Origin of the sequence: Klebsiella sp. K47, assembly GCF_051858335.1 — a bacterium.
GTDB lineage: Bacteria > Pseudomonadota > Gammaproteobacteria > Enterobacterales > Enterobacteriaceae > Klebsiella > Klebsiella pneumoniae.
Genome location: NZ_JBPYUI010000014.1, coordinates 1 through 54,879, shown reverse-complemented (window position 1 = coordinate 54,879; position 54,879 = coordinate 1). Strand labels below are relative to the sequence as shown.

Genomic DNA, 54,879 nt, shown 5'->3' with positions numbered 1-54,879 from the left:
GGATACGTCGGGATGCTGCGTACGGCTCTATGACGCACCTCTGGTTTCCTGGATAACCTGATGTCGCTATATATCGGTTAAGTGTGCGCTTGTTTTCCGTTCGGCAAAATAGTGTGCGGGTGTACTGCCCATGGTTTTTTTGAACATGGTGATAAACGCATTGACCGATTCATACCCCAGATTAGCTGCAACATTCTGAACCGAAACGCCGCTAGCCAGTTCCCGGAGAGCAATTATCAGTTGCAGTTGCTGACGCCAGCGTCCGAACGTCAACCCGGTTTCGCGCAGCATTAAACGCGCGAGAGAACGCTCGCTAAGCGCCAGTCTTTTTGCCCATGTTTTGAATGTGCTTCGGTCGTCAGGTTGACTGACCAGAGCATCGGCCATGGCGCGGATTTTAGGATGCGACGACACAGGGAGGCTCAGTTTCTGCTGAGGCATGGTGGCTAATTCATCAAGTGTTACTCTGGTCAGTCTGGCGAGATGGCTTTCTGGTGGGTATCCGACGCCCTCGTGGGTTAAACGGGCAATGAGTTCTTTGATCAGACCAGAAATGGCCAGAGTGCAGCATCGCTCCGGCAGCGCGGCGGCTCCAGGCTCGATAAAAAGATAGTTGAGATGCGCATTCCAGGTAGCTTTTGCGCTGTGCGGCACTCCCCCGGGGATCCAGACGGCACAATCAGGCGGCACGATCCAGATATCATTTTCGGCGCGACAAATGACCGCTCCATAGAGGGCAATAATCAATTGCCCTTTGCGGTGCGTATGCACAGGCACTTCGGCCGCGTAATCGACAAAATCCAAATGACGCGCGACTGCGGGGCAGGAGGTGGTATCCGGATCGAACAGCGTATTGGCGAGTGGGGGTAACATAGATTGGCAACATTTAGGTATTTTTTGACAGAATAGAGTATTTAAGTGGATATGCAAGCCGGTAATAATTTCCGGCATGAAAAAAATTAACGCGAGTTACTTTCATTTTTTACACACGATATGCCATCGTCTTCGCGGTATGGCTTCTCCTTCACTACTGAATGATGCGAACGCTCTGCTCTATTCGGCGAAGAGTTTTACCGCTGCGATGCTCGCATACTATATTGCATTATCAATTGGTCTGGAGCGGCCTTCCTGGGCAATTATCACCGTATATATTGTTTCCCAAACCTCCGTCGGAGCATCGCTAAGCAGAAGTTTGTATCGTCTGGTGGGAACGGTAATTGGCGCTGGCATGACGGTATTAATTGTACCCACGTTCGTGAATTCCCCCGTATTTTGCAGCGTGATACTGGCAGGCTGGATTACATTCTGCCTCTATTTGTCCTTGCTGGAACGTACGCCCCGGGCCTATGGTTTTGTCCTTGCTGGTTACACTGCGAGTCTGATTGGCTTCCCTGCTGTATCCGATCCTGGCGCGATTTTTGACATCGCTATCACTCGTGTACAGGAAATCATGATCGGTATCTTCTGCGCGACACTTATTCATCGCTATGTATTGCCCGCGCGCATCTCAGGCCAGTTCAACAGTAAATTATCGCAGACGCTGCTCGCGGCGCGACAGCGTATCGCAGAGACTTTAATAGGCAAACCCGATCCTGTTTCCTCGCCGCTGCATATGGCACTGGCATTGCAGTTCCTGCAGGGCATCAGCCATCATATCCCTTATGATTTTGCGTTCTCTGTACCGGTCCGGCAAGCGAGAAAAAGGCTTCATGACAGGCTTGCGCGATTAGTCATTGTTAACTGTGAGTTACGTGACCGTTTAGCGCTGATAGCGAAGATACCTGTCGATGTGCAAATTTTAATGGATGATGTTGAGGTCTGGCTGGCCTGCAAAGATGAAGGAAAATTTAAAAGCGAGGGGGAAGCGCTCAAAAAACGCAGTGAAAAATTACTGCAGCGCTATGTCGTACATGAGTTGACGTTTGTAGAAGCACTGCATGTAAGTTTTATGCGCTACCTGACAGAGGCCATTGTCCTCGTGCAGCAGTGCTATCGTCTTTCGGATGCCATTCATCACGCGAATCAGATGCCTGCGCACTCAGAAATGAATACCGTGAAAGGGTATGTATTCCACCGCGATCCTCTTAGTGCTGCCCGCACCGCATTGGGCGCTTTCACCATCATTTTGAGCGGCTGCATGGTGTGGATTTTCTCGGCATGGCCTGATGGCGGTACGGCAGTATCTATCCTTGGCGTTTGTTGCACACTGTTTGGCAGCTTCGATACGCCTGCCCCGCATATTGTGAAATACATCATTGGTTCCCTCTGGGGAGTTGTGATAAGCCTGATCTACAGCTTCGTTCTCCTACCGCAAGTCAGTGATTTTATCGTGCTGGTAGTGGTTCTAGCTCCGGTATATCTGCTTGCCGGATCGCTCCAGGCAAGGCCGCCCACCACGTTTATGGCGATGGGGATCACACTGACGCTGCCTATTTTGTGCGAGCTGGGTGCTCATTACAGCGGGGATTTTGCCGTGGCGGTGAATACCTCTATCGCATTATTTTCTGCAACTGGCTTTGCGGTATTCAGCATGGGCTTTCTGCAGACTGTGCAGGCAGATGCGGCAATAAAACGCCTGCTTAAATTATGCCAGCGCGATATTAACCGCAGCGTGAAAGGTGTGTTGAATACTGATGAAACTCTCTGGATCAACCTGATGATCGATCGGGCTGCGTTGGTACTGCCGCGTTTGCCGCGCAGCGGACAGTCATCAGAACAGGCATTGAATCATCTTTTGCACACCCTGCGTATAGGCCTGTGTGTAATGCGATTACGCCGATGGGATGCGCATGCAGACAAAGAAATAAAAGAGGTTCTCACTTGTCTTACACACCCGACGGATATTAACACCTTACTTGAACGGATTGTCAGCCTGACTGAGCGTAGCCTGTCCGTAGCAGATGAACTATCGCGGCATCATGTTAATCAACTGGTTGATCTGTACTGCGCATTAAGCACTCAGGAAATGGAGCCTGCCGATGATCAATGATTTCAATATTGAGGGCGTTTTTGTACCCGGTCTACTGTTAATTTCCCTCGTCGCGCTCACCTGTACGCTATTACTCGTGCAGCTTTTCTCGCTAAGCAAGGGTTACCGTCGCTTGCCGTTTCGCCCGATGATCGATTTTTCCATCTTTATTATTACTTTTTACCTGTTGTTGCAGGGACTGACCGAACTGGGGTTTTTAAAATGAAATCGTTATTTTCTCTACTGGGCCGCTATTTGCTGACGCTCAGCGCTGTGGCGGTTGCTACGCTTTTGGCTTTTATTCTCTGGAAACATTATGTGCAAACCCCCTGGACCCGCGATGGTCGGGTTCGTGCGGATGTGGTCCAGATTGCGCCGGATGTCTCTGGACCGGTTCTGAATGTGGCCGTCCGCGATAATCAGTGGGTTAATCGGGGCGATGTTCTCTATTCCATTGACCCGCACTGGTTGAGGTTGGCAGTGGTCAGCGCCCAGGCTGATGTTGAGGCGAAACGTCATGAAATGCTGATGCGCCAGGATGCGGCGAGGCGACGCTCTCAGATTAAAGGGGTGATTTCCAGCGAGGATTTACAACAAACAGCCAGCGCAGCCAGCGTCGCTGCGGCTAATTACCACGGTGCACTGGCTGCGCTGGACCTTGCAGAGCTTAACTTATCGCATGCTATTGTTCGGTCTCCGGTTACGGGCTATGTCACACATTTGCGGCTTCGCCCTGGTGACTATGCCACAGCTGGAGAAACTAAAGTTTCCATCATTGATGCCAATAGTTTTTGGGTGGTTGGCTATTTTGAAGAGACTAAGTTGCAACATATCCGCACGGGAAATACTGCACACATTACGCTGATGGGATTTAAGCCGGTGATCACGGGTCATGTTGAGAGTATCGGACGCGGAATAGATGATAACAATGACGAGACCGGGGGGCTTGGCCTGCCTAATGTCGAGCCAACCTTTAGCTGGGTGCGGCTCGCGCAGCGTATCCCGGTTCGGATTCATATTGACAGATTGCCGGAGGGAGTTGAATTGGTGGCTGGACTGTCTGCGAGTATATCCATCACACCATAATAAAAAGTATGGTTTCTATTGAGGATTTATGCAGAACTTAGGGATTGTCAGCTCTTGAACTATATGCCTGATGAAAACGTATTTCTAGTAGAGTAATTCTAAGGTTTCGGTTATGAAAAACAGAAAAGATTTTGTAAATGACTTAATTATCTGGATAAACAAAAATATAGAGATGCCACTAAAAATTGATGATGTGGCTATCAGGTCCGGATATTCAAAATGGCATTTGCAGAGACTGTTTTTTTCTGAAACAGGGCGGAGCCTGGGAGGTTTTATCAGAGAGAAAAAATTATGTCTTATTTTAGAGGCTGTTATCACAACAAATGAACCTTTGATAAATATCGCGATGCGATTTGGCTTTGACTCTCAGTAATCATTAACCAGGGCATTTCGGAAAAGGTATAATGTCCCACCGCACCGGTATAGAAAAAATGCCGTAAATATTAAAAGCAAGTCTTCTAGGGAGCAGGGTAATTACTCGTATCATAAGGATGATTTTTTAAATCTTTAGTAACTATCTGAATTATGGACGGGTTCATCTAGTAATCATGGCCTTAGTACCTCAGTTATAGATTTGTTGAACGAAATGAAATCACTCATTTATTTCATTGTAAATGAATCTAAGTCTTTCTGCGCAATGTATGTTTTCGTGTTTTTGCATGTGTAATGTATTGGAGAGTAAATTTTGGATTCATTAATTGGAATATAATTACGAACTGGATTGGCCCCTATATTTCCATACACCATTTATCACTTAACCCATTACTGGTCCGACGCCGCAGATATTCACGCGGTGAACGGTACCCCAGCGCACTGTGCGGATGCCATTCGTTATAGTGTTCGAACGCCACCGCAAGGTACCTCGCTGCTGTCAGCCCATCCGGTTTTGGCATGATGCTGATGTAGTCCCGCTTCATCGTTTTTACGAAGCTCTCGGCCATACCGTTACTTTCCGGGCTGCGCACTGCTGTTGTTTTCGGCTCCAGACCCACCATCTTTGCGAACCGGCGTGTTTCGTGAGCCCGATAGGCCGAGCCATTATCTGTCAGCCATTCAACCGGGGTCGGCGGTAGCCGGTTTCCGAAGCGACGCTCCACCGCACCCAGCATCACATCTTGTACCGTCGCGCTGTCGTACCCTCCGGTACTCGCCATCCAGTGCAGCGCTTCACGATCGCAGCAGTCCAGTGCAAAGGTAACCCGCAGTTTCTCTCCATTGTCGCAACGGAACTCGAACCCGTCGGAACACCAACGTCGATTACTTTCTTTTACCGCTACCTTGCCCGTGTGCGCCCGGTTTGATACTGCCAGTGCGGACCTGTGCTCAAGTAATAACGCATGCTGACGCATGATCCGATAGACTCGTTTGGCGTTAATAACTGCGATGCCTTCATTTTCCGACTGTCTGCGCAACAACGCCCATACCCGCCGGTAGCCGTAGGTCGGAACTTCACCGATAACAGCATGGATACGGTTCAGTGCTTCCGTATCGTCGGGCTGACGCTTGCGTCGGCGATCCTGCCAGTCAGCCGGGCGGTGGGTTATCGCATGAAGCTGCGCACGTGAGACCCGCAAACAGCGACTGACGAAGCTTATTCGCCACCCTCAGGTAACAAGGGTACGTGCGCTATCCACTTTTTTTGCCGGCCAATATCTACGGCTTCACGCAGTAACTCAACTTCCATCGTTTTCTTACCCAACATACGCTGAAGCTCTTTGATCTGCTTCATGGCTGCGGCCAGTTCCGACGCGGGAACAACCTGTTCACCGGAAGTGACAGCGGTAAGACTGCCGTCCTGATATTGCTTACGCCAGAGGAACAACTGACTTGCAGCAACACCGTGTTGACGGGCAACCATCGACACAGTCATACCTGGCTCGAAGCTCTGCTGAACGATAGCCATTTTTTCCTGCGGGGTACGTCGTCTGCGGCGCTCAGGGCCTAAAACGTCGATCATCCTCAACTCCATGACTAGTCAAAAACTAGCATTAAGACTATCACTTATTAAGCGAGTCAAAGTGTCTGGATATTCAAGGGGCTAGTCTACGAACTCATGTGTGTATTTAATGGTTGGATAAATTAAGGTTAATCTATTTTGCACGTTTTGGATTCGATCGAACCTATGCAGGTCGGCTAAATCCTCCTTGAATAAGGAGTGGCTTTTATGTATGTGTGGGGTTGTGAGCAATTAAGTACTGTTTTGTTTTTACATTTCTAATGCTTGGTAATTGATGATATGTATTTATAGCCGTAATGCAGAAATATAATATCCCTTGAGGTGACAAGGAAAAAAGAGCCAAAAAAACTAATTATGTCCGTATTACTGATTTTAGAGTCCTTAATACGGACATTTGGGTTTGGTAAAATTCACTTGCGTCAATCCGACATTGATGTGGGGGAACCGCGTACGAGTGCAGTTTTTAACGTATCACCACTGAGCCTGTCGGTAATGCCTTCGTCAGATGCCCATTGTTCGAAAATAGATAGTAGTTTGTACGGTTTACTAATTAATGGACGGATGACTTCATTGTTTTTAAAGGCCAGCCAGAAAAAACGAGATAGTGGTGTTGATATTCGCGTTGCAGATAATGGGGGCACTCTGCTATTGGTTATGATTTCAATGACTTTATCAAGTTCAGCATGTCGAATAACAAACCAGGCATCCCGAGGTAAAATATGAGCCGGGAAATACTCTTTCCCCAGGTAATTATTTATCCTCTTTGAGAATATCTCTTTATGTACATATGGTGAAATGTTTTTAGGGAGTTGCATAATTTTTTGTGTTATTCTTTCTTCCCATGTCATTTTATCGAATAGTTGAAATGGTTCTCCTTGTAAGCTAACTGTTATGCCATGATTAAAATCAATAGCTCCTGTTACAGGCAATGGTATTTTAAGAGATTGGGAAAGTAATTTTTGTACTAGAACATATTCATATCCAATCAATAGAGTGTCAATCACTCTCTCTGTGGGAATGATATATTTGCCAGTAGTGCTAACAATAAAATTATGTCCTTCAATAAACACTTTTTTGTCAAGAAGGCATAAACGATTTATTGATGACATATCACATGGTCTGAGCCTTACTTTGTAGCTCGATCTCTGTATTTTTCGTAATGTAATTGGCGACTGAAAGTAAATAGAGAGATGAATGCTGCCATGTAATGCATGCCTGTAAATATCACTTTTTTTTAATTTCCAGTCCTTTTTTATTTATCACTTCGACTGCTTCACGGATAGTCAGCCAGTCAGGCGAACTATAGTTTGTATTTGATAGTGTTTGTTTCTTTGACATAGTGGTTTTCCTCTATTTCTATTTTTTAAAAAAATACCATGAATTTTCCAGTGAAATTAATTTCATGGTGCGGGATCTATTACGTTATAATATTTGGATTATATTGATACGGGGGCTTCTTAGCGTTTCAGTCCCCCATATCCGGCCTCATATTTCGCAGTGATTGAAAAGAAGAACAAATATCAGGTTAAACTAATTCAATTCTCAAACATTATTTAAGTTGAATGGAAGACATTACATAAATCTGTCTGCTCCGCCTGATGCTTCAATTGTCTGTCCAGTAACAAACTGATTCCTCCCAGAAAGTAGGAACGTAGCAATTGCAGCAATATCTTCAGGAAGTCCAAAGCGGCCCACAGGCGTTTTCTCTTTACCCAGTAATGCCATTACCTCTTCGTCTGTTCTGTCAGCCAGTTCAGGACGACGATTGCGAACATTCGGTAGCATGTTCTGCGCCCAGTTATCCGTCGCGACAGCACCCACTCCGATCGCATTGACCAGAATGCCATCCGGAGCCACGCTAAGTGCTAAACTACGGGTCAGGTTGTTGATAGCGGCGCTCAGTGCGTGTGAGACGGTAAGTTGCGGATTAGGGTAGATACCGCCAATGGATGAGATATTGACAATACGCCCCCAGTTTCGTCTCTGCATCCCGGGGATGATTACCTTACAAAAACGTCGCATGGCGGAGAATTTGGTCTCAGTCATTATCTGCCAGTCTTCTTCCGAAGTGGTTAACAGCGTGCCCGCATGGGCTCTTCCGGCATTGTTCACCAGTAAATCAATACGCTGAAAAACTTTTTCCGCTTGTTCAACCACTAAAGAAGGTAGTTTGGGATCAGTCACATCCCCGGCAATAGGCAGCACCGAAACACCGTATTTCTCTGAAATTTTTTTCGCAGCAAGAATCAGCTCAGGTTCTCGTCTGGCCACCATGACTAAATGCACACCATTCACGGCCAATTCTTCACAAATGCTGAAACCAATTCCGGTATGGGCTCCAGTTACCAGAGCCACTTTTCCAGTCAGTTTTAAATCCATTTGTTGCTCCTCAAGTTAAGCACAGTCAATAACATGAGCAGTATTAGTAACAAATCTCTTTTTCAGGAGCTTGTGCATCAGAATTCAGATGTCTGAAAAAAGCGGTCAAAGAGTTGGGTGTCGCCTTTGCTTATACTCCAGACAATATTGAGTTTAGTGCCAGGAGTGGTCAATGCGTTCGGACAATCACGAGCTTTCTTCTACCAGGATTCTTATGCTGGGAATTATTTGTTGTATTGTTGTGGCTAATATTTATTTTAATCAATCTGTCCTGAATTTAATTGCCGGATCATTTCCCAATGAATGGGGAGCTGTTTCTTTGATCCCCATGGTCACCCAGGTAGGCTATGCGGTGGGCTTATTCTTTCTGATCCCCCTGGGCGATTATATTGAACGTCAGCGGCTTATCCTGCGTCAAGCGCAGGTGCTTTTCCTGGCAATGATCGGCATGATGTTATCCCCAACGGCGACAGTGTTGGTGTTCTTCTCCTTCCTTACCGGGATGGCTGCAACAGTAGCTCAACAGATAGTGCCGCTTGCCGCCTCGCTCTCAAGAACTTCTGCACGAGGTAAAACCGTTGGTACGGTGATGAGCGGTGTCCTGGCAGGTATCCTTGCTGGCCGGGCTATCGGAGGCCTTATTGGTCAGTATTTCGGCTGGCGTGGCGTCTTTTTGTCCGGCGCGATCATGACATTGCTGGCTATATTTTTCATCATACGCATTTTGCCTACTCAGTCGTTGTCAACGCCAAAGTTTAACTATCTGGCGGTATTACGTTCATTAGGACTGCTGTGGAAAAACGAGCCGCAGGTGCGTGGTGCAACTCTTACACAAGCAATGCTGTTTGCCTCCTTCAGCGTGCTGTGGACCGTGCTCCCTTTCTGGTTAGCTTATCGCTACGATTACGGTGCAGGGATAACCGGCGCCCTAGCTGCTTTGGGGTTAATCGGTATTCTGTGTGCGCCTCTGGCGGGAAGTTTCAGCGATCGTCAGGGACCATTCCGAATGGTTGTTTTTGGTGTGATACTCATGCTGCTAGCCTGGACTGTTTTTTGGAGATGGAACAGTATTGTGGGTATGGTGGTGGGCATTCTACTACTGGATGCGGGTGAGCAATGTGTACTGATAGCTAATCAGCACACGATTTATTCTTTGCGTCCGGATGCCAGAAACCGTCTTAATACATTATTTATGTGCGTTATGTTTATTGGCGGAGCATGTGGCTCACTGACTGCCACCTGGTTATGGGAGACAACTCATAGCTGGGCGCTGATTTCTTCAGCAGGGGGCGGACTCGTGATCATGGGGATGTTGATAGCCGTAAAACGTAAATATTCAGGCCCCTATTCGGGCACATAGCGCAATAGCACTTCTTACATCCGTCGCATTGTCTGAGTCATCAACATCATGTAAAGCGTCCTGTATCAATTGTTTAGCAGCCCATTTTTCCCCGGCTTCAGCCTGCAATGTCGCCAATGAATAAGCAATACGGAGGGCCCAGCCATGAGCCTGTTGCTGACGCGCTTTGTCCAGGGCCTTCTCCAACAGCAGGCGTTGCTTCTGAGGAGGTAATTGAGTGGCAGAAAGACGCATCAGCTCAGGCGTGCACCAGTTTTCATGATCCTGGTGGGTGGCTCTCAGCGATAACCCGGTATCAATTTCTGACAACAAGGGGGAATATTGCCAATCTAATCCCATCGCCCGCAACGAGCTAAACAGTGTAGTTTGACTAACATCGGTATGACTGAACTGTTTGGCCCAAACAAGAAACAGCTCGCCGTATGTCTTCCAGAAATATAAATCATGCCTTTTTGCCAGATGAATAAGCCAGTTTGCGGCCTTTATAACCCAACGCGGATTACGATCCAGTGCTGCTGTCATACAAGCGCCTTCAGCCAGTGCACAGCAAAGAGAACAGACATGCTGCAAACGAGCGGCTTTTTTAACACCGCGCCATGCCATCTGTTTCGCGGCCTTATACTCACCCTGTAACCAGAGTAAACGAGACAGAAAGGCCTGACCGGCGCTCTCTTGATCAAGACCAAAACGGAAAGAGTGGCTTAATTCACCATGTTCATACCAATCAAGAGATTGCTGGAGATAATCACGCCCGACATCATGACGGCCCAAAAAATGCAGGGATACACCGAGAATACGCAGCCCGGTTGCCATCGCCTCCTCGTCGGTAATGGACCGTGCTAGCTCGCACATAGATTGCGCATGCTCAAGCGCTTTATCCAACTCGCCAGTACGCAGATAATACAACCATAATCCGTAATGTGCCTGTAAACGTATTTCTTTGTCGTCGAGCTTTTCTGCAATTGTCAGCGCGGTTTTCCAGGCTGAATGTGTTTCAGGCGTAGGGCCTTTTGCCCAGGTTGACGCCTTACCTGCTACAGCGCTGAGATTCATTCTCTGGCGTAGCGTTAATACTACCTGCGAAGTATTTTCATAAAGCAGAGGATAAATATGGCGCTGACATTCATCGTATAGTGAATATTCAATCCAAAAAGGGGTCATCGCTTGTAATATCTTAAGCCCCTTAGAAGGATCGGCCCCCTCAGTCAACGTTTGCTGTAATACACTCCGCAAATCATTAAGCATATGGCTATAACGTTCACGCCACTGTCCCGTTGGCAGCATAAACCAATCACCTTGGGCCTCTTCTACCAGAACTTTATAATAACCGGCAAAACGGGCCTCAAGAACAGTATATTCACCCTGTTGCCTGAGTTTATCGCATGCGAACTGGCGCATGGTTTCCAGCAGGCGGAAACGGGTCTCTGGTACCTGAGTACTGACCTGAATCAGGGATAAAGCCAGTAATCTTTGCAGATCGTCAACAACCTGCCAGCGATGCTTGTCTTTAATCAGCAGAAGGTCGCTTACTGATTTCACACTGAACATATCGGTATAGATCCCCAGAGAGCAAAATAATCGTTGTTCACGTGTGTTGAGCAACTGATAAGTCCACTCCAGCGCGGTCAGTATTTTCTGATGTCTGGGCTCCAGAGATCTGTGCGTATTGCTCAATAGCTGGAAACGGTCTTCCAGTCGGCTATAGATCTCTTTGACACTCATGACTGGCAGACGGGAGGCCGCAAGTTCAATCGCCAACGGCAAACCGTCAAGATGACGGCATAACTCGCCAATCAAAGACAGTTCGCTGGCTGATGGATGGTAATCATGTCGATTTGCCTGCCCGCGTTCGATAAAGAGGCGGACACTGGAAAAATTCAGTAACTCTTGGGTATCAGCCTCTTCGCTCTCAGGAACTTGTAATGGTGGTAGTAGATATTGTTGCTCGCCGGCAACCTGCAACGCTACCTGGCTGGTCAACAACAGTTTGATATGGGGAGCCAGGTGCAGGAGCAACGTAATCACTGGTTCAAGTTCATTAATTACATGTTCACAGTTATCAATCAGCAGTAAACATCGACGCCGTGCAAGCTGTTGCCGTGAATCGGCATCATTATGAATGGCAGCTAATGGAAGATGGAGCGCTTGTGAAATAACGGATAGCAAGCTGGATGCTTCGGTGATGTGAGCCAGTTCAGCCACACATATTCCATCAGGAAAATGCGTGTGTGTAAGACTGACGACTTCCCATGCCAGACGAGTCTTACCCACGCCCCCTGAGCCTGTAATCGTCACCAGACGGTATTGATCCAATAAGGCGCATAATTCCTGCACAGCTTTATCACGCCCCAGAATCGACGCTAGAAAAGGGGTAATAGCGGGCTCAGGTATTTTTGATTTAGAGAGCGGTTCAGTTGGCGATTTGTTGATATTAAAGCGATAACCACAACCAAATTCAGTAACCAGTAGATGGCGGTCATGTCCCAGTATGCGGCGTATAGCTGAAATTTGTGCCTGAAGATTATTTTCTTCGACGATTTCATTTCCCCACACTTGCGTAAGTAAAGATTCTTTACTTACGGCTTTACCTCTGGCACTCACCAGAACAACCAGAACATCAAAAGCTCTGGCAGAAATTCTTACTGGCTTACCCCGATGTAACAGAATCCTTAGCTGTGGCCAGATTTGCCAGTCAGCAAAGTGAATCTCATCAATTGATATCATAGTGTTGAGATCTTCTGTTTTGAGCATCACGAACTCTCGCTATGGAGTAAGCCATTTCTAACGAAAGCGGTTATCAGAATCAGGCTACATGTTGAATGTGTTGCATCGGAGTATCACTATTCAATACCACTTTTACCGTTAATGATTATAAAGCCAATAGTGCTATGTGGCATAGCTTTGCGATCAAACTGGTGATGAAAACTGAACTTCGACGAACGATCCACGCTGACAATAAGACGACGATTGGCATCCAACGAAGCGATCAAAGGCTAATTATTGCGATGCCGGTCAGCACCACCACTGCACCGGCAATCCGGCGTGCCAGATGATTTTCACGAAAAAGCCAGTACGAAAGAAGGGAGCCGACAATAATGGATGTTTCCCTGAGAGGAGCGACGAGTGCCAGTGGCATGCTCTGCATGGCTGTCAGTACAAGGATGTAGGCAAGGGGAGAGCATACAGCAATGATAAGGATTGGGATGATATCCACACGTACAGCAGTTGGAATGCGATTTCGTCGCCGCATCGCACCAGGGGTAAGAATCAGACTCTGTAGCAGGAGTGTGCTGGCGTAGTAGCGCACTGGATCCAGGTGCAGAGAGATTACCGAATAACCGTCCCAGAGTGTATAGCCAGCGATGGCGGTGCCTGTCGCTGCCCCCCAAAGCATTCCCTGTAGTGGTCGGCTTCCGCTCCTGAACGGATTGCCGGTGACAACGAAAATACCAGCGATAACGATAAAAGCGCCGAGTAAAGCGCCTGGTGAAATCCGTTCTCCCATGAGAAGGGTTGCAAACAGTATCGTCAGAACTGGTCCACTTCCTCGGGCAATCGGATAAACAACACCCAGTTCGGCGCGCTCGTAGCCAGCCTGCAAGATTAGAGAATAAGCGATATGAAGTGCAGACGAGATAACTGCGCCGACAGCGAGTCTCCAGTCGAGTTCCTGTTGTCCCTCAACTATCAGAATGAGGCTGAACGGGACCCACAGCAATGCTGAGGCACAGCTGTACGCCCAGACGAACACAAGAGTGTCTTCCCTCTTGTATTTTGAGGCTATATTCCATACTGCATGAGCTACCGCAGCAGTAAGAATCATTGCTACCGTGCTGAACTGCATCAGGACATATCGGGCAAATCAATACCCGCCCGTTCAGCCCGGCGACTTTGTTCTTTATCCCGCAGAGTGAGAGCAGCGACCAGCGTATCAATAACGACGAGCTGGGCCAGTCGACTCCCGGCAGCGGCCATCTGTGCCGGGAGTGGCATTCCGCCAACAACGAGCGAAACGTTGGCGAGTGTCGCCAGTGGGGTATCGTACTGGTTAGTTATTGCAATAAGCGATGCTCCTGCCGAGGATGCTGCATCAGCGATGGAGAGTGTGGATGATGTGCGCCCTGTTGAACTGACGACGATGATGACATCGCCTGGACCGAGTAGACGAGCAGCAATCATCGCTGATAAATAATCCTGGATACTGACGGTTATCACACCCGCCGTCCGCAAACGAAAGACCGCATCAGCGGCAACCGTCGCAGAGGGACCAGCACCAAATGCAAATACCTGGCGTGCGCTCTGGATTAAATCGACCGCCTCATCAAGTGCGGAGATTTCGATAGCACCGCTGAGCGCAGTCAGTGCGTCTACACCAGCACGAATTGATGTTTCCAGCACTGATGCCAGCGTCGCATCCGCTGTAAGAACTTCAGGCGGGGCAAAGAATTGGGCAGTGCCACGAGCCCGGGCAATCTCTATCTTAAGTTCAGTGAACCCGGTGAACCCGATCGCTCGTGCAGCGCGTATTACTGTCGGCGGTGATACACCAGCACGGGTGGCAACCTGTGCTGCCGTGCTTGTACCGACAAATAAAGGATCGACAAGCAGGAGATCGACAACTTTAGCCTCACTTGCAGCGAGGTCGCCGCTTCGGGCGTGAATGCTGCCAAGCCATTGCTGTAACCGCTGCTCACCCTCTGAAATTCTATTACCATTTTCTTTATTCATATGTAATATATTACATGTCCTTTGGGAAGGGCACAACCACCACGTAATTAGATTCTGTTGCAAGGAGTCCGCATTCATGAACACTGAAATCAATACAGTTGTTGCTGTTTTAGGTCCAGGTGCCATCGGCACAACAGTCGCGGCGGCGTTACACGAAGTCGGCCGCACACCATTGCTGTGTGGACGTACTCCCCGCGATAGCCTGACCTTGCAAGATGGCAACCGCTTTATCACCGTACCCGGTCCGGTACAGACGAATCCGGCACAAATCACTCGCACGGTTGATCTTATCTTTCTGGCAGTCAAGTCCACACAAATCGACGCGGCAGCAGAATGGCTCAGGGCGTTGACTGGCCCGGAGACGGTTATATGCGTGCTCCAGAATGGGGTCGAACAGTTGGACAGGCTCGCTACGTACTCTCTGCCCGGACAGATCGTTCCCGCTGTCGTGTGGTTCCCTGCGCAAGCGCAGTCCGATGGCTCGGTACGCTTGCGTGGTGAGGCGCGCCTCAGCGTGCCAGACGCGCCAGCTTCCCGTGTAGTGGCCGCAGCGCTGCAAGGCACGTGGTGCTCCGTAGATCTGGCCGCGAATTTCAGCTCCCTGGCCTGGCGCAAGCTGATGCAGAATGCGGTGGCTGGACTCATGGCACTCACGCACCGCCGCTCAGGCATGTTTGGCCGTGCTGATATCGCCAGGCTTACGCTGGCTTATCTGCAGGAATGCCTGGCCGTGGCACGTGCAGAGGGCGCTGAACTCGGAGACGAAGTGCCGCAGGAGATCCTCGATAAGTTCCGGGCGGCTCCTGCAGACATGAGCACCTCCATACTCACGGATCGAGAAGCTGGCCGACCGCTTGAATGGGATATCCGCAACGGCGTCATTGCGCGTCGCGGCCGGGTTCACAGCATTCCAACGCCGATCAGCGACATCCTGGTACCGCTTCTTGCGGCTGCGAGCGATGGCCCTGGTTGATCTTAAAGCCGATGATTGCACTCTTACTTCTCTTCTTCGTCGCTCTCGGTGCCGGAGTACTCAGCGGTGTCGTCGGCACTGGCTCGTCGTTAATCATGCTGCCCGTCCTCGTAGCCACGTACGGGCCACGGATTGCTGTGCCTGTTATGGCGATCGCCTCCCTTTTCGGCAACATCGGACGGGTGATTGTCTGGTGGCATGAGATTCGTTGGCGACCGGTGTTTGCCTATTCGTTGGCGGGAGTTCCTGCGGCTGTTCTCGGGGCGCACACGTTACTTACGATTTCTCCTGGCACAGTGGAGGTATTCCTGGCAGCTTTCTTCCTTGCGATGATCCCGCTGCGCCGTCTCATCAGACGATCGAACCTCCACTTGAATCTCTGGCACATGAGTTTGGCCGGGGCGATTGTCGGGTTTATGACCGGATTCGTGCTGTCCACCGGGCCGCTCAGCGTGCCGGTATTTACCGGGTACGGAATGAGTGGAGGCGTATTTTTGGGATCAGAGGCGGCAAGCGCAATCCTGCTCTACGCTGGCAAGCTAGCTACGTTCGGTATATCGGGCGCACTCGCGCAGCCTGTCCTCACACATGGACTTGCCATCGGCATCGCATTGTTCGTCGGTTCGATGATTGCGAAACGTCTCGTCCAGAAACTCCAGACGCATACGTTCGAGCTTCTCATTGATGCCGTTCTCGTCGCTGGGGCAGTAGGGATGATCCTTGCTCTCAAATGAAATGGCACGCCAGGGCTGACGGCGCAAGCGTGTTGTTGCTGTGTAACAGCTTTCTACAGGCAGCGACGGGTCGGGGTGGAGGGGTTGGCAAGCCATCAGAAATGAATAAAGCCGTACCAGGGTATGCTGATACAGCTTTTTGTTATTGGTCATGCAGCTTCGTTGTTTTTATCCCGCCCTGTGTTAAAAGGTGGTACGTATGCGACCCGGCATGTATCGATATAATCTGACCACCACTGCATCATCGCCTTGCGGGCTTCCAGATGCTCAGCCTTATGAATGAAAGCCAGACGCACGGTGTTGCGCTCCTGGTGACTCATCTGGCGTTCCACTGCATCTTGCGACCATAAGCCAGACTCCATCAGGGCACTGCATGCCATTGCCCGAAAGCCATGTCCGCAGATGTCCTGTTTCGTGTCGAATCCCATAAGGCGCAGTGCTTTATTAACCGCGTTTTCGCACATCGGCCTGTACGGGTTATGGTCGCCGGGGAAGACCAGTTCGTAAGCCCCGGATATTTCCTTAATCCGTTTCAGAATAGCTATAGCCTGCTGTGAGAGGGGCACGATATGAGCAGTGCGCATTTTTGCACCGCGCCCTGAATAACGCACACCCACAATGGCTTCGCGTGTGGCGGGTATCGTCCAAATTCTGTTTATGAAATCAATTTCTGACCAGCGTGCAAAGCGCAGCTCACTGGAGCGAATGAACAGATGCAGCGTCAGCAGGACAGCAAGCCGGGTCAGTTCACGGCCCTGATGATATGCTTCAATGTGTTCAATCAATTCTGGCAGCCGCTCCAGCGGCAGGGCGGGATAGTGGTGTCTCATGGGGGGAGCCGTCACGCCATCAAGATTTGCTGCCGGGTTGGTGTCGATAAATCCCTGATGGACCGCATGGCGCATGATGTTACTGAGGTGCTGCCGCGTGCGGGACGCGACTTCCAGCAGGCCCTTTTCCTCAATACCTTTCAGCAGGTCAATGAAATGATGGGGTTTAAGCTCCGTGACGGACAGATGACCAATTACAGGAAAGATATGGTTGTTCATGCTGGCAAGCAGACGGTCAGCGGTGTTCTGCGACCACTTTTTATTGTTTTTATGCCATGCCAGCGCCACTGTTTTAAACACCTTCTCTGGTGTGCAGGCTCTGCGTTCAGAAGCCCTCTGCTGTGCCGGGTTGATGTTCAGCGCCAGCATCTTACGGATACCTTCGCGCTGCTGGCGGGCATCAGACAGGGAGACGGCAGGATAGGCACCCAGTGCAATGCGGGATTCTTTGCCGTTTATACGATATTTAAGATACCAGTGACGTGAGCCGCCTGGTTTGATAAGAAGGTACAGACCGTTAGAATCAGAAACTTTGAAGGGTTTTGCGGATGGTTTTAAGTTGCGGATTTTTGAGTCGTTAAGGGACATTTGGGGGTCACTCCGTCATCGAACTAACCTGACCCCAGATTTGACCACCAATTTTTCCCGATGCGGAGGGTAAAATCAAAATGCACCGGGAAGAGTTTTCACGCTAACCTCTTGAATCAATATCAGATAAGGATTCGCAAAGATGCATGCAAACAGGAAATTGGCTCCTCTGACTGGACTCGAACCAGTGACATACGGATTAACAGTCCGCCGTTCTACCGACTGAACTACAGAGGAATCGTGTGAACGGGGCGCATATTATCGATGACGCCCGGCGCTGTCAAAGCCTGTTTTCAATAAAATGAATCGTTTGCCGAATTATTCTTCACTTTGCGCAAAAAATGGCGATTAGCCTCGCAAACGGCTCAGCTTTCCTCCGATGAAGCCTTCACGCGCGGATATTTCCACAGCCAGCGGCCGCTCACCATGCGGAAATAAAACAGCACGCCGCGCACCGCCCAGTCGAGCACCATCCCTAACCAGACGCCAATCACCCCCATCCCCAGCACGATGCCCAGGGTATAGCCCGCCACCACCCGGCAGCCCCACATGCCGAGCATCGACACCCACATGGTGTAGCGTACGTCACGGGCGCCTTTAAAAGCGCAGGGTAAAGTCCACGACAGCGACCAGATCGGCATAAACAGGGCGTTGAGCCACAGCAGCTGTTTAACCACTTCTTTTACATCTTCTTCATGGGTGTAGAACGAGGCGATAAAGCCGGCGAAGGGGGCGCTGCCCCAGGCGATCAGCGTCAGAATGATCGTCGACAGCCAAAATACGTGCCAGGCCTGGAATTCAGCCTGACCAATCTGCCCTTTTCCCAGCCGCTTGCCGGTAATGATCGTCGAGGCGGAGCCGAGGGCGTTGCCCGGCAGGTTAATTAGCGAGGCCACCGAAAAGGCGATAAAGTTGCCGGCGATAACGTTGGTGCCCATCCCGGCGACAAACATCTGGGTCAGCAGCTTGCCGCCATTGAACAGGACAGATTCGATACTGGCCGGAATGCCGATCCCCATCACCTCCCAGATAATGGCGAAGTTAAAGGGTTTGAAGTAGCCCTTCAGCGACAGCCGCAGCGCCGGATTGAGGCCCACCATCAGCACCCAGATCGTGGCTATCGCGCCAATATAGCGGGCAATGGTCAGCCCAAGCCCGGCGCCGACAAACCCCAGCCCCGGCCAGGAAAAGATGCCGTAGATGAGCACGCTGCTGATTAAGATATTGAGGATGTTCATCCCGCCGTTGATCAGCAGCGGGATTTTGGTGGTGCCGGCGCCGCGCAGCGCCCCGCTGCCGATCAGCGCAATCGCCGCCGCCGGGTAGCTCAGCGCCGTCAGTTCCAGATAGGTCAGCGCCAGGTCCTTGACCTGGGCGGTGGCATCGCCGGCGACAAAATCAATAATCTCCTGGCCAAAGGCATGGATCACCCCCGCCAGCAAAATGGAAAACAGGGTCATAATGGCCAGCGACTGGCGCGCGGCCGCCCTCGCCCGCCGCCGATCGCGCTTGCCGAGGCTAAAGGCCACCACCACCGTGGTGCCCAAATCGATGGCGGCAAAGAAGGACATGATGACCATGTTAAAGCTATCGGCCAGCCCCACCCCGGCCATGGCCTCTTTTCCCAGCCAGCTGACAAGGAAGGTGCTCAACACCCCCATCAGCAGCACACAGGCATTTTCCAGCAGAATGGGCACAGCGAGAGGGCTGATTTCGCGCCAGTACAGCACACGATAACGCTGACGTTTTTTAAACCAGGATGTCCGTTCGACAGCCTGGCGTACGGCGGAGGTGACGTTCAAGAGAGACCTTAGTGAGAGATGTTGAAACAACATTTCAAATGATGATTGAGAAATGGATATCCTGCAAAGTATTTTCCGTAATAATTGTCGGAAATGACAACAAATTGTCGATGGAAGCGGCAGTTGCACCTGAACAGGCGAATTGATGTTTGACAAAAGTTTTTTCGCCGCTAAGATACGACTCCACACGATTCCTCTGTAGTTCAGTCGGTAGAACGGCGGACTGTTAATCCGTATGTCACTGGTTCGAGTCCAGTCAGAGGAGCCAAATTTAAGAAGCCTGCTTTCGAGCAGGCTTTTTGCTTTTCTGTCTACCGCCTTTCTTCCGTGGACAAACACCGCCGGGTCGTTTGTTTCGCTTATCCGGACGCTGACGCTCCCTGGCGGGTAACGCCAGCGTTTATCTCACGATTCCCACGTCATCGACGATTAACGGAACGGCGGCTCGTTGAAGGTGCGCAGCTTACGCGAGTGCATGTGATCTCCCTCGGCGCGCAGCAGGTCAATCGCCCGGATGCCTATCTGCAGATGCTCGGAGATAGCGCCCTCGTAAAAGCGGTTAGCCTGGCCGGGGAGCTTGATTTCACCGTGCAGCGGCTTGTCCGAGACGCAGAGCAGCGTGCCGTAGGGGACGCGGAAGCGATAGCCCTGGGCGGCGATGGTCGCGCTCTCCATATCGATAGCTACCGCCCGGCTGAGATTAAAGCGCAGCGCCGAAGCGGAATAGCGCAGCTCCCAGTTACGGTCGTCGGTGGTGACCACCGTCCCGGTACGCAGCCGCTGCTTAACCTCTTCGCCGGGCATCCCGCTCACCTGCTTGGTGGCGTCGTAGAGGGCGCGCTGCACTTCGGCAATGCTGGGGATCGGAATATCTGGCGGCAGCACCGCATCCAGTACATGATCGTCACGCAGATAGGCGTGGGCCAGCACATAGTCGCCGATGGCCTGGCTTTCGCGCAGGCCGCCGCAGTGGCCGATCATTAACCAGACGTCCGGCCGCAGTACCGCGAGATGATCGCAGATGGTTTTGGCGTTGGCCGGGCCGACGCCAATGTTAATCAGGGTGATCCCTTTGCCGTCGTGGGTGATCAGATGCCAGGCCGGCATCTGGTGCTTCTTCCACGCCAGATCGGAAATGGCCTGTTCCGGCGCTTCGGTCTCGGCGGTGATCCAGATCCCGCCGGCGCAAGAGAGAGCGATATAGGGGCTGTCGGGATCGAGGATCTGGCTGCAGCCCCAGCTGACGAACTCATCCACGTAGCGGGTATAGTTGGTGAACAGCACGTAGGGCTGGAAGTGTTCCGCCGGCGTGCCGGTGTAGTGTCGCAGACGCGCCAGCGAAAAATCGACGCGGCGGGCGTCAAAGTGCGACAGCGGATAGAACTCGGTGGGATGGAACAGGCCATCCGCGGTCTCATCGCCAATTTGTGACAGCTCGGTGGTAGGGAAATAGCGCGTCAGACCGGCGCTCATCGAGCGGTCGAGTGTCAGGGTGGAACCATCGATCACGTAAGGATAGGGGATCTCATGCTGCGACAGCTCGACGCTGATATGCGCGCCATAGTCCTGATACAGCAGGGTCAGCTGTTCCAGCAAATAGTTGCGGAACAGTTTCGGATTCGTAATGGTGGTGGTATAGCAACCGGCATGGGTGAAACGTCCCCAGGCGCGCGTTTTGAGGGCTTTATGATCGGCGCCGTCCCAGGAGACCGACAGCTGCGGATAGACAAAAAGACCTTGCGCGCGGGCTTCGGTATCGGGGAGCGTATTATGGTCGATATAGTCGCCGATGGCTTTGCGTAACGCCGTGACCGAGGCTTCATAGCGTGCTTCCAGCTCGGCAAGCGCTTGTTCCGGGGTCAGACTGGCGGCCTTGATATTCATGATTCGCTCCTTGTTTCAGGTCTGCTGACATTCCCGATAGTATGTCACAGCGGGAAAAGGGCGAAGGAGAATTTATCTGTCAAATGCGACGATACTCAGACCATAACCAGTAAAGGGAGCGGGCTCGTGTTATTTGCCGGCGTTTGTCCAACGCTCGCTGCTATAATGAGTGGCGTTGCGGATCTTCAAAGTTTGCGTCGGATTATTATTCAGACAATAGCGCGCATCGGCCAGCGGAGTGAGTTTATCCCCTTCCCGCAGGCGGAGGCGACAGGCTTCAATCTCTGCGATCATCTCCAGCGCACCGCTCTGAAGCACGACGCGGCAGAGGCTGGCCGAAGCGTTGTCCTGTACTTTTTTTACCCACCACTCCATCTGTTTTTTATCCTCTCATAGCGACATGTGCGTCGATAATTCATGTTTCTTAAAAATCTGACAATAAGATTATCCCCTTGGTTTATGCAGTGTTTAAAAATACGCAACCGATTGTTGATCTGTGCGCTAGGTTTTTTTATGCCGGGGGGCAATGATCTGCCGGGTTTAATTTGCAGGAAGCGATGACTATGCTGAAAAGCAGTCCGTGAGAATAGCCTGTCAGGAAGAGGGCTGATAAGTCCGGCTACGCAATAAATATAAGAGAGAGCGTCATGAAGCATCTATTTCGACACTGGCGAACGTCGGGCGCCGTTATCGGCTCACTGCTGAAAAAAGGGAGCATTGCGGTACTGGCGCTGCTGGTGGTCTTTCTCGCCGGGCGGATCTATGAGTCCCAGCGCGGCCCGGCCCTGCATCGCTGGCATACCTGGAGTGGCAACGAGATGTCGGCCGAAGAGATAGACCAGGCGACCTTTGCCCAGTATCTGGCGCGGGAGAAGACGATTTTCGCCGATCTCCAGCGTGAGGTGACAGAGGCTTTGCCGGAGGAAGATAAAACCCCGGTCAACCGCTTTTATCGTCACAGCCGGGTCTGGCCGGGGCAGTTTAAGCAGGACTGGAACCGTTCTTTTGTGCTGCTGCCGCTGGGCAAGCCGCGCGGCAGCGTGGTGCTCCTCCATGGCCTGACCGATTCGCCCTACAGCGTGCGCTATCTGGCGCAACTCTGGCAGCAGCGGGGTTATGTGGCGGTGGCGCCGCGTTTGCCGGGACACGGCACCGCGCCGGGGGCGTTAACGGCGGTTGACTGGGAGACCTGGCTGGCGGCGACGCGTCTGGCGGTACGCGAAGCGACCCGCCTTGCCGGGGCGGACGTGCCGCTGCATCTGGTCGGCTACTCTAACGGCGGCGCGCTGGCGCTCAAGTATGCCCTCGATAGCCTGGAGGATAGCCACCTGCGTCAGCCGCAGCAGATTATTCTGCTGTCGCCGATGATCGGCGTGACCGCGTTTGCCCGTTTCGCCGGCCTCGCCGGGCTACCGTCCGTCTTCCCGGCGTTCGCCCGCGCGGCCTGGCTGAACGTGGCGCCTGAGTTTAATCCGTTCAAGTACAACTCCTTTCCGGTCAAGGCGGCGAGACAATCGTGGTTATTGAGCCAGGCGCTGCAGCAGCAGATTATCCGCGCGGCCCGGCAGGGCGAGCTGAAAGCGCTGCCGCCGATCCTCACCTTTCAGTCGGTGATGGATTCCACGGTCAGCACCCGCGCGGTGGTGGAGTCCCTGTATCGCTATCTGCCGGATAACGGCAGCGAGCTGGTGGTGTTCGATATTAACCAGGCGGCGGATCTCCGGGTCCTGTTTCGCCCTGCGCTCTATGCGGCGGTGAATACGCTGCTGCCCCCGGCGCCGCGGGCCTATACCACCACGGTGGTGACCAACGCGACGGCGCACACGCTGCAGACTGTCGCCCGGACCACGCTGGCCCAGGAACGGGAAGAGCATCGTTATCCTTTACACCTGGCCTGGCCGGCGGATATGTACTCTTTGTCGCATGTGGCGGTGCCGTTTCCCCTGAGCGACTCGCTGTATGGTCGCGAGCCGGACGAGAAGAACCGCTACGGCATTAGCCTGGGCACCATTTCACTGCGCGGAGAGACCGGGACGCTGAGCGTGGGGCTGGAGACGTTAATGCGCGTCACCTCCAATCCATTCTTTCCATGGATGATGACGCGCGTCGATGAGCGCATCGCCTGCGGCGAACAGGCGGCGGTGGCGGCCTGCCTGAAAGCGCAGGCCAGAGCAGAGGCGTTAAAACAGGATCAGGTGCAGAACGGTACGCAGCAGGATGCCGACGATCGCCGCGGGAGCCACGAAGCGGAACAGGCGGACAAACCGTGAGCTGATGCCAAGAAAAATGCCGATACCGGGAAGATCAAAGGTCTGGATCAGTAGACCTGCCGAGGCGTTGACCTGGCCCACGGTGACTTTGCCCTGCTGGATCAGCTCGGAAATGACGCCAAAGTAGGCGGTGCCCCCGGCAACGCACTTCACCAGCGCCGGCAGCACAAAGTTCTGGGGGATGTGCAGCCAGCTGAGAAGCGGCTTCAGCAGCTGCTGCAGCAGGTCGATAGCCCCGGCGCCCTGCAGCAGCCCGACGATGGTTAACGACAGGATCAGCATTGGCACCGCGCCGAGCGCCAGGCGGATGGCGTCGGAGCCGGCGCTGTTAATCACGGCCAGAATTCCCTGGCTGTTCTGCTCGGCGTTCGGCAGCGCTTCCGCGCGGGGGCTCTCGGCGACCGATAAGCGCCGTCCGGTGACGTGCCAGGCGACGGCGGCCGCGCACAGGCCGCCGACCACCGAGATAACGATCGAGGCCAGCCAGTGCAGACCAAAAGGGGTAAGAGGATAGAAGACGTTGCCTTGCCCCATGGCGAACACCATGGCCAGCGTGGCGGCCATTTGTCGGTCCGAGACGCCGCGTTTATCCATAATCGACAGCGTGGCGAGCGGGGCGGCAAAGCTGACAAAGTTAATCTGGATCAGGGCGAAGGCGCTCATCCCGGTTAAGCCGAAGGGCTTCAGCAGCGGGGCCACCCAGCGAACAATCACATCGAGGATACCGCGGACCTCAAGGTATTTCATGATGATCAGCATGATCACCATGATCGGCAACAGCGTATACAGCGCGACGTCAACGGACGACTTGCCCGCCGCCATAATGATGCTTATGACATCCATTTACTTTTTTTACCACTCGCAGAGCTATTCGTTCGCGTCATCATAATCCCGTGGGGAAGGAAATGATATGCCTTGATCCCTCTCGGGATCCGGCGCCGCACGGGCGCCGGGAGAAGAGGATTACTGGCCGATATTGACCAGCGTCCGACCATGAATATTATTGCTGAGGAAATCTGCGGCATACGCTGGCGCCTGCTCCAGCGTGATTTCTGTGGCCGCCTGCTGGTAGTAGCTCTCCGGCAGAAGCTGGGCCAGACGCTGCCAGACAGCGTCGCGTTCAGCGGTCGGCACCATCACCGAATCCACCCCCTGCAGACGCACATTGCGCAGAATAAACGGCATCACGGTGGTCGGCAGATCGAAGCCCCCGGCCAGACCGCAGGCGGCGACGCAGCCGCGATATTGCGTTTGCGCCAGCACTTTGGCCAACACCGGGCCGCCAACGGTATCCACCGCGCCCGCCCACAGCTGTTTCTCCAGCGGACGGGTCTCCGCGAAGTCGCTGCGCGGCAGGATCGTATCGGCGCCCAGCTGGCGAAGGTAATCGTGTGTCGATTCCCGGCCCGATACGGCCATCACCCGGTAGCCAAGGGCTTTGAGCAACACCACTGCGGTGCTGCCGACCCCGCCGCTGGCGCCGGTGACCAGGATATCCCCGCTGTCAGGGGTGACGCCCGCACTAACGAGAGCATCAACGCATAGCATCGCGGTAAAGCCGGCGGTGCCGATGATCATTGCCTGGCGCGCGCTGAGCGTCTCCGGCAGAGCAACCAGCCAGTCGCCTTTAACGCAGGCTTCGGTGGCCAGGCCACCCCAGTGGTTTTCGCCCACGCCCCAGCCGGTGAGGATCACGGCCTGGCCGGGAACAAAGCGCGGATCGCGGCTTTCTTTCACCTGACCGGCAAAATCAATGCCCGGCACCATCGGAAACTGACGGATAATTTTGCCTTTGCCGGTGATCGCCAGAGCGTCTTTATAATTGAGACTCGACCAGTCGATGGCGACCCGGACGTCGCCTTCGGCAAGAGCGGGCAGGTCGATATCTTTGACGGTGGCGACGGTGCGGTTGTCGATCTGGTCCAGAACTAATGCTTTCATGACAGAGTATTCCTCGTCGGAAGGGGGTTATCGGCGCTAGCGCCGTCCTGTGCAGGTGTTTTTGTTGTCATACTGTGCGCAAAAAAATCCCAGTACTGGTTAAGCGGTGCGGCAGACTGGACCAGCCTGGCGCGCATCACCGCGCCTTCCCAGCCGATCCAGAACACCTGGGCCAGCGCCTGCGGTGAGGCGTCGCTGGCGATGGCCCCGGCTGCCTGCGCTTCGCGCAGGCAGCGCGCCACGCGCGACTCCCATGCCGCCAGGATAGCCATCAACCGTTGGGGAAACGTCTCGGGTAACAACGGGGCTTCCTGCAGCAGGTTGCCCACCAGGCAGCCGCGGCGAAACTGGAATTTTTCCATTCCCTGACCGGCATGACGCACAAAGGCCGCCATCCGTTCCAGCGGCGGCACGGCGTCGTCCAGCAGGAATTTATCTAATTTATGCGCAAAGAAGTCGCCATAGGCGGCAAGCACGGCGAGGCCAAAGGCCTCTTTGCTTTTAAAGCAGTGATAAAACGACCCCTTTGGCACGGCGATATTCTTGATCACCGCATCAATACCCGCCGCGAGATAGCCCGTTTCGGTCAGCACTTCAAGGCCTGAGCGAATCAGCGCCTGACGCGTATCGTCAAACTGGCGATCGACCTTGGGTGGACGGCCGCGGCGGGGCTTCAGGACGGCGGAGGTATCGGGATTCATGATTTAGACCGTGTGGTTTAATTGTTGGTCAGGGTACGCCCAATTTAGGGGTAGGGCAAGCATTGCGCGTAGCGTAAGGCTGGCTGACCAATCATCCTGAACTGGGGGGCGTTAAGAATTATTTATCGCAAATACGTGGTTCGCACTGCCGGCGGGGGCACGAAATATAACTCTGCCGGGTATATTAGACTGGTCATTAATATCCATATTCACAATGCATAATACGAATTAATAATATTGGGAATATAGACAGCGAGGTGCTGGAGCGGTTGAGTGGTTTTGTCCATGTGAAGAGGCCAATTTGCGAAGTCCCCGGTCGACAGTCCCGTGAGGACTTCTCCCCGGAATGCCGGCCGGCGATGATTTGCAGACGATAGCGGATTGACAAACGCGGCTTGATAAAAGACATTGTCACCCCTGATCCGGCACCGCTTGCCACCTCAGTTTAAATATTATCGCCGGCAGACAATGACGTCTGTCTTTAATTATCGGTGACTGGGTAAATAATCTGTTACCGAAACAACACCTGCGAAAAAGGATTAACAGCCTGATGTACAGAATGAATATTACCGTCAGAGGAGGGGATGAATGTCGCTAATTGCTATCGTGCTGGTCTTTATCATGGCCATCGTGGTGACCGTGTTCCTGTCCCATCTTCTGCCCGTTAAAGTGCCGCTACCGCTGATCCAAATCGCCGCGGGCGCCGCGCTGGCCGCCAGTGGCTTTCAGGTCGATTTTGACCCGCATATTTTTTTACTGCTGTTTATCCCGCCGCTGCTGTTCCTCGATGGCTGGCGCATCCCCAAAGACGCTTTTTTCCGCGATATGAAGCCGATTTTATCGCTGGCGATAGGCCTGGTGATGGTGACTATTCTCGGTATTGGCCTGTTTATTCACTGGCTGATCCCGGCTATCACCGTGGCGGCAGGGTTCGCCCTCGCGGCTATTCTGTCGCCTACCGATCCGGTGGCGGTATCGGCAATGACCGCCAGCTCGCCGCTTCCCTCAAGGATGGCGCATATTCTCGAAGGGGAGTCGCTGTTAAACGATGCTTCAGGGCTCGTCGCCTTTAATTTCGCCATCGCCGCGGTGCTGACCGGCAGCTTCTCCCCGGGAGACGCGGTGGTGAAATTTTTCCTGATGGCCTTCGGGGGCATCCTCAGTGGCCTCGTGGTGGTGTGGGTCACCGGCAAATGTAATAACTTTCTGGTTCGGCGCACCCGCGAGGAGCCAGCCATCCAGATCCTGATCAGCCTGCTTATCCCTTTCGCCGCCTACCTGCTGGCCGAGGCGTTCCATGTCTCGGGCATTCTTGCCGCCGTCGCCGCCGGCATTGCGATGCATTATGAGCAGCTGTCGGGGCCCCGGCTTCCGGCGACGCGCATGAAAAGCAGCGCGGTATGGTCCATGCTGCAGACCACCCTCAACGGGATGATCTTTCTGATGCTGGGCGAGCAGCTGCCGCGCATGCTCAGGACGCTGCCGGCGGTAGCCAGCCAGGCCGGCGTCTCTTCGCCCTGGTATCTGCTTCTGTACGCCGTGGCCATCACCCTGGCGCTTGGTCTGATGCGCTTCGCCTGGGTATGGCTGTCGATGAAGCTGACAATTTTTCGCCGCAAACGTCGAGGCAAGGCCATCACCGTCCGTCCACGCTTCAGTATCCTCGCCGTCATGGCGCTGGCGGGAGTGAAGGGCTCTGTGACCCTCGCCGGTATTCTGACGCTGCCGGTGGTGCTGGCAGATGGTTCGCCGTTCCCGGGCCGTGAACTACTGATCTTTCTTTCGATGGCAGTGATCCTGATGTCGCTGGTGGTGGCGGCTATCGGTCTGCCGTTTATGACCCGTTATCTTGCCGATGATCTACCGCATGACACCGGTAAGGACGACATTGGCGCCGTGATGACCGAGGTGGCCATTAACCGTCTTAACGCGCTACTGGACGAGCCGGTGGAGGATCCCAGTGAGCAGGCCCTGCGGGCCGATGCCGGCAATATGCTGCTCGAAACCTATCAGCGGCGGCTTCACTATAACGACAATGACGAGGGGCAGGATGTCGGGCTGGAGCTGGCTAAGCGCGCCAGGCTGGAGAAATATATGCAACGAGAGGTCATTATCGCCCAGCGTCAGGAGCTGTTCCGGCTGCGCCGCGCCCATAACATCAGCGATATCACTTTTTATGAGGTGCTGCGGGAGATAGATCTGAAGGAAGAGAGTTTACGCTAAAGCCGCAATCGCCGGAGGGTGGCCATTCGCCTTCCGGCAGAAGTACCGGCGCTGAAAAGCAAAAAGCCTGCTCGAAAGCAGGCTTTTTTAAATTTGGCTCCTCTGACTGGACTCGAACCAGTGACATACGGATTAACAGTCCGCCGTTCTACCGACTGAACTACAGAGGAATCGTGTGAACGGGGCGCATATTAACGATGCCATCCGGCCTTGTCAAAGCCTGATTCAAAGAATTGCATTCGACTGCTGACAATTTCAGCAATCGCCACCCATGCGCTGTTTTTTTCACCATGTTGCACCGTTGTAGTGCGAAGGTACCCCTAATGGGGCATACCACAATCTGCTTACCGGGCAAATAAAAACCGAATTGCTATCACTATCCCTTATAACACTGCCTGTGGCGGGCGACAGCCGAGGAAATGTAAAGCTGGCAAGCAAATTGCAAAAACCAGTGCAACATACTCCCAGCGTTGACGCTGGCGTTCCTTACAGGAGGCAAAATGAACTTAAGACGACTGAAATATTTTGTGAAAATCGTCGATATCGGCAGTCTGACCCAGGCCGCTGAAGTCTTGCATATCGCCCAACCGGCCCTTAGCCAACAGGTCGCGACCCTGGAAGGTGAAATGGACCAGCAGTTGCTGATACGCACCAAGCGAGGGGTCACGCCAACGGAAGCCGGTAAAATTCTCTACACCCATGCGCGCACTATCCTGCGCCAGTGCGAGCAGGCGCAGCTGGCGGTCAATAACGTCGGCCAGACGCTGCGTGGTCAGGTATCGATCGGCCTGGCGCCGGGCACCGCGGCCTCCGCCATTACCATGCCGTTGCTGCAAACGGTGCGCAATGAGTTGCCCGAGGTGATGGTCTATCTGCAGGAGAGCAGCGGCACAGCGCTGAATGACAAGCTGCTGGCGGGCCAGCTGGATATGGCGGTGCTCTATGAGCGTTCGCCGGTGGCAGGCATCGTCAGCCAGCCGCTGCTGAAAGAAGACCTTTACCTGGTCGGCACCCGCGACTGCCCGGGGCAGAGCGTGGATCTCACGGCGGTGGCGGAGATGAACCTGTTCCTGCCCCGCGATTACAGCGCAGTGCGGGCGCGGGTCACCGAGGCATTCACCCTGCGTCGTCTGTCGGCGAAAATTATCGGCGAGATCGAATCCATTACCACCCTGACCGCGGCCATCGCCAGCGGCATGGGGGCGACGGTGTTACCGGAATCCGCAGCCCGTTCCCTGTGCGGGGCGGCGAACGGCTGGATGGCGCGGATCAGCACGCCTTCAATGAGCCTGTCGCTGTCGCTGAACATGTCGGCTCGCGGCAGTCTGTCGCCGCAGGCGCAGGCGGTGAAAGAGATCCTGCTGTCTCTGGTGAGCCGCCCATCGCTGGAAAACCGTGAACTGCAGCTGGTCAGTTAGGGTATATTCTCTTAAGGAATAAGTTGCTGGTTTTTATTATTTGTTACCTGGGACAACAGACTTTAACAATAGCAGATACGTTAAGTCCATTGGCCCGGAGGAAAGGGTGAACTTCCAGCAGCTGAAAATTATCCGTGAGGCGGCCCGTCAGGATTACAACCTGACGGAAGTCGCGAATATGCTCTATACCTCGCAGTCAGGCGTCAGTCGCCATATCCGGGAACTGGAAGAGGAGCTGGGGATTGAGATCTTTATCCGCCGCGGCAAACGCCTGTTAGGCATGACCGAGCCGGGTAAAGCGCTGTTATCGATTGCCGAGCGGATCCTCAATGAAGCCAGTAACGTTCGGCGGCTGGCGGATCTCTTCACTAACGATGCGTCAGGCGTCTTAACTATCGCCACCACCCATACTCAGGCGCGCTACAGCCTGCCGCCGGTCATTAAAGCTTTCCGCGAGCTGTTCTCAGATGTTCGCGTCGAGCTGGTGCAGGGTACCCCGCAGGAAATCGAAGCGCTGCTGCATAACGGTGGAGCGGATATCGGCATCGCCAGCGAGCGCCTGAGCAACGATCCGACGCTGGCGGCTTTCCCCTGGTTCCGCTGGCATCACAGCCTGCTGGTGCCGAAGGATCATCCTTTGACGCAGGTTTCTCCCCTGACGCTGGAGGCGATCGCCCGCTGGCCGTTAATCACCTACCGCCAGGGGATCACTGGCCGTTCGCGCATAGATGAGGCGTTCAACCGCAAGGGGTTGATGCCGGATATCGTGCTGAGCGCGCAGGATTCCGATGTGATCAAGACCTACGTGGAGCTGGGGCTGGGCGTCGGGCTGGTCGCCGAGCAGTCCGGTGATGCCCGGGAAGCGGACACCTTTACGCGTCTTGATACCCGCCATCTGTTCGATGCCAATACCGTGTGGTTGGGACTGAAGCGGGGCCAGCTGCAGCGGAATTACGTTTGGCGCTTTATCGAATTGTGTAATGCCGGACTGTCGCTGGATGAGATTAAGCGTCAGGCGATGGAGCCGGAAGAGGCCGCAATCGACTATCAGATTTAAGGAAATGCTGGCCAGCGGGTCGGGGAGTGGAAATAACGCTATAATTCACACACGTGAGTCGCGACTGAGGAAGGGAAAATGACGATGCGGCGTGTGAAATTACTCTGTACGGCGCTGATGCTGCTTGCCAGCCACGGCGCGCTGGCCGTCAGCTATCCGCTGCCGCCGGAGGGGAGCCGTTTGGTGGGCAGCGCATTTACCATTGCCGTTCCGGACAATAACACCCAGCCGCTGGAAAGTTTTGCCGCCCAGTACGGCCAGGGGTTAAGCAATATGCTGGAAGCCAACCCCGGGGTCGATGTCTATTTGCCGCACTCCGGTTCGACGCTGACTATTCCGCAACAGCTGATCCTGCCCGACACCGTGCGCGAAGGGATCGTGATCAACGTTGCCGAAATGCGTCTCTATTATTACCCGCCGCTGGGCAATAGCGTCGAAGTCCTGCCAATCGGCATTGGTCAGGCGGGACGCGAAACGCCGCGTAACTGGGTGACGGCAGTAGAGCGTAAGCAGGAAGGCCCCACCTGGGTGCCAACCGCCAATACCCGCCGCGAGTATGCGAAAGAGGGCAAAACGCTGCCGGCGATGGTGCCCCCCGGGCCCGATAATCCGATGGGGCTGTATGCGATCTACATCGGCAGGCTCTACGCCATCCACGGTACCAATGCCAACTTTGGTATCGGGCTGCGCGTCAGCCAGGGATGCATCCGCCTGCGCAATGACGATATTAAATTCCTGTTTGATAACGTGCCGGTTGGGACGCGGGTTCAGCTGATCGATCAGCCGGTGAAGTACAGCGTGGAGCCGGACGGCAGTCACTGGCTGGAGGTGCACGAGCCGCTGTCGCGCAACCGCGCGGAGTTTGAATCCGACAGAAAAGTCCCCTTGCCGATGACCTCGGCGCTGCGCGACTTTACCCAGGGGCCGGGAGTGAGCCCTGCCCAGGTCGAGCAGACCCTGCAGCGCCGCTCCGGCATGCCGGTGAATATCAGCGCCACAGCGGCGCAGGGAAGTTTGTAGCGGGTCGTTTAGTCTGATTAACGGCTATTGTAAGAAGGCTCTTTTGCTGACGATGCATTCAACGTTGTTGGGAATAAGGATCGGGAAACCGATCCTTAACTTATCAACAGTGGCTGTGATGGCGTTTTAATGAGGGCGCCAGGAGATGCTCAGGAGGGGATGATAAAGTCTGCAAATATGCCTATGGACTTAATCTTGTTACTGAGGATTTTTTTTGGGCTGCCATTGTCCATGAAAGCGAAGATCCCCTTTATGATAGCCATTATCCAGAATATAAGACGGATGAGTTCTGCTGAATCCCTATTGTCAAAACACGCCTGACCACAGTCACTACCGCTGAACCCCATCGCCGCTGATAAGCGAATCACGGAGCTGGGATGTCGTTACTTATTGTTGGTAATGGGGACATGCTGCAGCATCAATTCAACGATCCAGTCAATAAAAACGCGCAGCTTGGCGTTGACATGGCGGTTCGGTGGAAACGCCAGGTACAGAGGCATTAGGCTAATCCGCCATTGTGTAAATAATGGAATCAAAGCGCCAACGGCCTGATGCGCTGCCGCCATATAGTTGGGCAGCGCAATCACGCCTAAGCCAACTAACCCAGCTTCGAGGTAAGCATTGCCATCATCCACGGCAAGTACCTAGTTGCCCGTGATTTCAATACGTTCATTCTCACTGCACAGTACCAAAGGATCAATCTTACTGGTGCGTGAGGACAAGAATCCCACTATGCAATGGTCAGTATTTTGCAGCTCGCGCGGGTGTGCGGGAGCGCCAAGGCGTTCCACATAGCTGGGGGCGACGTAGACGCCGATTTGCAAATCGCCGACATGGCGTGCGATTAGGTACTGGTCGGTGATTTGACCTCCGCGCAGAACGCAATCCACGTTGTCGCCGATCAGATCCACTACCCGGTCGCTCACACCCATGTCGATCTGGATATCAGGGTAGCGGGCGTGGAAAGCCGGAAGCGCCGGCACCAGAATAAGGCGGGCCAGCGGACTCGGTACATCCACCCGTAGCCGTCCCCTGGGCGTCATCGCCGCACTGGACAGGCTGTTTTCAGCATCCTCCATGTCTGCTACGCAGCGGCAGACCCAGCGGTTACCGCCGGATCGAAAGTCTGTAGCCATAAGGTTGGGAGCAGCATCGCTGCTTTTCACCTGCGGGGATCACATACGGAACGTTGGACGATACCTACGGTACGATGCTGCTTATACCCGCTGGCGGAGAGATGTCAGAAGCGACGGTGTTGCCGATCTTTTTTGGAACCGCGCATTATTGCCTTACACCCAGGTATGGTCCGGCACGGTTAAACCGCCTTTATTTAAGCCTTTGCGGGAGCGTGGGCTCACGGCCGTTCAGCTTGCCTCATAGCAAGAAAATAGCACCTACACCAGGATAAGATTGCATGCTTGGGGAGCGGAGAGGATCACGGAAAGCAAAAATCCCGCTCAGGTTTCCCTGAGCGGGATTTTTAAATTTGGCTCCTCTGACTGGACTCGAACCAGTGACATACGGATTAACAGTCCGCCGTTCTACCGACTGAACTACAGAGGAATCGTGTGAACGAGGCGCATACTACTGGCCTCGCATTTTTGTGTCAACACTAAAATTAACCTGCTGATTCAAATGGCTAAATTTAGCTCAACACGTTGTTTTAGTGAACAATGCGCCGATCGCCTTCGTCCTGCAGGCCATTCTCACGTCTACGCGCCAGCGGATCCTGGCGGTAAAAGTGGCAAAAACGCTGCCACAGGGCCGGGAAGCGAGGCGCGAACAGTTCAGGCGCACTGAAAAAATATTCCGAGAGGACAGCAAAGCACTCTGCGGGATCGGTGGCGGCATAGGCGTCAATACTGGCGGCGCTTTCGCCTACCAGATCTATCTCATCCTGAATGTTGTTCATCGCGGCGTGGAGATCGTGCTCCCAGCCGGCAACTTCACGCAACGGGATAAGCGGCACGCCGCTGGCCCGGTCGCCGTTCCGCGTATCAAGCTTATGCGCCACTTCATGCACCACAAGGTTAAAGCCTGACGCATCAAAAGAGTCTTGAATATCCAGCCAGTTCAGCACTACAGGACCCTGTTGCCAGCTTTGTCCCGACTGTACCACCCGCTGGTTGTGGACCAGACCAATATCATCCTCCCATTCATCATCGACGATGAAAGGGGCAGGGTAGATCAGCACTTCATGGAAGCCATCCAGCCACTCAATGCCCAGCTCAAGCACCGGCAGACAAAAGAGCATAGCAATGCGCGCCTGATGCAGCGGGGTCAGCTCCAGCCCCTGCAATGCCACCAGCCGCTTTTGCTGTAAAAAACGGGCAGCCATCTGCGTGAGCTTGTGCTGCTCAGTGGACGAAAGATGGGCTAAAACCGGAATGGCAAGCGCTTGCTCCCAGGGCATCTCTGCGTTGCCGGACTCATCATCTGCTTTCCAGGGCCATTTAAACATCATATTGCTCGCAAAGTCGTCACTTGAACACAATTACCGAAACGGGAGCTATTAAAATGCCAAAGATCCTGGCATTATAGCAACCATCACAGCGGAGAGATGCCGGAGCGGCTGAACGGACCGGTCTCGAAAACCGGAGTAGGGGCAACTCTACCGGGGGTTCAAATCCCCCTCTCTCCGCCACTATTCAAACACTTACAGCATTCCCTTTCAGTGACCTGCATCCCGATGAGAAAAATTGAGAAAATCCACTGAGAAAAATTCTAGCGCCGAAGCATGCTCCGACGCCAAAGAATCATCTCATTTTCTTGTTCAAAGTCGGGCTGATTTTAACTTTCCTGTCGTAAACAAGTACCTGTGATTCTGTCTTATGACCACTGAATTTTTGCTTATCCCTGCCAGATCCTTCATAGTCTGAGATCCCTTTAGCCTTTAGATCATGGAAGGTGCAATCAAGTGGCCTACCAAGTTCTTCAGAAGCCGCGTTTCTCGCTTTTCTCCATGCTTCATTAAATCCCTTGTATGAATAACGCTCACCATACATTGTCCTGATAACAGGGCCATCCTGTCCCCATTCCCTGCAAATATCCACAGCCGCACTAAGACGCTCAGTCCAGGCTTTGATCTGTTTAATACCAGTTTTACCTTGCTGTATGAAAATTCCTTTATCAAGAATCTGATTCCAGTTCATTTTAAGAACATCAGATACCCTTGCAGCGCAAAGATACGCAATTTCCATAGCGGCTTTAACTGCAGGTGTCGCATGAGTGAAGATAGCTATGTACTCTTCATCAGTTATGTAGCGGTCGCGCTGGGGTTTAGGAAACTTATCGACACCAACACACGGATTACCTGGTACATAACCACGCTGATAACCCCAGCGGTATACACGAGACATTGAACTATGCTCGTGATTAGCCTGAACACGGCTTTTTTTACCACGTGCATCCATGTAGCGCCGGACGTGTTCAGGTTTAATGGCCTTTGCTTCTGCATCGCCGAAAACCGCTAACAAGTATTTTTCATGTGCCAGGTAATCTTTTTGTGTCCTGGGGGCAAGGTCTGCATAGTCAGCACTATTTAAAAATTTTTTCCACAATTGTTGAAAGGTGAGTAGTTTTTTTCGACCTTCAACGACTTTCTCGTAAGCTAACCAAACCTCCGCTTTAGAAGCGTTTGCTGGGGCTAGATTCTCGGTAGTACCTCCTGGCTTCCAGTAGTAACCGGAAGGGCGGAAAAACACACCCTTCGGCATCCACTCATTACCAGGCGCTCTTTTGCGGCCCATATTATCTCTCTACAGCGTCAAAGTTCATGCCTGGAGTAGGCATATGGCCTGCTGGTGGAAGTATGCGTTGTACGGGATGGTTAATATGAAACCAGGTCGTTTTAATTGCTCCGTCCCGGCGTTCAATAAAAAAGATCCCGTTCTGCGTTAATACCTCTTTCTGCAGTGACTTTTGGGGCGAACCCGTTGCCTCTGTCAGTTCTTCATCAGTCAGGAAGCGATCGCTCATGAGTTGTTCTCCACTAAACCGGCTGCAACCGGTTATCTGCCACTATATGAACAAGACGAACAGCCACCACGCAGTCCGTCATTACACCTTTTACACAGCTGGTGGTCCTCCCTTACCCCTTTAAACTGGTTATAAATTTCCGCTGGTACAATTACCGGCATAGGGACCAACAATCGTTGACTACGTAGTGATGCGATTTCTGCAGTGCGTTCGAGGTACAACGATTTCCAGTCACTTGCTTCAGTCTTATATGCGGCCAAAGCATCCCGCATGCGCCGCCAGCGGCGACGCTTCAGCTTGTTCGTTTTCACTTCACCTCCTGCGGGGCGGCTGCAAGCATATGTGACCAAATTAACCTGCGCGTCTGGCGCATTGCACAATCAGGATCATCCCAAGCGTGGTGCTGGCATCCTGAATTATGCAGCATCATTGCTTCTGTCGGCTCCTTCGGCACCATCACGTAACCATCAGGCACTACCGGCGCTGGCTGCTGTGTTTCTCGCGCTGAATCCCAGATGTACTGAGCCTTTTCTCGAAAATCAGGGTAGCAAAGCGTGATTTGCAAAGCGCATTTGCGTGACCATTCGTCGAAGCTAATGGCATCATGAGTCTTGCTGTCCATTGCGGCCAGCGCCATGCGTGCCAGTTCGATCCGCTCATCCCATGAAACTTTGCAGATAGTGTTGTTATCAGCGAGTTGTTCCAAGCGCTCTCTGGTTATGGTTGATTTGGTCATTGGTTGGCTCCTTCTGCCTGATACTTTTCGAACCAGAACACTACCGGCGCGTTAGTTGGTTGAACCAGGCCGAATGATTCCGCTGTACGGTAGCTTCTCGATGCCCGGCGAGTCACATCAACCTGAGTCGCGATGCGGCTGCGAAAATCCTCAACCGTGCTGCACATTTTGAACAGATTGCAGGGGATACACGCTGGTACCATATTGTCGATGGTGTCGTTTTCAGGTCTGTCCATTGCGTAGCCGTTACTGATATTCCTGCGTACAGCTTCAACGTGATCGGCATGGAATTTATCGCGCAGCTCGCACCCGCAGTAAGCGCAGCGCCCGCCAAATTTCATGCGCAATTCTGCGCGCTGTTTTTTGGTCAGTGCCATCACTCAGCCTCCACCTTGATGCCAGCGGCGGCCAGTACCTCAGCACAGGCGTCAATAGCATTGTTCCAGCAATCTTCTTCGTCTCGGTCCCAGCCGATGTTTTTCTTCGGCAGCTTCACGGCGCGGGACTCCAGCTCGGAGATGCGAGACATCACGCGCCGTGATTTTTCCCTCTCCCGCTCAAGCTCTGCGTCCAGCTCGGCGATGCGTTCGGCATTTTCAGCGCGCTCAACAGCCCAGCGCTGAGTAAGTGAATCAAGCTCGGAATTTTTTCTGTCCAGCTCTACGATGCGCTGACGCGCAGCATCAAGCTCATCCACACACTTTTCTTGCTCTGCGATACTCCGCTTAGCCAAGCGACGCCAGGAATTGATGCGCTTAGCGGCGTGTCTGCATCCCTTCTCCAGCTGATCGATACGGTCTTGCTGCTGGTTGATATGGTCATCCTGGGCGGCGTTGGCTCTCTGCGCCTTCTCCAGCGCCTCTACCAGCTCAGCGCTAGCACCTTTCCATGCGGCCCACATGTCGGTGATGCTCGGGTCCAGGTATTCACTATCAGAAGCCCGGCGATTTTTGAGATAACCCAAAGGCAGCGCCTCAGCACCTTCCAGCCACGCTTCGAATTTCTCTCTCTGCGCCAGTTCGGTGATATCAGTCATGCTGCAAGCTCCTTAATCGGGATCCGATTCATGTGCATGGTGTAGCCAGTACGGGCCTCCAGTGCCGCATACTGCTCCAGCAGGTCAGGGTGATGCGTTGCGCCGTTCTTCAGATCGTTGCGGCTTGCCATGATGCAGAACACGCAGCTCAGGCGCTCGTTACCCAGTGCGTAGGCGTAGTGTGGCTCTTGTCCTGCCCCGCTGATGATTGCGAAAACCGCGTCGGCCTGCAGATCGTGAACCGGTAGCCACTCGTACCAGGTCAGAACGGAATTGGAGTCTGTCTCGTTCTTCCGGAACGCCTGCCGCTTTGCGCGACCTGGCGACTCCTGAGCCCGCAGGCCCAAGCAGTTAACGATGACCTTGAATCCGTTGGCCTTCGCATAGGCTCTAACCTCGCGCTGGATAGGTCCGCGCTTCAGGTCACTGGTGCACTGCCGGGTACTTGCAGAAGGCCAACTCGGAACCTCCGGGCGGTTCAGGAATCGACGCTCTACCATCTCCAGCAGGGTCTTGTGTGCACGGGCGACGATGAACGGTATGCCTGCTGCCTCTGCCTGTTTCTGAGCCAGCTCCAGCGCTCCGGGCCATTCCATCGCGCCAAGGGACGCATGCACGACAACGAGCTGCTTCGGCGGGATGACCTCAAGCAGATTGATGAGCATCGCCTGGCTGTCTTTGCCGCCAGAATGATTCGAGACAAACAGCGCGCCAGCAGTGATTAATGAAGTAATGTCGGGGATCATTTGGCCCCCTCGCGCAGCTGGTTTGCAAAATCGACCATCGCATCATGAAACTCGATTGCCCCTGAGGTTCGCTTCTCGGCTTCTTCGTAGCTGATATTAAGCCTGTCCATAACACAGTCAGTTTCAAGATAGTCAGAGCAGGCATCCAAAGAAGCGGTAATCGCATCAGCCTTAATCCCGGCATAGAAGCTATCGGTAGCGGGGAACGGGTTTTCAGCGTTAACGTCGCGAGATACGTACATGTTGATTTCAGATACGTAATCCAGCGGTACTCCCGCAAACATGCCGTCTTCACCCTCAGAGAAATACTCAACGTGGTTGTCGCTAATATCGGTCAGCAAGCGAAGCATCGTCACGTTCTCCGCAGCCAGCTGCTTAAACGCTTTCGCCAGCGCCATAACCTTTGTCTCTCTGATCGACAGCTCGCCTGCACTCTCCAGGGAGGCGATGAGCTCGTTTACTGCCTGTAGTGTGATAGTCATACAGCCTCCCCAAGTACCCAGCGCAGAGCCGCAGCATAATCGCCAGTGGCGCCGTCGAGGGCTTTTGTGATTTCTTTACGGGTTTTCAAACGTGGCTTTGCCTCACCAAGAATCTGGCGCTGCCGCCGGGCTTTTTCATGGCCGGTTGTGCCAGCAGTTGCCGCTTCGATTTCAGATACCTTCTCCCGCTGCTCTTCGGGTTTAAGCGATGCCAACTGACGCGCCAGGGTAACGGTGACCGTTCCGGACTCCACTGCATCGCGAACAGCCTGGGTGGCATCCAGCAGTGACAGTGTTGCGCGTACGGTCTGGACACTCACGCCAAACATCAGCGCTAAATCGTCCTCGTCGTGCCCACGCTCCAGCGCATCAGCCATTTTCTTTGCTCGGCCCAGCGGAGTATCTGCCTGGCGGATTTCGTTAGCACTTACCATCGCCTGCGCCATGCGAACGGCGGAGCCACGTTTAGCGACTGCTGGAACCAGTATCGGTCCTTTACCCTCTTTCAACAGTCGCTTGTTGGCTTCCAGTGTATGGCGCACACGCTGGCGACCATCGACTACACAAGACAGCCCTGTCTCCGGGTCTTTCCAGACGATAATCGGCTCAAGAACGCCCTGGTCCATGATGTTCAGCACCATTGCCTCGCTGATAGGCAGGTGGATACGCTCATCGTAAAGCGGGTGCGTTTTGTCGGTAACCAAGTGCAGGTTTTCAGGTTCGAACGTCAAAACGTTCGTTTTGCCACTCGCGCCATATACCAGCTTTGAGTCTTTAGCCATCAGAGAGCCTCCACGTTACGGAAGCTGGTGGGGCAAATTGCTTTCAAATCGCGCATAGCCTCTAGAACATGCATATTTGTGCGATTCTTGGTGTGTCGCTCGGTCAGACGATCACACTCTTTCGCCCATGATTTGACCTCTGCGAGAAGGGCGTCACGTTCGGTGCGCGTCTGGCGCAGAGCTACATTCGAAACATCGAGGACGGTAGCCAGTTCCTTGATGATTGCTGCCTGTGCTGGTGGCATAGTTTTGGCTATTTCGTACGCCTGTTTAATAAGTTGATTTGCTGTCTTAGCCATCTTTTGTTCTCCATCTGACGCGCTGCAACGCGTAAATTTAGGGTGCAGCAACCCAACCCATGAGAGTGGGTGAATAGCTGGTTAAAATTTCTTGCTGATGGGGGACCGCCACTGCAATGGCGGTACGTTAGTTCTCCACACAACGGAAAGAGCACTGAAGCACTGGAAACTCACTTGACTAACACAGTGCTTTTTCCTGTTGTGTGCCGGGCTTCCACCGGCTCCCATCTGTTTTTAAAGCCATTCAGATATCGTCTAGGCTGTGCCGTCTACTTCCGGCTGTCACTGCCGTCGAGAGTGCTGGCAGCTCACTGACCTGATAACTCCCAGGATCAACTGGAGTGGTTGTTATCGCTACCAAAGCGCCACTGTCCAGGACATTTAAAAGGACCGTCTCCAAGTGGTAACTCTTCCAGTCCCGCTAAACACTCGTGTAAATGCTTAACGTGAATGGCTGATATCCTCGTCTCTTCCGAGGCGTCACACCTTTTCTCCGCGCTGGTGGGGCGCACGTCGTGCCTGAAACACTTAGCTTGCACATTCTTCCGGAATTCCTGAGAGCGCATGGATAAAGGTAACTCTCTGGCGGCTAACGCTGCATGTGCCATACAGCGGTTGCGAATATTGCCGTTCACAACTGGAAGCGCACTCCTTCAGTTACAAACCGATCCCCACCGGAAAGAAGGGGAATGCGCTTCCATGTTGTGTTCTGTTCATCCTTGTCCATAAGTTGCGTCATGTGCTGACGAGTAGAAGATAATCATAAATTGCGAGTAACGCAATAGATTTGTGCGTAAAACGCAAATTTAGGGCGAAAAAAAAGGCCTCGAATGAGGCCTGGTTTATGATGATGAATGCTATCCATGCCGTTTAAAGGACTGAGACTGGCTTATTAAAACCTTTCCATAGATATAGAATCTGTGTTCATTCTCTTTAGTTATATTCCATTCTCTATAACGAGGGTTATCAGAGATGACTAGCAGTTGGTCTGGTATCATCTGGAGGCGTTTAACATAAACTTTTCCATCAAAACCAAAGACATAAATCCCATCCCCATCGAACTCATTGATAGTTACGTCCACAAAGATTAGGTCGCCAGGCTCAATCGTTGAGGCCATGCTATCACCGCGAACGTTGATGACCTTTACTCCAGATGGAGTCCTGCCACCAAACATTGCCAATGCCTGATCATTGCTGAACTCGATAGCATGAATGACATCTATGACGTCACTACCGTGTATATGTCCTGCCCCGGCGCTTGCGCTCACATCAAGTACCTCGACTCTGTATACATCCACATCCTTTACGGGAGATGCATATTTTTCACTGTTTATATGTACAGTAGTATCATTTTCGTCAGAGGTAAATAGGTCAGGTACACTTACGCTTAAAGCTTGAGCAAGTCGGTTAAGTGTCTGTTCTGAAAACTGCTTTTGTTTACCAGTTTCAAGCCTGGAAATATTGGCAGCATCAACGCCCACAGCTTCTGCAAGCTCTGCGATTTTAATGTTCTTCGCTAAGCGAAGTTGTCGTATGCGAGATCCTATTTTCATTCACTCATTACATGTTGTTTTTGCGTTTCGTGCAAAGCAACTTGCGCAATTCGCTAGCGTGGAATAACATGCGTAATACGCAAAAATAGGAGGCGTTATGCAATCACCATTAAGAAAATTGCGAAAATCGCATGGCATGACCTTATTGCACGTTGCAACCGGGGTACAGGTAGATCCTGCAACGTTGAGCCGCATTGAAAGATGCGAGCAAGTCCCATCTGTCGAACTGGCGGAGAGATTAGCCAAGTTCTTTAGAGGAGAAATAAGCGAATTACACATTTTGTACCCAAGTCGCTATCAGACAGATGACGTACCAAGTGCAAATAATCGTACTGCTTAAACGGTTATTCGATAACTACAAAAGGAAAATCAACATGGTAGAGCCAAACCTCAAAGAAGCCGTCAAAGCGATGTGCAAAGCATATCCAGGTGGGCGCGAAGCAATGGCTGGCGCACTGGGAATGACGGTGACGCAGTTTAACAACAACCTTTACGAGAAAAACGGCTGTCGTTTCTTCGAAGTCAGCGAGCTGGAAGCGATGGAGGACATTTCCAATACGTCGTTACTGGCTGATTACTTCGCTCGCCGCCGTGGTGCTCTGCTGGTGGATGTTCCGCATCTGGAAGAACTGGACCGCGTGGACTTGTTTAGCCGGGCAATGCGTACCTCTGCCGCCAGGGGGCAGGTTGATCAGATTATCGAACAGGCACTTGAAGATGGCGTTATTGAAAGGCACGAGGCCGAAGAAATCATGGTTCATCACCGCCGCCACCTGGCTGCGCGTGAAGAAGAGATCGCGGCAATTATCACGTTGTTTGCACGCAAAAAGAAGTGACGCCAGCGAGTTGCAGCTCCTGGCGTCGTGGCGTGTCGTTATCAGTGGAGATTACTAACGCATGAACAGTTTATCAACACAGTACCGCAGGTCGCAACTTGTGGCGCGTCCGGTTCCTGGTGGAGCAGGGCCGGTGCAGTTCGTGTATGGGGTAAGAGTACCAGGCGGATTCGAACCTGTCTGCTACCAGTTTGCTCAGTGGGTGGTAGGGGACTTTAACGGCCAGGCGGAGAAAGTATGCGAGAGCTCAACCGATGGTTCAGAGATCACTACGGCGTCCCGGTCAGGGTCATACGCTGGGAGCCCCAGACACAGCGCGTTATATACCTGCGCGAAGGGTATAAGCACGAGTGTTTCAGCCCCCTCGAGCAGTTCAGACGAAAATTCAGGCAAATAGAGGGGTCTTATGAGCCTGTTAATGCCATCAAGGCCGATAGTCATCAATCCTGACCTTGCGTATAGCATCGGCCTGAATGAAGCCATTGCGCTGCAGCAGCTTAACTACTGGCTGCAGGAGACTAATTCAGGGCTGGAGCGTGACGGCGTTCGCTGGATCTACAACACAACAGAGCAATGGCTGGAGCAATTCCCGTTCTGGTCTGAATCCACTCTGAAGCGCACATTCACCCGGCTGAAGAGCCTGGGCGTGCTTAAAGTTGAGCAGCTGAACAAGTCCCAGCGCGACATGACGAACTACTACACGATCAACTACGAGAGCGAGCTTTTAGATGAGGTCAAAGTGACCAAATCGAAGAAGTCAAAATGCGCCGTTCCATCAGGTCAAAATGACACGATGGAAGAGGTCATTGTGAAACGCTCCATCAGGTCAAAACGAACCGCTGTCATCAGGTCAAATTGGCACGATGATCTTACAGAGAATACAACAGAGAGTACTACAGAGATTACAGATAAAGACTCTTGTCCGGTTGCGCTGCAACCAGACCAGACCGATCCGGCAGATCTCGTTCTGGATCATTTCAATCGGGTAACCAACTCGACCTATGGCAAGGGGGGACGAACCAAAACGACGTTGGGTTATATCCGGGGACGCCTGGCCGAAGATTACAGCCCTGAAGACCTGATGCTGGTGGTTGACTACCTGAACGCGAAATGGGCTCAGGATCCGAAGATGAGCGACTACCTGCGGCCCAAAACGCTGTTTGCTCCCGAGAACTGCGTCGAGTATTTCGACAAGGCCAAAAAATGGGAAGCAGCCGGGCGCCCAGCCTGGACTGGCGGAAAGTGGGTTAAACAAGACACGGCGTTCAAGTCCAGTTATTCCGACGTGGATTATTCAGTGCCAGCGGGGTTCCGCTCATGAGTAAGCCATTTTTGAAATGGGCTGGTGGAAAGTATACCCAGCTGGCTGACCTGTTCGTGCATATCCCGGCAGGGAAACGCCTGATAGAGCCATTCGTTGGTGGTGGGTCGGTATTCCTGAACAGCGATAAGCACGCAGATTACCTGCTGGCGGACGTTAATCCGGACCTGATTAATCTGTATCAGATGTTAGCGGTGGTGCCGGATGAAGTGGAATTGAAGGCCCGCTGGATGTTCGAGCACATGCGGTCACCAGATGGCTATGAGCTGATCCGTTCCGAGTTCAACGCACAGACGCTGGATGCTACTGAACGCGCAGCTGCATTCCTGTATCTCAACCGGCATTGCTTCAATGGCCTGATGCGCTACAACCAGGCGAACAAGTTCAATGTGGGCTGGGGAGGCTACAAGGCCCCGTATTACCCGATGGATGAGATGAAAGCCTTCGCGGCTATGGCGCATAACTGCGTATTCATGACCGCTGACTATCGCCGGACAATCAGCCTGGCCGGGAAAGGGGATGTAATTTACTGCGATCCGCCTTACGAACCGATGCCGGGAACAACCGGATTCACCGCCTACGCCGCTGGTGGTTTTAGCTGGGAGAACCAGGTAGACCTGGCGAAGCAATGCGTATCAGCCTTTCACCGTGGGGCTCGGGTAGTGATTTCTAACTCATCTGCACCGAAGGTTCTCGACCTGTACCGGGAGCATGGTTTTAACCTGCAATTCATCAATGCGCGCCGTTCGATCTCCTGCAAAAGCAGTACGCGGGAAGCCGCAAAAGACGTTGTAGCGATCCTTTAAGGGGGCTAAATGAAACTGACTTTACCATTTCCACCGAGCGTAAATAGTTACTGGCGCGCCCCGAGCAAGGGACCGCTGAAAGGCAGGCATCTGGTAAGCGAGACAGGGCGCAAGTTCCAGCAGGCAGCGAGAGCGGCGATTATTGAGCAACTACGAGCCGTTCCCCGGCCATCCTCTGATCTGGCTGAGGTTCACATTGTGTTGTATCCGCCGGATCAGCGCCGTCGGGATATTGATAACTACAACAAAGCGCTGTTCGATGCCCTGACCCTAACCGGCGTCTGGGAGGATGACAGTCAGGTTAAGCGCATGCTGGTGGAGTGGGGGAACATCGTGAAGAAAGGGAAAGTAGAAATCACCATCCGTCGTTTTCGTGCAGCTGCCTGACGTGGAGATGATATGAGAGCACTACTAACCCCTGAGATTGCCCCACGCATGGGCGTTGTTCTTCTTCGCCCAGGTGCTGATCTCATGCCGATGTTCAGGAGAGGGCGAGTACTGATTGAGCCTGCACCGGAAAAATACAGTGACTACGCAACCGGCGTCATCCCTCCCGCCACGCAGCCACTGGCAGAAGACCCGGTTTTGAAGCCAGTATTCGAAAACAAAGATGTCATTCTGCGCGCGGGTGGTATCAGCTCGCTGGAGGCCGAGCTGGAGCGTCGTTTTGAATGCCAGTACCCGCACGGTTCGTGGCACAGCGAAAATTTTACGCTGTTCCGGCATGAGCCTGGCAGCATCCGCCTTTGCTGGGCCTGCGATAACCTGGTGCGTGATCAGTACACAGAGACGCTGGCAGGCATTGCGCGTGAAAACCTGGTATCCTGGCTGATAACGGTCATCCGCTCACAACTGGGGTTCAACGAAGACCATCAACTGACGATCCCGGAGTTGTGCTGGTGGCTGGTGATAAACAATTTGGCGCACGTCATCCCTGAATCGCTGGCCCGGAAAGCCTTGAGATTGCCGGAAATACAGCATCAGCCGGTGATGAAGGAGAGCGATATTGTGCCGGAGCCAGCGGCGAGCGAAGTGGTGCAGAAAAAGATTCTCGGTCTTCGCGTAGATCCTGAAACGCCGGAATCATTCATGCTGCGACCAAAGCGCCGCCGCTGGGTCAACGAGAGCTGGACGCGCTGGGTTAAGTCTCAGCCGTGTGTCTGCTGTAACAAACAAGCAGATGATCCCCATCACCTGATAGGCCACGGACAAGGTGGAATAGGAACAAAAGCGCATGACCTGTTTGTGTTGCCGCTTTGCAGAGCGCATCACGACGAGTTGCACGCTGACACCGTGGCATTTGAGGAGAAGCACGGCTCACAGCTGGAGCTGCTGTTTCGATTTCTGGATCGTTCGCTGGCAATCGGCGTACTGGCTTAATTCAGTGGAGATGAGTTAATGCGTGACATGTATGAAGTATTAGACCGTTGGGGCGCGTGGGCTGCTGCTGACGGTAACGGAGTTGACTGGCAACCAATTGCAGCTGGATTTAAGGGACTGCTACCACATGGCAAGAAATCACGTATACAATGTGATGATGATCAAGGAATTATGATTGATGGGTGTGTGGCTCGGTTAAGAAAGTATAAACCTGAGGAGTATGAATTGATTGTGGCTCACTTTGTGATTGGTATCTCTTTGAGAACGATCGCTAGGAAAAGGAGGTATTCTGAGGGGAAAGTAAGGCAAGAGTTGAAAGCAGCGACGGCATTTATTGAAGGAATGATTCTTTCCAGATGATCGATTATTAGAGGCATGAGGACAGGGACCTCATGCCTTTGATTATGCAATCTTAACTGCATCACCGTGAATATTAATTACAGGGGAGTCGGATAAATATCCTTTTACAGTAATATATCCATATCTACTATTTTTTCTTTGAAAAACAGCAGATGAATTACTTCTCTCCAAACTTCTTAAAATATTCTTTAAATTATCAGGTTTTTTATAATTTGAAGGTGTAGATGCACAGTACAGCCCCTTTGCCTTTGAACCATATTTCTTCATCATGTCTTCAGCAGGTAACACAGAATTATAAGTTGTCAATAAGCACTCTGGAGCGTTATTGATAAGTTTATTCCAAGTATCCTCATGGTATCCAGTAACAGAACCGTGATGAGGGATTTTGAATACATTGACTTTATTAGGTTTTGGGCTTAAAGCGCAAGAACATACTGCATCCCACCCACCATTGGTACGAACTTCAAGATCTGAGCCTAACAACATCTCATGTTTTGATGTTTCATCAAAGATTCTTAGTACCACGCTATAGTGATTTGGATTAATGAGAGCAGCCGATTTTTCTGAACTATTTGTGTTGTTTTTGACCTTTATGAGGTTGGCAAAATTTAAATTTGACTCTGTAATATCATTGTCACATGGAGATAATGATACAACTGATATATTATCATTTTTGAAAATAAAGCGATCGGCTATAGCAAATTTCAATCTCCCTTGGGTTTTTAAGTCGTTGAAATGGCGCATTATTTTATTAAATTCAGAGATTTGTGCAAATTCAGCATCTGGATCTGAAATAGCTTTGATATATGCTTCAAATTCTTTTGTGTTTAAAGCTGAACTAATGCAAATATCTGCTTTAGGGCAGGCCTCAATTATTTTACTTAAGCCTTTGATATGGTCATTATGGAAATGACTAATCACTATAATTTTTACATGTTCATTAGGGTCCAATCCTAAATTTTGCAGGTATGCCAATGCCGCAGGTTCTTTATTATCATTGGTACAGGAGTCAACTATCATCCACTGTTTTTCAGTAAGTTGAACTAATACTGACTCACCTTGTCCTCGTCCAAAAACTACTGATTCATTCATTTCTTATCTTTTTGCTACTCTTCGCAGTCTGAACTCGGATACATGTTTTTCACGGCCGAAAATATTTTTTTCCACACCTACATGCCAATAAAAAATAGCATTTTCAACCAGTTTTCTTTGATCGCTTTCACTGAATTCTTTACTAAGGAAAATAATTTCATCAACGAATTCGTGATCTACTATATTGTAGATTCGTGCGGATATTTTTATTCCATTATCTTTGTCATCTTGAACAATTGTATCAATAACTCCATAAGCATCTAAATGCTTTTTAAGAGTGACTGTTTTAGAACTTAAAAAGGAGTTTGCTTTAATTTTTGCTTTTTCGAATCGGCTTTTTAAAGTTAAACCATCATTTTCTGAGGTTGGGGCTGTTGAAATGATATCAGATATAGATGAAGAATAATCAATGCTGGGTGTTGAGACACAAAATATAGCATTTGTTAGATTATAATTGATATCATCTTGACGTTCAGATTCTTTATGATTATTAAAAGATATTGAAAGGCTTTTTGGTGGTTCTAAATCACTGTCGATAAATTTTGTTTCACTAAGTGTTAAGGAACTTAAGCTCATGAGAGAATCCTATTAAATATTGATTCAATAGTTAATATGTCATTATCTGAAGCATTCCTGAATTGACTTTTAATTACTTCCGGTAATAACTTTGTCAACTCGACACTATCAGGCTCTATTGTGCTTCTTAGATTATGATTGAAATTCACGACCAATCCGAATGGGATTTTTTCGAAGTTAAGTTTTGGTAGAAGTGTTAAATTGATTACTTCATCGTATACATTATTTTCTTTTTTATTTGAATTGGCAATTTCTATATCTAAGCGCTTCATTCCAAAGTGATATTTAACTTCATCTTGAAGGATTAGTGATTTGTTTTCTTCTGACCATAATAATTTAGGAACTAATTCATTACCAATTTTATCCCACTTTTCTCTTTCTACAAAACTATATAAGAAATTAGTGTTTAATCCAATCGCGGCGGTAGGGATTGTATTAAGAAGAGAGAAAATCGAGATGATCAAATCTATATAACTTTGCTCAAGACCAACGTTTGCGAGTTTTAACGTTAATCTATTTGGTTCTGCTCTTAGCTCTAACCATCCAAAGTCTACTAATAGTTTGTCGTTATGAAGAGTGACCTTTGCTGCCTCAACATCCTCATCACGCAAAAGATCGAATTGCTTGAACCAGTTTGGTGTGAAGAGATCAGGACTGAGCGGAGCAATCCACACCAAATTAATCGATTGATTTTCAAGCTTATAATGCATTTTTTACGTCCAATGTTCTTATTTAAGGCAAAATTTTGACATAGCTACCGCACGACGCTTAGGCACCGGAGATGAGCAAGTCAAACTTAGATATTTGTAAAATGTAGCAAAATGCTCGTGCGTACGCAAAAACTATCGTAACCTGTTAAGAGTAGTCACTTCGACACACAGCTTAATCATCGGAACCCTGCCTACCGGCGGGGTTTTTGCTTTCGGCGATACGACATGGGTATTCGCGAGATGCATTGCATCAGTCCCCCTGTCACATCGTCGTATTGCAAACAAAAGCAAAAAGCCTCGGTACTCGCCGGGGCTTTGTCGTTTCTGCAATCCGGTAAGGGAACTTGAGTAGAGACGTGCTGCATGACACGTTAAAGCCCATGCGCGAGGGTCTTGAATCAGATTGCAGATATAGCTCAGCAGGCAGAGCACCTCTCTGGTATGCAGGCACTTAAAAGTTACTTTTACGTAGCGCATTTTTTGGTTTTTTATGAAAAAAAAGTGCCTTAACTTGGGAAATCGAGAAATTGACTATGGGATGATCTCACTAGGTTTAACTAAATAGTGAGGGTATTTATGGGTGGCAATGATATAGATCCTGGTTTAGTGGTTGTGGCGTTAGTGATTGCATGCATCTTTATGTTAAGCAAGGTCTTTTTGTAAATTTAACAAATAACTCAATTAAAGCCCATGCAAACACGAGGGCTTTTTCATTTCAGGCCCACGGGAATCATCTTCGATACAGAGCGTTGTTAAACCAGCCCGATGGGCCTGCCCCCTTTTATTCACACAGCACCCCGTTAATCCGGAGGTGAAACTATGGCAAAGCATATGCAAGACAAAGAGAGCATGGCCGGAATCACCTGGCTGGCTCTGCTGATCATTGCTGGTTGGGGCGGCCTTGTCCGATTCCTGATGGATGTGAAGCAGGGCAAAGCAAAATGGAGCTGGATAAATGCTTTTGCGCAGATTGTGGTTTCGGCGTTTACCGGGGTCATTGGTGGGCTCATCAGCATTGAAGGTGGCCTGAGTATTTACATGATACTGGCCACTGCCGGTATCAGTGGCGCTATGGGTTCTGTAGCGCTCACGTATTTCTGGGAACGAATCACCGGAGTAAAAGCACAATGACAGCAGACCAGATTATCGAGGGGATCCTCGGCAAAGAGGGTGGTTATGTCGATCACCCCTCTGATAAAGGCGGGCCAACCCGCTGGGGCATCACCCAAACCACCGCCCGTGCACATGGTTACACCGGTGATATGCGAAACCTGCCCAGGGAAACAGCAAAGCAAATTCTGCTGAGCGATTACTGGACCGGCCCCCGGTTCGACCAGGTGGCAAGTTTATCTACGTTACTGGCAGATGAGCTTTGCGACACTGGCGTGAACATGGGGCCAGCTGTCGCCAGTAAGTTCTTTCAGCGCTGGCTGACGGCAATGAATATGCGCGGGAAGCTTTATCCCGACCTTATCCCGGATGGTGCGATTGGACCCCGAACCATCACCGCGCTTAAGGGATATCTTTCCGCCCGCGGGAAAGAGGGTGAACAGGTTCTGTTGCGTGCGCTGAACTGCAGCCAGGGTGCCAGATACCTCGAACTGGCGGAGGGCCGCGAAGCCAACGAGGATTTTCTCTACGGCTGGGTTAAGGAGCGTGTCCTGTGAAGATGATCATTTTCGCTTTGCTTGTGCTGGTGGCTGTGCTCGTTCTGTTACTTCTGCGCAAATATACCCGGCTGGAGTTCGTAGGGCATGCCAGCTTGCTGCTGAAAACGTGGTCTGTAAAGCTGGGAGCTATCGGCGCGCTGGTTGGTGTATGGGCGCAGTCATTCCCGGATGCTGCGCTGCACGCCTGGGCGATGCTGCCGCCGGATATCAAAAATATCCTGCCGCCAAACATCGTTGCGTTGATTAGCCCTGCGCTGGTGGTGCTGGCTGTGCTATCGCAATACGTACGTCAGCCAGCATTGAAAGAAAAGGCCGACGAACTGAAGGAGCCGCAGCAATGAGCTTCGAAATTATTGCTGGGCTGGTGGTCGTCATCCTGGGCGCTATCGCTGGCGCGTTCGGCATTGGTCATGCTCGTGGGACCAGTAAGGCGGAAGCCAAAGCCGATCAGCAGCGTACCGAAGAGAACGCCGCCGCCACCGTCGCCGTGGCAGAACGTAAGGCGGAAGTAATGAAAGGGGCCAGCGATGTACAGCAGACTGTTAGCCATATGCCTGATGACAGTGTTGATCGGGAGCTGCGCAAAAAGTTTACCCGCCCCGGTAGTCGTTGATACGGCGTGCAACTGGGTTCGCATTATCTACCTGACCGACCACGATATTGACGTGCTGGATATGCAGACCAAGCGCGACATTCTGGCGCACAACAAATCAGTGCTGGTGAACTGCCCGCAACAAACCGACAAGGCTACTAATAACTAATAAAAACTGTTGCATCAACACAGCATGAGCATTATATCAGGGAAGACGACACAGTAAGGAGTGCTGCAAGATGAACTTAATGATGGGTGTATTCGGTTCCAGCAACAGGGGAAAAAGTGAAACGCTAATATTTCTGATAAAACTGTTTGAGCAAAGTGATCGCTATGCATCCTTTATGGCAGCAAAACCCCACCCTGGTGGAGAAAAGGATCTTATAGCTGTATTTGAGCGTGATGGACTTAAGATTGGGATATCCACTTTGGGGGATTTGGGCTCTCAGGTTGAAAAATCTACCAAAGAGTTAGCTGAGATGGGATGCAACGTGATCATCACTGCTACACGAACTCAGAAGAAAACAGTTGTTGCTTTTGAAAAGGTTGCTGAAGAGTTCAGTTTCAAAAAACTGTGGTTTGAAAAAAACAACAATATGAATGATTGTTGCAATAATTGGCCTAGTAAGCAGGAAGGGTTTGAGGCAATAAAAAGAAGCCGCTTTAATCAAAGTAATATGATGGATGCCAGTTTTATATTTAGCTACATCGACGGATTACCAGGTTGATTCGTTGGCAATAAATATCAAATACAAGTAAATACGATGCCTCGCAATAGCGGGGCTTTTTATTACCAGAAGCAGGAGAAGAAAATGTTTACCGTTAAGCAGATTATTAACAACGCCACCTCATTGTATGAGGCAAAAGAAATCACCGTTGCTCGCCCTGGCTCTGAGCAATGGCGTCAGGCTTTTGCTCTTGCTGATGAACTGGATGTTATGGCGCCTGACATCATTGAGCATATCCCGATGTCCTATGAGGACCAAGATATGACGAAACCAGTTGGCGATGAGCATCAACTAACGGTCGAGCGTACTGGAGCAAACCGGGCTGATTGCATTGCCATTATTTGTTCAGGTATTCCTTCACCAGCTTTCCCGGACATTCCTGAGCTTGGTGGTGTTGGCTACCAGTTCCTTTACAAGGGCGATCAGATTTACATCACCAACAGCCACGGCGCGACCATCGAAACAGTTAAGTAAGGCATTACAGGAGCCATTCTGCCGAGTGGCTTCGATAATGCTAATGCTCAAAAACTATGCGATAGTTATATCTCAAATTTTGTGGGGGTAACTATGTCAGAAGAAAAAATCTATGACTACTTAGTCATTGGTGGAGAGCATCATGGCATTGTATATACAGGGCCGCACACGCAGGTTCTAGAAGTGCCAAGCAGTCATCAGCCATTGGCAAGATTCTATGCACGCGATCAGCCAGCTGAATTAACCATTCGTAGTGTAGAACCGCACACAGTCATTGAGCACATAAGAGATGACGGGGCTCATTTCTTCATCGCAACCAATGAAGATATCACGACATGGGACATTGAGGCAGAAATCAGGAAGCATAAGCCTCGGCCCGTCAATTAAATTCATACGAATGTAATATAGCCACCCGCGGGTGGCTTTTTTAATGACCTTACAGGAGCCATTTCGCAGAGTGGTTTCGGTAATGCTTCCCACATCGCATAGAGGTAAGACAGACATGGCAGACATCACTCCAGCAGAACAGATTCGCCTGAACCTGCTTTCAACCCTGAACTACGATACAGCAGCTGCTGCTAAGGCTATTGAGTTCGTTCAGGACAGCCAGCTCAAATATCAGCTGTTCATCCAGCAGTACAGCCGCGTGACAACTGAATCAGAAGTTGTAGCGCGGACCATCAAAGCTGTTCAGGAGTCGACCGAAGCGCTAGCGCTGTTTGATACCAGCGCAGGGCTGGCGAGTTAAGGTATTACAGAGTCACTTTAAGAGGTGGCTCGATAATGCTTTCTCCGGATAAATCCGAAGAGTAATCTGTAACCTCCATAGCAAAAGGAGGCTGTAATGTTAGAAAACTACTACTGGTCTGGCGCCGTTAAAACTGACGATCAAAAAAAACGCTTGATTGCTGTACAAGCTGCACTTGAAATTGCGAAAGCATCAGTATCTGCCAACACTTCAGATAGCAATAATTCAAAAGCATTGTGGGATCTTAAACATGTCGCACAAGAGATAAATGGATTAGCGGATTCTATTCAGGCTGCATTGAAATAGTATAACTGTAGTTGAATCATTCGAGGCCACCCCTGGGTGGCTTTTTTAATGGAGGCAATATGCGCCTGACCGTACTTGACGATGATCCCGGTGAACACATAGTACCGGGCCGTGAACGCATTACAGTATATCTTGATGGTAATGAGGTTAAGCACGCCTTCTCGGCTGATGATGATAAAGGCGAAGTGATTGCCGCTGTGCTTGATAGTCGTGGTCATATCACTGCCGAGAACGGCGAGGTTAAGCGCGAGACTCTGTTCGGTCAGGTGAGGATCGTACGCCCATCCAAGCAATAGGACCAGAGCATGAACAAAGAGCCCCGCATCTACGGCAGCAAATGGGACCGTGAGCGTCTTATCTTCATTCGTGCGCATCCCTTATGCGTCATGTGCCAGGAGCAAGGCAGGGTGACAGCGGCAACGGTGGTTGACCACATCATCCCGCACAAACTGAAAGAGGCTCTGCGCTCTGGTGACAGCCAGGCAATAGCGAAGGCGCAAAAGCTTTTCTGGAGCCGGAAGAACTGGCAAGGGCTGTGTAAGCAGCACCACGACTCAACGAAGCAGCGAATGGAGAAGCGTGGCACCGTGATCGGCTGCGATGAAAACGGGATGCCACTGGACCCGGCTTCTCATTGGTTTAAGTGATAACCATTATCAATATATCTCAAAATTGATTGTCATTTGAAATCATTAGCATTCAAATGATATCGATTCTCATCTGAGGGGGAGGGGTGGGTCAAAAGTTCAGAACCTCGAACCCAAATGACCGCCGCCAGTCCTTTTTGTGCACAACCGCGAAATGAAAAGTTTTTTTCCGGGAGGTTCCGATGGCAGGACGACGCCCGAAACCGACCCACCTCAAAGTGGTTACCGGCAACCCGGGCAAACGCAAACTTAACGACAAAGAACCATCGCCAGCGCGAGAAATACCAAGCCCTCCAGAGCACCTCACTGACTGGGGAAAGGTGGCGTGGGGGAAGCTGACCGTGCTGCTGGATGGCATGGGCATTTTAACCATTGCCGATACGCTGGCGCTCGAACGACTCTGCGATATTTACGCCGACATTCTACAGCTTCGCCTGACTATTGCTGACGAGGGGAGAACTTACACCGTGAAGACAGAGGGCGGGTTTTTGATTAAGGCTAACCCGGCTGTAGCCATGCTGGCCGATGCTGATCGCCGTTTCAAAAGTTACCTGGTTGAATTCGGTCTGACTCCGGCCGCCAGAACGAAGGTGAAAGTGGATGGTGGAGAAAAAGAAGAAGACCCGCTCAACCAGTTCTTCGGTTGATCCCGCCACGCAATACGCGCGGGATGTAGACTCCGGCAAAGAAATCGCCGGGCCTGACATCAGGAATGCCTGTAAGCGACATCTCAAAGATTTGGAATCCTGCCATGCTCGCGGGTTGGTATGGGATGTTGCAGCGGCGCAGCGTGCCATCGACTTTTTTGCAAAAGTACTGAAGCTCAACGGCGGTGAGCATGAGGGCAAACCCTTTAACCTGCTGCCGTGGCAGTGCTTTATTGTAGGTTCGATCTTCGGCTGGAAAAACTCAGACGACTATCGCCGGTACCGCATGGCTTACGTCGAGTCAGGCAAAGGCTCTGGCAAATCCCCACTTGCAGCGGGCATTGCTCTTTACTGTCTGGTTGCCGATAAAGAACCTCGCGCAGAAGTCTACGCAGCGGCGACGAAAAAAGACCAGGCCATGATCCTTTTTCGTGATGCTGTCGCGATGGTGGATC

62 protein-coding genes, 5 tRNA genes and 3 pseudogenes are annotated in these 54,879 nt (G+C 51.8%); 36 read left to right on the top strand and 34 right to left on the bottom strand.

Going from position 1 to position 54,879, the window contains the following annotated elements; translation table 11 throughout:
* Positions 1-66: 66 nt before the first annotated feature.
* A complete protein-coding gene (locus RRF55_RS15125; protein WP_004899307.1) occupies positions 67-873 on the bottom strand; it encodes an AraC family transcriptional regulator in 807 nt (268 codons plus the stop codon).
* Between the two features lie 76 nt (positions 874-949).
* On the opposite strand from RRF55_RS15125, the gene RRF55_RS15120 reads away from it, so the two are divergent.
* The 4 genes from RRF55_RS15120 to RRF55_RS15105 all read left to right on the top strand — a co-directional run bounded on the left by RRF55_RS15120 (position 950) and on the right by RRF55_RS15105 (position 4,427).
* Complete coding sequence (locus RRF55_RS15120) at positions 950-2,989, top strand: FUSC family protein (RefSeq protein WP_016529980.1); 2,040 nt, start codon at positions 950-952, stop codon at positions 2,987-2,989.
* On the top strand, positions 2,979-3,194 hold the full coding sequence (locus RRF55_RS15115; RefSeq protein ID WP_004899298.1) for a DUF1656 domain-containing protein: 216 nt from the start codon (positions 2,979-2,981) through the stop codon (positions 3,192-3,194). The genes RRF55_RS15120 and RRF55_RS15115 overlap by 11 nt, the downstream gene beginning before the upstream one ends.
* Entirely contained in the window at positions 3,191-4,054 is an 864-nt protein-coding gene (locus RRF55_RS15110; protein ID WP_087830699.1) for an efflux RND transporter periplasmic adaptor subunit, read from the top strand. The genes RRF55_RS15115 and RRF55_RS15110 overlap by 4 nt, the downstream gene beginning before the upstream one ends.
* Before the next feature lie 112 nt (positions 4,055-4,166).
* Positions 4,167-4,427, top strand: coding sequence for a helix-turn-helix domain-containing protein (locus tag RRF55_RS15105; RefSeq protein ID WP_225314219.1), 261 nt, complete (start codon positions 4,167-4,169; stop codon positions 4,425-4,427).
* A gap of 355 nt (positions 4,428-4,782) precedes the next feature.
* Here RRF55_RS15105 and RRF55_RS15100 read toward each other — a convergent pair.
* From RRF55_RS15100 to RRF55_RS15090, 3 genes are all read right to left on the bottom strand, one after another.
* Positions 4,783-6,011, bottom strand: a protein-coding gene (locus RRF55_RS15100) for an IS3 family transposase (RefSeq protein WP_369736495.1) whose coding sequence is annotated in 2 segments (ribosomal slippage) — positions 4,783-5,660 and positions 5,660-6,011 — 1,230 coding nt in all. Because the reading frame shifts where the segments join, the coding sequence is not laid out codon by codon here.
* Between the two features lie 419 nt (positions 6,012-6,430).
* The gene (locus tag RRF55_RS15095; RefSeq protein ID WP_307721195.1) at positions 6,431-7,081 is read right to left on the bottom strand and encodes a hypothetical protein; all 651 of its coding nucleotides are present in this window, start codon (positions 7,079-7,081) and stop codon (positions 6,431-6,433) included.
* 502 nt (positions 7,082-7,583) lie between these two features.
* Positions 7,584-8,390 (bottom strand): SDR family NAD(P)-dependent oxidoreductase, encoded by an 807-nt coding sequence (locus RRF55_RS15090; RefSeq protein WP_016530710.1) that lies wholly within the window; start codon positions 8,388-8,390, stop codon positions 7,584-7,586.
* Between the two features lie 172 nt (positions 8,391-8,562).
* Here RRF55_RS15090 and RRF55_RS15085 point away from each other — a divergent pair, with 172 nt between their 5' ends.
* Entirely contained in the window at positions 8,563-9,750 is a 1,188-nt protein-coding gene (locus RRF55_RS15085) for an MFS transporter (protein ID WP_130974821.1), read from the top strand.
* Here RRF55_RS15085 and RRF55_RS15080 read toward each other — a convergent pair.
* From RRF55_RS15080 to RRF55_RS15070, 3 genes are all read right to left on the bottom strand, one after another.
* Complete coding sequence (locus RRF55_RS15080; RefSeq protein ID WP_004899261.1) at positions 9,727-12,501, bottom strand: winged helix-turn-helix domain-containing protein; 2,775 nt, start codon at positions 12,499-12,501, stop codon at positions 9,727-9,729. The genes RRF55_RS15085 and RRF55_RS15080 overlap by 24 nt on opposite strands.
* Before the next feature lie 235 nt (positions 12,502-12,736).
* On the bottom strand, positions 12,737-13,594 hold the full coding sequence (locus RRF55_RS15075) for a DMT family transporter (protein WP_004899257.1): 858 nt from the start codon (positions 13,592-13,594) through the stop codon (positions 12,737-12,739).
* Positions 13,594-14,478 (bottom strand): MurR/RpiR family transcriptional regulator, encoded by an 885-nt coding sequence (locus RRF55_RS15070; protein ID WP_004899254.1) that lies wholly within the window; start codon positions 14,476-14,478, stop codon positions 13,594-13,596. The genes RRF55_RS15075 and RRF55_RS15070 overlap by 1 nt, the downstream gene beginning before the upstream one ends.
* Positions 14,479-14,554: 76 nt before the next feature.
* Between RRF55_RS15070 and RRF55_RS15065 the strand changes: the two genes are divergently transcribed.
* Positions 14,555-15,451, top strand: a complete 897-nt coding sequence (locus RRF55_RS15065) for an oxidoreductase (RefSeq protein WP_004899253.1) — start codon at positions 14,555-14,557, stop codon at positions 15,449-15,451.
* Positions 15,452-15,462: 11 nt separating this feature from the next.
* Complete coding sequence (locus RRF55_RS15060) at positions 15,463-16,185, top strand: sulfite exporter TauE/SafE family protein (RefSeq protein WP_032105408.1); 723 nt, start codon at positions 15,463-15,465, stop codon at positions 16,183-16,185.
* Positions 16,186-16,334: 149 nt separating this feature from the next.
* On the opposite strand, the gene RRF55_RS15055 is transcribed toward RRF55_RS15060, so the two are convergent.
* From RRF55_RS15055 to RRF55_RS15040, 4 genes are all read right to left on the bottom strand, one after another.
* Positions 16,335-17,603 (bottom strand): tyrosine-type recombinase/integrase, encoded by a 1,269-nt coding sequence (locus RRF55_RS15055; protein ID WP_087830700.1) that lies wholly within the window; start codon positions 17,601-17,603, stop codon positions 16,335-16,337.
* Positions 17,604-17,764: 161 nt separating this feature from the next.
* Positions 17,765-17,840: transfer RNA gene (locus RRF55_RS15050), tRNA-Asn, on the bottom strand.
* 128 nt (positions 17,841-17,968) lie between these two features.
* The gene (locus tag RRF55_RS15045; RefSeq protein WP_004151469.1) at positions 17,969-19,405 is read right to left on the bottom strand and encodes an EmmdR/YeeO family multidrug/toxin efflux MATE transporter; all 1,437 of its coding nucleotides are present in this window, start codon (positions 19,403-19,405) and stop codon (positions 17,969-17,971) included.
* Between the two features lie 34 nt (positions 19,406-19,439).
* Entirely contained in the window at positions 19,440-19,592 is a 153-nt protein-coding gene (locus RRF55_RS15040; RefSeq protein WP_004225945.1) for a DUF5951 family protein, read from the bottom strand.
* A gap of 5 nt (positions 19,593-19,597) precedes the next feature.
* On the opposite strand from RRF55_RS15040, the gene RRF55_RS15035 reads away from it, so the two are divergent.
* Positions 19,598-19,673, top strand: a tRNA-Asn gene (locus RRF55_RS15035).
* Positions 19,674-19,834: 161 nt separating this feature from the next.
* Here RRF55_RS15035 and RRF55_RS15030 read toward each other — a convergent pair.
* Together RRF55_RS15030 and pmrD are read right to left on the bottom strand one after the other, a co-directional pair.
* Positions 19,835-21,289, bottom strand: coding sequence for an AMP nucleosidase (locus tag RRF55_RS15030; RefSeq protein WP_023301083.1), 1,455 nt, complete (start codon positions 21,287-21,289; stop codon positions 19,835-19,837).
* A gap of 129 nt (positions 21,290-21,418) precedes the next feature.
* Positions 21,419-21,664, bottom strand: coding sequence for a signal transduction protein PmrD (gene pmrD / locus RRF55_RS15025; protein WP_004141189.1), 246 nt, complete (start codon positions 21,662-21,664; stop codon positions 21,419-21,421).
* A gap of 272 nt (positions 21,665-21,936) precedes the next feature.
* Here pmrD and RRF55_RS15020 point away from each other — a divergent pair, with 272 nt between their 5' ends.
* Entirely contained in the window at positions 21,937-23,559 is a 1,623-nt protein-coding gene (locus RRF55_RS15020) for an alpha/beta hydrolase (protein ID WP_087830701.1), read from the top strand.
* Here RRF55_RS15020 and RRF55_RS15015 read toward each other — a convergent pair.
* The 3 genes and pseudogenes from RRF55_RS15015 to acuR all read right to left on the bottom strand — a co-directional run bounded on the left by RRF55_RS15015 (position 23,470) and on the right by acuR (position 26,201).
* Positions 23,470-24,402, bottom strand: coding sequence for a nucleoside recognition domain-containing protein (locus RRF55_RS15015; protein WP_080851246.1), 933 nt, complete (start codon positions 24,400-24,402; stop codon positions 23,470-23,472). The genes RRF55_RS15020 and RRF55_RS15015 overlap by 90 nt on opposite strands.
* A 120-nt stretch (positions 24,403-24,522) precedes the next feature.
* Positions 24,523-25,443 (bottom strand): MDR family oxidoreductase, encoded by a 921-nt coding sequence (locus tag RRF55_RS15010; protein ID WP_228958329.1) that lies wholly within the window; start codon positions 25,441-25,443, stop codon positions 24,523-24,525.
* Positions 25,376-26,201, bottom strand: a pseudogene (gene acuR / locus RRF55_RS15005) (acrylate utilization transcriptional regulator AcuR). The gene RRF55_RS15010 and the pseudogene acuR overlap by 68 nt, the downstream one beginning before the upstream one ends.
* A 588-nt stretch (positions 26,202-26,789) precedes the next feature.
* Between acuR and RRF55_RS15000 the strand changes: the two are divergent.
* Positions 26,790-28,424: a Na+/H+ antiporter gene (locus RRF55_RS15000; RefSeq protein ID WP_004148971.1), complete on the top strand. Its 1,635-nt coding sequence runs from the start codon at positions 26,790-26,792 to the stop codon at positions 28,422-28,424.
* Between the two features lie 94 nt (positions 28,425-28,518).
* Here the strand turns inward: RRF55_RS15000 and RRF55_RS14995 are convergent.
* A tRNA-Asn gene (locus tag RRF55_RS14995) sits at positions 28,519-28,594 on the bottom strand.
* A gap of 330 nt (positions 28,595-28,924) precedes the next feature.
* On the opposite strand from RRF55_RS14995, the gene nac reads away from it, so the two are divergent.
* From nac to ldtA, 3 genes are all read left to right on the top strand, one after another.
* A complete protein-coding gene (gene nac / locus RRF55_RS14990; RefSeq protein WP_002911729.1) occupies positions 28,925-29,842 on the top strand; it encodes a nitrogen assimilation transcriptional regulator NAC in 918 nt (305 codons plus the stop codon).
* Between the two features lie 106 nt (positions 29,843-29,948).
* Positions 29,949-30,899: an HTH-type transcriptional regulator Cbl gene (cbl, locus tag RRF55_RS14985; RefSeq protein ID WP_004180456.1), complete on the top strand. Its 951-nt coding sequence runs from the start codon at positions 29,949-29,951 to the stop codon at positions 30,897-30,899.
* Between the two features lie 78 nt (positions 30,900-30,977).
* Positions 30,978-31,919 carry a L,D-transpeptidase gene (gene ldtA / locus RRF55_RS14980; RefSeq protein WP_032411441.1) on the top strand — a complete coding sequence of 314 codons (942 nt, stop codon included), beginning with the start codon at positions 30,978-30,980 and terminating at the stop codon, positions 31,917-31,919.
* A 149-nt stretch (positions 31,920-32,068) separates the two neighbouring features.
* Here the strand turns inward: ldtA and RRF55_RS14975 are convergent.
* The 4 genes and pseudogenes from RRF55_RS14975 to mtfA all read right to left on the bottom strand — a co-directional run.
* Positions 32,069-32,266: pseudogene (locus RRF55_RS14975) on the bottom strand (hypothetical protein); the annotation flags it as partial.
* 36 nt (positions 32,267-32,302) lie between these two features.
* Positions 32,303-33,055: pseudogene (locus tag RRF55_RS14970) on the bottom strand (LysR substrate-binding domain-containing protein).
* A 351-nt stretch (positions 33,056-33,406) separates the two neighbouring features.
* Positions 33,407-33,482 (bottom strand) — tRNA-Asn (locus RRF55_RS14965).
* A 100-nt stretch (positions 33,483-33,582) separates the two neighbouring features.
* Positions 33,583-34,383 carry a DgsA anti-repressor MtfA gene (gene mtfA, locus RRF55_RS14960; RefSeq protein WP_004227143.1) on the bottom strand — a complete coding sequence of 267 codons (801 nt, stop codon included), beginning with the start codon at positions 34,381-34,383 and terminating at the stop codon, positions 33,583-33,585.
* Between the two features lie 90 nt (positions 34,384-34,473).
* Between mtfA and RRF55_RS14955 the strand changes: the two genes are divergently transcribed.
* Positions 34,474-34,563 (top strand) — tRNA-Ser (locus RRF55_RS14955).
* Positions 34,564-34,675: 112 nt separating this feature from the next.
* Here RRF55_RS14955 and RRF55_RS14950 read toward each other — a convergent pair.
* The 10 genes from RRF55_RS14950 to RRF55_RS14905 form a co-directional block, all read right to left on the bottom strand.
* Positions 34,676-35,668, bottom strand: a complete 993-nt coding sequence (locus tag RRF55_RS14950; RefSeq protein WP_004184758.1) for a tyrosine-type recombinase/integrase — start codon at positions 35,666-35,668, stop codon at positions 34,676-34,678.
* Position 35,669: 1 nt separating this feature from the next.
* A complete protein-coding gene (locus tag RRF55_RS14945) occupies positions 35,670-35,897 on the bottom strand; it encodes a DUF4224 domain-containing protein (RefSeq protein WP_004184757.1) in 228 nt (75 codons plus the stop codon).
* Between the two features lie 307 nt (positions 35,898-36,204).
* On the bottom strand, positions 36,205-36,633 hold the full coding sequence (locus RRF55_RS14940; RefSeq protein ID WP_039104070.1) for a hypothetical protein: 429 nt from the start codon (positions 36,631-36,633) through the stop codon (positions 36,205-36,207).
* Positions 36,630-37,010 (bottom strand): HNH endonuclease, encoded by a 381-nt coding sequence (locus tag RRF55_RS14935; protein WP_039104069.1) that lies wholly within the window; start codon positions 37,008-37,010, stop codon positions 36,630-36,632. Before RRF55_RS14935 ends, RRF55_RS14940 begins: the two co-directional genes overlap by 4 nt.
* A complete protein-coding gene (locus tag RRF55_RS14930; protein ID WP_039104067.1) occupies positions 37,010-37,669 on the bottom strand; it encodes a hypothetical protein in 660 nt (219 codons plus the stop codon). Before RRF55_RS14930 ends, RRF55_RS14935 begins: the two co-directional genes overlap by 1 nt.
* On the bottom strand, positions 37,666-38,415 hold the full coding sequence (locus RRF55_RS14925; RefSeq protein ID WP_039104065.1) for a phosphoadenosine phosphosulfate reductase domain-containing protein: 750 nt from the start codon (positions 38,413-38,415) through the stop codon (positions 37,666-37,668). Before RRF55_RS14925 ends, RRF55_RS14930 begins: the two co-directional genes overlap by 4 nt.
* Positions 38,412-38,897: a hypothetical protein gene (locus tag RRF55_RS14920; protein ID WP_074422613.1), complete on the bottom strand. Its 486-nt coding sequence runs from the start codon at positions 38,895-38,897 to the stop codon at positions 38,412-38,414. Before RRF55_RS14920 ends, RRF55_RS14925 begins: the two co-directional genes overlap by 4 nt.
* Positions 38,894-39,679, bottom strand: a complete 786-nt coding sequence (locus RRF55_RS14915) for a ParB/RepB/Spo0J family partition protein (protein WP_039104063.1) — start codon at positions 39,677-39,679, stop codon at positions 38,894-38,896. The genes RRF55_RS14920 and RRF55_RS14915 overlap by 4 nt, the downstream gene beginning before the upstream one ends.
* Positions 39,679-39,978: a hypothetical protein gene (locus tag RRF55_RS14910; RefSeq protein ID WP_032437708.1), complete on the bottom strand. Its 300-nt coding sequence runs from the start codon at positions 39,976-39,978 to the stop codon at positions 39,679-39,681. The genes RRF55_RS14915 and RRF55_RS14910 overlap by 1 nt, the downstream gene beginning before the upstream one ends.
* Before the next feature lie 857 nt (positions 39,979-40,835).
* Positions 40,836-41,531, bottom strand: coding sequence for an XRE family transcriptional regulator (locus RRF55_RS14905; RefSeq protein WP_023317570.1), 696 nt, complete (start codon positions 41,529-41,531; stop codon positions 40,836-40,838).
* 97 nt (positions 41,532-41,628) lie between these two features.
* Here RRF55_RS14905 and RRF55_RS14900 point away from each other — a divergent pair, with 97 nt between their 5' ends.
* The 8 genes from RRF55_RS14900 to RRF55_RS14865 all read left to right on the top strand — a co-directional run bounded on the left by RRF55_RS14900 (position 41,629) and on the right by RRF55_RS14865 (position 46,234).
* Positions 41,629-41,871, top strand: a complete 243-nt coding sequence (locus tag RRF55_RS14900; RefSeq protein ID WP_001191665.1) for a helix-turn-helix transcriptional regulator — start codon at positions 41,629-41,631, stop codon at positions 41,869-41,871.
* Positions 41,872-41,905: 34 nt separating this feature from the next.
* Complete coding sequence (locus RRF55_RS14895; protein WP_000230161.1) at positions 41,906-42,367, top strand: YmfL family putative regulatory protein; 462 nt, start codon at positions 41,906-41,908, stop codon at positions 42,365-42,367.
* A 237-nt stretch (positions 42,368-42,604) separates the two neighbouring features.
* Positions 42,605-42,817, top strand: a complete 213-nt coding sequence (locus RRF55_RS14890) for a DUF4222 domain-containing protein (RefSeq protein ID WP_439419140.1) — start codon at positions 42,605-42,607, stop codon at positions 42,815-42,817.
* Complete coding sequence (locus tag RRF55_RS14885; RefSeq protein ID WP_039104057.1) at positions 42,774-43,688, top strand: conserved phage C-terminal domain-containing protein; 915 nt, start codon at positions 42,774-42,776, stop codon at positions 43,686-43,688. Before RRF55_RS14890 ends, RRF55_RS14885 begins: the two co-directional genes overlap by 44 nt.
* Entirely contained in the window at positions 43,685-44,494 is an 810-nt protein-coding gene (locus tag RRF55_RS14880) for a DNA adenine methylase (RefSeq protein WP_439419139.1), read from the top strand. The genes RRF55_RS14885 and RRF55_RS14880 overlap by 4 nt, the downstream gene beginning before the upstream one ends.
* A 9-nt stretch (positions 44,495-44,503) precedes the next feature.
* On the top strand, positions 44,504-44,881 hold the full coding sequence (locus RRF55_RS14875) for a RusA family crossover junction endodeoxyribonuclease (protein ID WP_000779146.1): 378 nt from the start codon (positions 44,504-44,506) through the stop codon (positions 44,879-44,881).
* A gap of 12 nt (positions 44,882-44,893) precedes the next feature.
* Positions 44,894-45,874 carry a DUF968 domain-containing protein gene (locus RRF55_RS14870; RefSeq protein ID WP_039104053.1) on the top strand — a complete coding sequence of 327 codons (981 nt, stop codon included), beginning with the start codon at positions 44,894-44,896 and terminating at the stop codon, positions 45,872-45,874.
* Between the two features lie 18 nt (positions 45,875-45,892).
* Entirely contained in the window at positions 45,893-46,234 is a 342-nt protein-coding gene (locus RRF55_RS14865; protein ID WP_039104051.1) for an antiterminator Q family protein, read from the top strand.
* Between the two features lie 42 nt (positions 46,235-46,276).
* Here the strand turns inward: RRF55_RS14865 and RRF55_RS14860 are convergent, their stop codons facing one another.
* From RRF55_RS14860 to RRF55_RS14850, 3 genes are read right to left on the bottom strand one after another with little or no spacing between them, the layout of a single operon-like run.
* Positions 46,277-47,326, bottom strand: a complete 1,050-nt coding sequence (locus RRF55_RS14860) for an MBL fold metallo-hydrolase (RefSeq protein WP_071983260.1) — start codon at positions 47,324-47,326, stop codon at positions 46,277-46,279.
* 3 nt (positions 47,327-47,329) lie between these two features.
* On the bottom strand, positions 47,330-47,902 hold the full coding sequence (locus tag RRF55_RS14855) for a hypothetical protein (RefSeq protein ID WP_128205800.1): 573 nt from the start codon (positions 47,900-47,902) through the stop codon (positions 47,330-47,332).
* Complete coding sequence (locus RRF55_RS14850) at positions 47,899-48,612, bottom strand: hypothetical protein (RefSeq protein WP_039104049.1); 714 nt, start codon at positions 48,610-48,612, stop codon at positions 47,899-47,901. Before RRF55_RS14850 ends, RRF55_RS14855 begins: the two co-directional genes overlap by 4 nt.
* Positions 48,613-49,443: 831 nt before the next feature.
* Here RRF55_RS14850 and RRF55_RS14845 point away from each other — a divergent pair.
* From RRF55_RS14845 to RRF55_RS14780, 14 genes are all read left to right on the top strand, one after another.
* Positions 49,444-49,743: a phage holin family protein gene (locus RRF55_RS14845; protein WP_024176410.1), complete on the top strand. Its 300-nt coding sequence runs from the start codon at positions 49,444-49,446 to the stop codon at positions 49,741-49,743.
* A complete protein-coding gene (locus tag RRF55_RS14840; protein WP_032695797.1) occupies positions 49,740-50,279 on the top strand; it encodes a glycoside hydrolase family 108 protein in 540 nt (179 codons plus the stop codon). Before RRF55_RS14845 ends, RRF55_RS14840 begins: the two co-directional genes overlap by 4 nt.
* A complete protein-coding gene (locus tag RRF55_RS14835) occupies positions 50,276-50,623 on the top strand; it encodes a hypothetical protein (protein WP_039104046.1) in 348 nt (115 codons plus the stop codon). The genes RRF55_RS14840 and RRF55_RS14835 overlap by 4 nt, the downstream gene beginning before the upstream one ends.
* On the top strand, positions 50,620-50,895 hold the full coding sequence (locus RRF55_RS14830; protein WP_048325006.1) for a hypothetical protein: 276 nt from the start codon (positions 50,620-50,622) through the stop codon (positions 50,893-50,895). Before RRF55_RS14835 ends, RRF55_RS14830 begins: the two co-directional genes overlap by 4 nt.
* Positions 50,846-51,043: a hypothetical protein gene (locus RRF55_RS14825; RefSeq protein ID WP_072071542.1), complete on the top strand. Its 198-nt coding sequence runs from the start codon at positions 50,846-50,848 to the stop codon at positions 51,041-51,043. Before RRF55_RS14830 ends, RRF55_RS14825 begins: the two co-directional genes overlap by 50 nt.
* Positions 51,044-51,113: 70 nt before the next feature.
* Positions 51,114-51,602, top strand: coding sequence for a hypothetical protein (locus RRF55_RS14820; RefSeq protein ID WP_031592522.1), 489 nt, complete (start codon positions 51,114-51,116; stop codon positions 51,600-51,602).
* An 84-nt stretch (positions 51,603-51,686) separates the two neighbouring features.
* On the top strand, positions 51,687-52,076 hold the full coding sequence (locus tag RRF55_RS14815; RefSeq protein ID WP_048325000.1) for a hypothetical protein: 390 nt from the start codon (positions 51,687-51,689) through the stop codon (positions 52,074-52,076).
* A 93-nt stretch (positions 52,077-52,169) separates the two neighbouring features.
* Positions 52,170-52,463 (top strand): hypothetical protein, encoded by a 294-nt coding sequence (locus RRF55_RS14810; RefSeq protein WP_049026358.1) that lies wholly within the window; start codon positions 52,170-52,172, stop codon positions 52,461-52,463.
* Positions 52,464-52,578: 115 nt separating this feature from the next.
* On the top strand, positions 52,579-52,824 hold the full coding sequence (locus RRF55_RS14805) for a DUF2560 family protein (protein WP_048326411.1): 246 nt from the start codon (positions 52,579-52,581) through the stop codon (positions 52,822-52,824).
* 96 nt (positions 52,825-52,920) lie between these two features.
* On the top strand, positions 52,921-53,130 hold the full coding sequence (locus RRF55_RS14800) for a hypothetical protein (RefSeq protein ID WP_072071541.1): 210 nt from the start codon (positions 52,921-52,923) through the stop codon (positions 53,128-53,130).
* Between the two features lie 59 nt (positions 53,131-53,189).
* Complete coding sequence (locus tag RRF55_RS14795; protein WP_072071540.1) at positions 53,190-53,426, top strand: hypothetical protein; 237 nt, start codon at positions 53,190-53,192, stop codon at positions 53,424-53,426.
* A 9-nt stretch (positions 53,427-53,435) separates the two neighbouring features.
* A complete protein-coding gene (locus RRF55_RS14790; protein ID WP_040241924.1) occupies positions 53,436-53,777 on the top strand; it encodes an HNH endonuclease in 342 nt (113 codons plus the stop codon).
* 182 nt (positions 53,778-53,959) lie between these two features.
* Positions 53,960-54,424: a phage terminase small subunit P27 family gene (locus RRF55_RS14785; RefSeq protein WP_064150498.1), complete on the top strand. Its 465-nt coding sequence runs from the start codon at positions 53,960-53,962 to the stop codon at positions 54,422-54,424.
* A partial coding sequence (locus RRF55_RS14780; RefSeq protein ID WP_439419138.1) for a terminase large subunit domain-containing protein occupies positions 54,378-54,879 on the top strand: 502 nt, incomplete at its 3' end. The genes RRF55_RS14785 and RRF55_RS14780, both read left to right, overlap by 47 nt.

What these genes read in the sequence shown, in the direction of transcription:
- RRF55_RS15125 (WP_004899307.1), bottom strand. Translation starts at nt 873, where the DNA reads ATGTTACCCCCACTCGCCAATACGCTGTTCGATCCGGATACCACCTCC.
- RRF55_RS15120 (WP_016529980.1), top strand. Translation starts at nt 950, where the DNA reads ATGAAAAAAATTAACGCGAGTTACTTTCATTTTTTACACACGATATGC.
- RRF55_RS15115 (WP_004899298.1), top strand. Translation starts at nt 2,979, where the DNA reads ATGATCAATGATTTCAATATTGAGGGCGTTTTTGTACCCGGTCTACTG.
- RRF55_RS15110 (WP_087830699.1), top strand. Translation starts at nt 3,191, where the DNA reads ATGAAATCGTTATTTTCTCTACTGGGCCGCTATTTGCTGACGCTCAGC.
- RRF55_RS15105 (WP_225314219.1), top strand. Translation starts at nt 4,167, where the DNA reads ATGAAAAACAGAAAAGATTTTGTAAATGACTTAATTATCTGGATAAAC.
- RRF55_RS15090 (WP_016530710.1), bottom strand. Translation starts at nt 8,390, where the DNA reads ATGGATTTAAAACTGACTGGAAAAGTGGCTCTGGTAACTGGAGCCCAT.
- RRF55_RS15085 (WP_130974821.1), top strand. Translation starts at nt 8,563, where the DNA reads ATGCGTTCGGACAATCACGAGCTTTCTTCTACCAGGATTCTTATGCTG.
- RRF55_RS15080 (WP_004899261.1), bottom strand. Translation starts at nt 12,501, where the DNA reads ATGCTCAAAACAGAAGATCTCAACACTATGATATCAATTGATGAGATT.
- RRF55_RS15075 (WP_004899257.1), bottom strand. Translation starts at nt 13,594, where the DNA reads ATGCAGTTCAGCACGGTAGCAATGATTCTTACTGCTGCGGTAGCTCAT.
- RRF55_RS15070 (WP_004899254.1), bottom strand. Translation starts at nt 14,478, where the DNA reads ATGAATAAAGAAAATGGTAATAGAATTTCAGAGGGTGAGCAGCGGTTA.
- RRF55_RS15065 (WP_004899253.1), top strand. Translation starts at nt 14,555, where the DNA reads ATGAACACTGAAATCAATACAGTTGTTGCTGTTTTAGGTCCAGGTGCC.
- RRF55_RS15060 (WP_032105408.1), top strand. Translation starts at nt 15,463, where the DNA reads ATGATTGCACTCTTACTTCTCTTCTTCGTCGCTCTCGGTGCCGGAGTA.
- RRF55_RS15055 (WP_087830700.1), bottom strand. Translation starts at nt 17,603, where the DNA reads ATGTCCCTTAACGACTCAAAAATCCGCAACTTAAAACCATCCGCAAAA.
- RRF55_RS15030 (WP_023301083.1), bottom strand. Translation starts at nt 21,289, where the DNA reads ATGAATATCAAGGCCGCCAGTCTGACCCCGGAACAAGCGCTTGCCGAG.
- pmrD (WP_004141189.1), bottom strand. Translation starts at nt 21,664, where the DNA reads ATGGAGTGGTGGGTAAAAAAAGTACAGGACAACGCTTCGGCCAGCCTC.
- RRF55_RS15020 (WP_087830701.1), top strand. Translation starts at nt 21,937, where the DNA reads ATGAAGCATCTATTTCGACACTGGCGAACGTCGGGCGCCGTTATCGGC.
- RRF55_RS15015 (WP_080851246.1), bottom strand. Translation starts at nt 24,402, where the DNA reads ATGGATGTCATAAGCATCATTATGGCGGCGGGCAAGTCGTCCGTTGAC.
- RRF55_RS15000 (WP_004148971.1), top strand. Translation starts at nt 26,790, where the DNA reads ATGTCGCTAATTGCTATCGTGCTGGTCTTTATCATGGCCATCGTGGTG.
- nac (WP_002911729.1), top strand. Translation starts at nt 28,925, where the DNA reads ATGAACTTAAGACGACTGAAATATTTTGTGAAAATCGTCGATATCGGC.
- ldtA (WP_032411441.1), top strand. Translation starts at nt 30,978, where the DNA reads ATGACGATGCGGCGTGTGAAATTACTCTGTACGGCGCTGATGCTGCTT.
- mtfA (WP_004227143.1), bottom strand. Translation starts at nt 34,383, where the DNA reads ATGATGTTTAAATGGCCCTGGAAAGCAGATGATGAGTCCGGCAACGCA.
- RRF55_RS14950 (WP_004184758.1), bottom strand. Translation starts at nt 35,668, where the DNA reads ATGGGCCGCAAAAGAGCGCCTGGTAATGAGTGGATGCCGAAGGGTGTG.
- RRF55_RS14945 (WP_004184757.1), bottom strand. Translation starts at nt 35,897, where the DNA reads ATGAGCGATCGCTTCCTGACTGATGAAGAACTGACAGAGGCAACGGGT.
- RRF55_RS14940 (WP_039104070.1), bottom strand. Translation starts at nt 36,633, where the DNA reads ATGACCAAATCAACCATAACCAGAGAGCGCTTGGAACAACTCGCTGAT.
- RRF55_RS14935 (WP_039104069.1), bottom strand. Translation starts at nt 37,010, where the DNA reads ATGGCACTGACCAAAAAACAGCGCGCAGAATTGCGCATGAAATTTGGC.
- RRF55_RS14930 (WP_039104067.1), bottom strand. Translation starts at nt 37,669, where the DNA reads ATGACTGATATCACCGAACTGGCGCAGAGAGAGAAATTCGAAGCGTGG.
- RRF55_RS14925 (WP_039104065.1), bottom strand. Translation starts at nt 38,415, where the DNA reads ATGATCCCCGACATTACTTCATTAATCACTGCTGGCGCGCTGTTTGTC.
- RRF55_RS14920 (WP_074422613.1), bottom strand. Translation starts at nt 38,897, where the DNA reads ATGACTATCACACTACAGGCAGTAAACGAGCTCATCGCCTCCCTGGAG.
- RRF55_RS14915 (WP_039104063.1), bottom strand. Translation starts at nt 39,679, where the DNA reads ATGGCTAAAGACTCAAAGCTGGTATATGGCGCGAGTGGCAAAACGAAC.
- RRF55_RS14910 (WP_032437708.1), bottom strand. Translation starts at nt 39,978, where the DNA reads ATGGCTAAGACAGCAAATCAACTTATTAAACAGGCGTACGAAATAGCC.
- RRF55_RS14905 (WP_023317570.1), bottom strand. Translation starts at nt 41,531, where the DNA reads ATGAAAATAGGATCTCGCATACGACAACTTCGCTTAGCGAAGAACATT.
- RRF55_RS14900 (WP_001191665.1), top strand. Translation starts at nt 41,629, where the DNA reads ATGCAATCACCATTAAGAAAATTGCGAAAATCGCATGGCATGACCTTA.
- RRF55_RS14895 (WP_000230161.1), top strand. Translation starts at nt 41,906, where the DNA reads ATGGTAGAGCCAAACCTCAAAGAAGCCGTCAAAGCGATGTGCAAAGCA.
- RRF55_RS14890 (WP_439419140.1), top strand. Translation starts at nt 42,605, where the DNA reads ATGCGAGAGCTCAACCGATGGTTCAGAGATCACTACGGCGTCCCGGTC.
- RRF55_RS14885 (WP_039104057.1), top strand. Translation starts at nt 42,774, where the DNA reads ATGAGCCTGTTAATGCCATCAAGGCCGATAGTCATCAATCCTGACCTT.
- RRF55_RS14880 (WP_439419139.1), top strand. Translation starts at nt 43,685, where the DNA reads ATGAGTAAGCCATTTTTGAAATGGGCTGGTGGAAAGTATACCCAGCTG.
- RRF55_RS14875 (WP_000779146.1), top strand. Translation starts at nt 44,504, where the DNA reads ATGAAACTGACTTTACCATTTCCACCGAGCGTAAATAGTTACTGGCGC.
- RRF55_RS14870 (WP_039104053.1), top strand. Translation starts at nt 44,894, where the DNA reads ATGAGAGCACTACTAACCCCTGAGATTGCCCCACGCATGGGCGTTGTT.
- RRF55_RS14865 (WP_039104051.1), top strand. Translation starts at nt 45,893, where the DNA reads ATGCGTGACATGTATGAAGTATTAGACCGTTGGGGCGCGTGGGCTGCT.
- RRF55_RS14860 (WP_071983260.1), bottom strand. Translation starts at nt 47,326, where the DNA reads ATGAATGAATCAGTAGTTTTTGGACGAGGACAAGGTGAGTCAGTATTA.
- RRF55_RS14855 (WP_128205800.1), bottom strand. Translation starts at nt 47,902, where the DNA reads ATGAGCTTAAGTTCCTTAACACTTAGTGAAACAAAATTTATCGACAGT.
- RRF55_RS14850 (WP_039104049.1), bottom strand. Translation starts at nt 48,612, where the DNA reads ATGCATTATAAGCTTGAAAATCAATCGATTAATTTGGTGTGGATTGCT.
- RRF55_RS14845 (WP_024176410.1), top strand. Translation starts at nt 49,444, where the DNA reads ATGCAAGACAAAGAGAGCATGGCCGGAATCACCTGGCTGGCTCTGCTG.
- RRF55_RS14840 (WP_032695797.1), top strand. Translation starts at nt 49,740, where the DNA reads ATGACAGCAGACCAGATTATCGAGGGGATCCTCGGCAAAGAGGGTGGT.
- RRF55_RS14830 (WP_048325006.1), top strand. Translation starts at nt 50,620, where the DNA reads ATGAGCTTCGAAATTATTGCTGGGCTGGTGGTCGTCATCCTGGGCGCT.
- RRF55_RS14820 (WP_031592522.1), top strand. Translation starts at nt 51,114, where the DNA reads ATGAACTTAATGATGGGTGTATTCGGTTCCAGCAACAGGGGAAAAAGT.
- RRF55_RS14815 (WP_048325000.1), top strand. Translation starts at nt 51,687, where the DNA reads ATGTTTACCGTTAAGCAGATTATTAACAACGCCACCTCATTGTATGAG.
- RRF55_RS14810 (WP_049026358.1), top strand. Translation starts at nt 52,170, where the DNA reads ATGTCAGAAGAAAAAATCTATGACTACTTAGTCATTGGTGGAGAGCAT.
- RRF55_RS14805 (WP_048326411.1), top strand. Translation starts at nt 52,579, where the DNA reads ATGGCAGACATCACTCCAGCAGAACAGATTCGCCTGAACCTGCTTTCA.
- RRF55_RS14800 (WP_072071541.1), top strand. Translation starts at nt 52,921, where the DNA reads ATGTTAGAAAACTACTACTGGTCTGGCGCCGTTAAAACTGACGATCAA.
- RRF55_RS14795 (WP_072071540.1), top strand. Translation starts at nt 53,190, where the DNA reads ATGCGCCTGACCGTACTTGACGATGATCCCGGTGAACACATAGTACCG.
- RRF55_RS14790 (WP_040241924.1), top strand. Translation starts at nt 53,436, where the DNA reads ATGAACAAAGAGCCCCGCATCTACGGCAGCAAATGGGACCGTGAGCGT.
- RRF55_RS14785 (WP_064150498.1), top strand. Translation starts at nt 53,960, where the DNA reads ATGGCAGGACGACGCCCGAAACCGACCCACCTCAAAGTGGTTACCGGC.